We start from the raw sequence: 52,993 nt of genomic DNA, 5'->3' as shown, positions 1-52,993 counted from the left end.
AAGCCGACCTCCGCCCCGCCCTCGGCGGACGTCCCCGCGAAGACCGTGCCCCCGTCGGCGGCGACGAGGTCGTGCACGATCGCGAGGCCCAGCCCCGATCCCGGCGCGGACTGCTGGCCCGCTCCCCGGTAGAAGCGGTCGAACACGGCGTCCCGCTCCCCCGGGTCGATCCCCGGCCCCCGGTCGCGCACGGCGAGCCGCCGCCCGTCGATCCGTACCTCGATCGGGCTGCCGTCCGGACTGAACTTGACGGCGTTGCCGATCAGGTTGTCGACGCAGCGCTGGACGGCCCGCGGCCGGGCCAGCACCGGCACGGGCTCCGGACCGGCGGCGGTCACGGTGATCGCGCGCCCCGTCCGCTGCCGGTGGCGCTGGGCGCTCTCCTCCGCCGTCTCGGCCAGGTCGACGGCCGCCGGCTCCTCCTCGGTGTGCGCGTCGGTGGCGAGCTCGACGAGCTCGCGGACGAGGTCGTCGAGGGCGACGGTCTCGGTCACCAGCGTGCCGAGGATCTGCTCCTCGTCCTTCGGGTCGAGCCGGCCCCGCGCCCGCTGCAGCAGCTCGGCGCAGCCCCGGACGGAGGTGAGCGGGGTGCGCAGCTCGTGGCTGGCGTCCTGGACGAGGCGCTGCTGCTGCTCGCGCGAGCGGCGCAGGGCGCCGACCATCGCCTCGAACGCGCGGGTCAGCCGGCCGACCTCGTCGCGCCCGGCGGGCGGGAGCGCGGTGGTGAGGTCGCGGGTGGTGGTGATGTGTTCGGCGGCGCGCGCCAGGCGGCGGACAGGGCCGAGGATGCGGCTGAGGATGAGCCAGCTGAGCAGCGCCGACAGGGCGGTGGCTGCGGCGGTGGTCCAGGTGATCCGGGCCAGGAACTCGTGGTCGACGCGCTCGACGTCCGCGTAGGCCTGCCCGACCATCAGCGCTCCGCCGCCCGGCCGGGCCTTGGTGAGGAGGCCGTACGACGTCCCGTCGACGGTGACGTCCTCCTCGTGGGTGCCCTGCCCGCTCCTGGCCACGTCCAGCGCTCCCGGCGGGACGGGCAGCGGCGCACGGCCGGCCGTCAGCAACTCGACCGTCCCGTCGGCGAGGACGAGCTGTTCGGTGGTGTCGGGCCGCGGGTCCGGGCGGCGCGAGGCGTCGAGGATGACGGCGACGGCGTCGGCCCGGTCGTTGAGGCTACGGTCGAACTGGTCGGCGACGAGGTCCCGGACGCCTCGGTAGGAGGCGGTGACGGACACCCCGATCGCGAACAGGGCGGCGGCGATGACGACGGCGGTGATCCGCGCGCGCAGCATCAGGCGGACCGCAGGGTGTAGCCGACGTTGCGGACGGTGTGGATCACCCGGGGCTCGCCGCCCTCCTCCGTCTTGCGGCGCAGGTAGCCGATGTAGACGTCCAGGGAGCGCGAGTCGGTGTCGAAGTCGTAGCCCCAGATGCGCTCGTAGATCTGCGGGCGGGTGAGCACCGACCCCTGGTTGCGCAGCAGGAGTTCGAGCAGGTCGAACTCGGTCTTGGTGAGGTCGAGCGGACGGTCCCCGCGCTGTGCCCGGCGGGCGGCGGCGTCGAGGGCGATCCCGTCGAAGAGCAGCGGGCCGGTCTCGTCGAGGGGTGCGGCGCGGCGCAGCAGCGCGCGTATGCGGGCGAGGAGTTCCTCGACGGCGAAGGGCTTGGCGAGGTAGTCGTCGGCGCCCGCGTCCAGCCCGGCGACGCGGTCGCCGAGCTGGTGGCGGGCGGTGAGGACGAGGACGGGCAGCCGGTCGCCGCGGCGGCGCAGCATGCGGCACAGGGCGAGGCCGTCGAGGCGGGGCATGACGACGTCCACCACCGCGAGGTCCGGGCGCCGCCGGTCGAGGAGTTCGAAGGCCTCCTGGCCGTCCGCGGTCGTCAGGACCTCGTAGCCCTCGAAGCGGAGCAGCTGGTCGAGGGTGTTGCGCACGCCCGGGTCGTCCTCGACGACGAGGACGGTGCGGCGGGCTGCGGTGGCGTCTGTCATGGTGTCATCTTCGCTGGTGGCGGGGGTGGTCCCGGGATCCGGGTGGCCTGCCGCCAGCGTGCCCGTGGCACGTCGGCCGTTCGTAAGGGAAACGGCAGAGGCGTGTAAGAAGTCCGCTCGGCGTGCCCTCAGGCGTGGGCCGCCGCGCACTCCGGGTGGCCCCAGCTGCTGCCGACCTTGGTGATCTTGTCGCCCTTGGCGTACGGGCGGGTGCAGGGGCAGGTGCCGGGGTAGCGGGCGGCGAGGGTCCGGGCGGTGCCCGAGGAGGAGGTCTTCTTGGCGGCGGTCTTCGTGGCCTTGGAGGCGGTCTTCGCCGGGCGCGCGGACGCCGTGACCGGGTCCGGCACCGGGAGGTCGGCGGCCGTGCCGGCGGCGCCCTGCTGGGTGCGGGCGGCGTCGCTGGCGGCCTTGTCGGCGATGGCGTTCAGCGGGTCGCCGTCCACCTGGTGGGCGGGGACGTACACGAAGGCGACGTCCCGGCCCGCGAGCAGCGCGTCGATCTCCTGGATCAGCTCGCGGTTGGCGACCGGCTTCCCGGCGGCCGTCTTCCAGCCGTTGCGCTTCCAGCCGACGAGCCACTTGGTGACCGCGTCCCGGGTGTAGGTGCTGTCGAGGCGCACCTCCAGCGGGGCGGCGGCGTCGGTCGAGGCGAGGAGCTCGCGCAGGGCCGTCAGCTCGCCGATGTTGTTGGTGCTGTGCCCGAGCGCGCCGGACTGCCAGCGCTGCGGCGCCCCGGCGGCGTCCGCGACGACGTACGCCCAGCCCGCCGGGCCGGGGTTCCCCTTGGCAGCTCCGTCACAGGCTGCGATGACTCGTTCGTGCATGCCTCCGATCATGCCAGGGTCGGGCGGGCCTCCCGACCACGCGTTCAGGTCGCGCATTTTGTGTGATCCCGGGCCCCGCCGGGGGTCTCCTGTTCGAGAAGACCGAAAACGCCTGCGCCCCGAAGGACCCGCCGATGACCGCTGCCGCCGCCCGTCCGTTCTCCCGAGGCTGGCTGCTCGCGTCCTGCGTGCCGACGCTGCTCGTGCTCGGCATGGCCTTCTCCGTCCCGCGGAGCCCGCAGCCCGCCGCGGCAGCGGCCGCGCCCGCGATGGCCGACGGAATGGCCGGGATGCCGGGGATGACCGGCACGGCACCGGCTCCGGCCGCCGCGCAGGCCGCCGCGCCCGCCCGCGGCCTCGCCTCGGAGCAGGACGGGTACCGGCTCGCGCTGGAGACCACCGCCGCGCCCGTCCGCTTCACGATCACCGGGCCCGACGGCGCGCCGGTCACCGACCTCACCGTCCACCAGACGAAGCGGCTGCACTTCTACGCGATCCGCACCGACCTCACCGGCTTCCAGCACCTCCACCCGGAGCAGGCCCCGGACGGCAGTTGGACCGCCGACCTCGCACCCCTCGCCCCGGGCAGCTGGCGCCTGTACGCCGACTTCATCCCGAACACCGGCCCCCACAGCCCGGAGTACGTCCTCAGCCGCACCGTGACCGTCCCCGGCGAGGCCGCCCCCGTCCCGCTGCCCGCCCCCGCCGAGCGCACGACCGTGGACGGCTACACCGTCACGCTCCACGCCCAGCCCATGGCCGGGGCCTACCAGTTGACCGCGTCCTTCGAGAAGGACGGCCGCCCGGTCACCGACCTCCAGCCCTACCTGGACAGCTACGCCCACCTCAGCGCCTTCCACGAGGGCGACCAGGCCCTCGCCCACCTCCACCCCGCGAACGCCGTGACCGGCGACAACGGCGGCCCGACGCTGACCTTCCAGGCCATGCTCCCCGAGCCGGGCGACTGGCGCGTCTTCCTCCAGTTCCAGACCGCGGGCCAGGTCCACACCGCCGAGCTCACCCTGCGGGTCGCTTAATCGATGTGGCCGGGCAACCGGTGGTCACATGTTCGCCACCGAGTACCCGATCCTGCGGGCGCGGGCAGCACTCGCCTCCAAGTCCAGCGCAGGCTCAAGCGCCGCGACCACCCGGCGCGTCAGCGGGCTGCCCGCCAGGATCGCGGCAACGGCATCGCGATCGACGGGTCGTCCGTGGTAGTCCTCGGCGTCCCTGCCGACGGCCTCCGCACTGCCGTCCGCGAGCACCCCGAACAGCCAACCCGCTCCGTCGGACTCGCCCTCGGCGAACACCACCGGCCCGCACTGCCACGCGGAGGCTCCGGCCTCGCGCCATGCGCACACCGTCGCCTCGAAGAACCCGTCGGACTGCAGCTCCGGATCTGCCGGGTAGTGCGCCAACCCTGCCGGAAGGTCGTCCAGCAACCCGGGCCAATGGGCCCGGGGCCGCTCCCGCGAGGCATCGCTCTCGTAGCCGAAGCCGTAGAGGAGGACCCCGGCCGGATCGAAGACGATCCCGTACAGATCGCCGGAGCCGTCCTCCATCGTGGCCAGGTCCACCCCTGGGCGCCAGTTCGACCGATAGTCATATCTCGGAGAGATTTCGGCGAGCATGAAGTCAAGCAGCGCCAGCGCCCGACAGCGGGCCCGCAGGACGTCCGGCTCGGCCAACCTGGGCACCAATTCGTGAACGTTCATGACGAGCATTGAACAGGACCCCACCCGACAGACCGTCAGCCGGATCCCCTCGGCACCGTCACCGCAGCGGCCCTCGTCATCCGGCTTCGCACATGATCGACCGGACAGCTCCCGGCCGCGCCCGAATTCGGTCGAGCCGGGCCCCGTCGTCCGAGTAGCCTCGCCCTGTGGTGGATGACGAGCAGTACGTCCGGTACCGGGAAGACGCGAAGCTGCTGGCAGCGATCGGGGAGCGCGTCGGCGCCCAGGTCGGCCGGGTCACGGTGCGGCTGCCCGGGGCCGTGGCCCGGGCCGCGGTGGACGCCTGGGAGCGCGACGAGACGGGTGACCTCGGCGAGGAGACCCGCGAGCAGTACGAGTTGCGGGCCCAGGCCGGTGACCTGGCACTGATCGGCCTTGAGATCTCCGAGCGCGGCCGCCGGGAGGGCGAGGAGGTCGTCGTCGACCTGCTGGTCTCCTTGGCGGGAGCGTCCGTCCTGAGTCACATCGAGGCCGCGGGGCCGGCCTACCGGCCGCCGGAGTAACCGGGGGCGGCCTGCTACGAGAAGTCGCCGGCCTGGCGCCGGGTCGACCTCTCGACGGCCGCGAAACCGTGGTCGAGCATCTCCGCCTCGTACGCCCGCACGGCGTCGAGCAGCGGCGCACCGGAGACGAGCCGCGACGCGAGCAGTCCGGCCTCGTGGATCGCGACTCCCGCACTGACCCCCGCCGGGGCCATCGGGTGGGCCGCGTCGCCGACCAGCGTCACCGGCACCGTCGGCCACGGCGCCGGACGCTCGGCGACCAGGATGCTCGCGGGCACGACGTACCGGACGTCGCCGAGTCCGACCAGCGCGCCCAGGGACGGGTGCCAGTCGGCGATGGTCCGCTCGGCGAGTGCCAGCAGCTCGGCCGCACCGAGCCCGTCGACGTCCGGCCCGTAGCGGGCGGCGGGCGCGACCATGCCCCACATGACGTACTCCTCACCCGCCGGGAGCCCGAAGTCGGCCGGGTCGCGCCGGAACTGCTGGGCGGCCAGGGCGAGGCGGCGGCCGTCCGCGCCGACCACCCCGAGGAAGCCGTCGAGGGCCTGCCGCGGCGTCAGCGCCCGTACCTCGTCCGTCATCGGCGTGCGCCCGTAGATGAGTCGGCTGTCCTGCACGGCCACCGAGAAGTCCGGCAACAGCTGCCGCCGGACAGCGGAGTTGGCGCCGTCCGTGGCCACCAGCAGGTCGCCCTCGGCGGTCGAGCCGTCGGTCAGGTGGACGCGGACACTGCCGTCGTCGAGCAGTTCGTAGCGGGAGAATCCGGCGCCGAAGCGGGTCGAGTCCGCGAGGTCCCGCAGCATGATCCGCCGCAGGGTGAGCCGGTCGACGGTGAGGCCCGCGGAGTCCGGCGGGATCGGGACCTCGGCGAAGTCCCGCAGGTCGGGTCCGACCATGCTGACGCCACCCGTCGCCGCGCAGGCCGTGGCGACGGCCTGCGCATAGGCCTCGGCGGGCAGCCACGTGCGCAGCGCAGCGCCCCCGTCGCCACTGATGTGGATCCGGTAGCCCTGCGAGCGGGCGTCGATGGCGGCGTCCCGCTCGAAGAGCCGCACCTCGTGACCGTGCCGGCGGAGACCGTGGGCGAGGCACGGGCCCGCCAGGCCCGCGCCGATGATCAGAACACGCATGCTGCGCCTCCGAGTTGAGATCGTCTCAGATGAGACCGTCTCGGACGCTAGCATCACCCCCATGGAACCTCAACCCTCCGCCCCGGCCGCCCTCGGACTGCTGATGTACCGCGCCCACCAGCTCGCCCGCGCCAGGGCCAATCAGGCAGCCGGGCCCAGCGGCATAGAGCTGCAGCACGCCGGCGTCCTCACCGCCGTCCGCGAGGGCCGGGCCCGCAGCCAGCGCGAGCTGGGCACGGCGCTCGGCATCGACAAGTCGACCCTGGTGCGGATCGTCGACGACCTGGAGAACCGCGGCCTGCTGCTCCGCCGGCGCACCCCGAACGACCGCCGCACCTACGAGATCCTGATCACCGAGGAGGGCGAGCGCCGCCTGGCGGAAGCGTCGGCGCTGTTCAGCGACGCGATGGCCGGCCTCCTGGAGGTCTTCACCCCCGAGCAGCAGCGGCAACTGCACGAGCTGCTGGCCCGGTTCGTCACCCAGAGCGACCGGCCGACGCCCAGCGCTCCTTGAGCGCCCGGACGCGACCCCGGGTTTCGCCGTCGTCCGGCACGGAAGTAGTTAGCTGTGCAGGTGACAGGCGGCAGTCGAGCCGGGCAGCGATCGCCGCACGGAGGACGTCATGACCGGACGCCCGCCGCACGGAGGACGTCATGACCACACGCAACGAGCCGCGGTGACGACCCCCGGGGCGCCGCCGCGGCCGAGCGGCCGGCGCGTGCTGCTCGGTGTCGTCCGGGACATCGCGGTCCCGATCGCGCTGTACTACGGCCTGCGCGCCGCCGGCGTGAGCGTCTTCGTCGCGCTGCTGGCCGGCGCCTTCCTGCCGGCGCTCACCACGGCGGTGCAGTGGCTGCGCACCCGCAGCCTGGAGGGCATGGCGGGCTTCGTCGCCGGGACCATGCTGCTCGGCGTCGCGGCCGCGCTGGTCAGTGGCAGCCCCCGGTTCCTGCTGGCCAAGGACGGCTGGCTGACCGGCGTGGCCGGGTTCTGGTTCCTGATCTCGATCAGGGCCAGGCGCCCGCTGCTCTTCCACGGCGGCCGCCCCCTGCTGGAGGGGAGGTTCCGCTCCGACGGCACCTCCTGGGACGTGCTGTGGGAGCGCGAGCCGGCCTTCCGGCGGATCTGGCGGGTCTCGACGGCGATCTGGGGCGTGGCGATGCTGCTCGACGCCGCCGTGCGGGTCGTGATGGCCTACACCCTGCCGGTGGACCTGGTACCCGGCCTCGGCGCGCTGCTCTGGCCGGTCATGCTGCTGCTGTTGCAGGTGGTGAACGGCGTCTACTACGAGGTGGCCGGGCTCTGGCGGCTGACCTCCGGTACGGCCGCGCGCGCGGCGGACGGCTGAGCACCGTCCCCGCAGGAGGAGCCCCGGCCACTGACTCGCGTGTGAAGGTTCGGGAGCGGGAAGTCGACTCGGCCGACTTCCCGCTCCCGAACTCCGCGGCGCTCCCGAACTCCGCCGCGCTCCCGAACTCCGGGGCGCTCCCGAACTCCGGGGCGCTCCCGAACTCCGGGGCGCTCCGGGCTCAGCGTGCCGCGTACACGTCCTGGACGTAGCGGCCGGCGTCGATCAGGGACTGCAGCCAGGCCTCCGCCTGCTCCTCGTCGGCGCCGCCCGGCGTGTGGCTCCGGTAGAGGGCGCGGAAGGCTTCCCGGACGCCGGGGGCCATGCGGGCGCCGTCGCCGCACACGTAGACCTCGGCCCCGGCCGCGAGGAGCTGCCACACCTCGTCGGCCTCCGCCGCGATGCGGTCCTGGACGAAGCGCCGGCCGTCCTCGGGGGCCTCGCTGAAGGCCGGGCGCAGGCTGACGGCGCCGGCCCGTTCGGCGGTTTCCAGCTCGGTGCGGTGGAGGTAGTCGGCGTCGGGCAGGTCGCAGCCGAAGTAGAGCAGCGCCGGGGCGAGTCCGGCCCCGGCGGCCACGTCGCGGTGGCGGTCGGCGACCGCGCCGCGGAACGGGGCGAGGCCCGTCCCGGCGGCGATCATGATGACCGGGGTGGCGCCGTGGCCGATCCGGAACGCCTCCCGGCAGGGCTGGACGCGGGCCAGGACGGTGTCCCCGACGGCGACGCGGGCGAGGTGGCCGGAGCCGGTGCCCCGGAAGGTGCCGCGGCCGGAGCGGGCCGGGGCGCTCAGCACGGAGACCATGAGGTCGACGTGGGCCGGGTCCTGGCCCGGGGACGAGGAGATCGAGTAGTGGCGCGGCCGGATCGGCGGGAGCAGCTCCAGCAGCACCGGCCAGGTGAGGGCCTCGCGCAGGGCCGGATTGTCCTCGACGAGGTCGACGAGCGTGCGCGGGTCGTCGTCGGGCAGGGCGCGCAGCACGGCGGCCTCGGGCGGGCACGGGTTGAGGCCGGCCAGCACCAGGCGCTGCTCGGCGGTCGGCCGGTCCTGCAACTCGACGTGGTGGGTGAGCAGTTCGCGCACAGTCAGCGGGCGGTCGACGGCGAGGCCGGTGCGCCGGTGGGCGACGATGGACAGCACGATGTCGAGGTCCGCGCCGAGCACCTTGGCCGCGCGCTCGACCAGCGCCGGGTCGTTCTGCGGCAGCACGGTGAGGTGGTCGGCCGTGCGGTACTCGACGCCGTCCGGCAGGGCGAGCCGCACGAGGCGCTTGACCCGGGGGTAGGCGGGGTCGGTCAGCCCGGCGACCCCGGTGACGGTGAGCTCCGTCATCCCGTGCCGCGCGGCGAGGGCGTCCAGCGGGCCGCCGACGACCTCGGTCACGGTGAACGCGGCCTCCGGCAGCCCGGCGGCGGGGGCGTCCGCGTCGCCGTACTTCTCCAGCAGCAGGCCTCGCAGCGCCGTCGCGAAGGCCCGCACGCCGCCGGCGAGGTCGCCCGAGGCGTCGGCCTCGCCGGCGGGCAGCAGCCGGGTGCCGCCGAGGGCGGCGAGGCGCTCGTCGATGAGGGTGGGGATGCGCTGGTAGGTGGCGGCGTACGTCCGGTCGCCGATGCCGAGCACCGCGTACTCGACGCCGTCGGCGACCGCGCCCTCGGCCTCCTGGAGCCCGCGGACGAAGCGCGCCGCGTCGTCCGTCGGCTGCCCGTTGTACGAGGCGGCGGTGATCACCACGGGACGGCCGGCGGGCAGCCCGTCCGCGTAGGCGTCCAGCGGGGCGACCTCGGTCTCGCAGCCGAGCTCCCCCGCGGCCTCGGCCAGCTGCCGGGTGAAGTCGCGCGAGGCGCCGTAGTTGGAACCGTGCAGGAACAGCACCGCCGTGCCCTGGCGGACGCGGCCGGGCAGTTCGGCGGCGCGCACCGGGGCCTGCGCCACCGCCGGGGGCCTGGGCGTGCGCGGGGCGAGGGCGAGCGTGAACCCGTCCGGCTTGATGGTGAGCATCTGCTTGATCGTCAGCCGGTAGTCGGCGTGGTCGATCAGCCGGTAGCGGTGCACCAGCATGCCGAGCAGCATCGTGGCCTCGTGCAGCGCGAACTGCCGCCCGATGCAGGCGCGTTCGCCGGTGCCGAAGGGCTTGAAGGCGTGCGGGGAGCGGGCCTCCTCCAGCTCGGGGTCGAAGCGGGAGGGGTCGAACAGCTCGGGGTTATCACCCCAGGCCGGGTCGCGGTGCAGCATCGGCGTCGCCACCGTGACCGTCTCCCCGGCGCGCAGCGGGATCCGGCCGCCGATGACGGTGTCCTCGCGGGCCTCGCGGCTGAACGCGGGGGCCGTCGGCCACAGCCGCAGGGCCTCGTTGAGCACCTGGCGGGTGTAGCGCAGGCGCCCGACGTCCTCGTAGGACGGCTCGGGGTCGGCCTGGTCGCCCCACAGGGCGTCCACCTCGCGCTGGACCTCCCGCAGCACCGCCGGGTGCTTGGCGAGGTAGTACATCGCGAAGGACAGCGCGCCCGAGGTGGTCTCGTGGCCGGCGATCAGGAAGGTGATCACCTGGTTGCGGATGTTCTCGGCGTCCAGTCTGCTGCCGTCACCGGGGTGGACGGCGCCGAGCATCAGACCGAGCAGGTCCTCGGCGTCGGCCGCCTGAGTGCCCCCGGCGGCCCCGGCGGCCTCCACGCGAGCGGCTATCACCTCGTCCACCACCCGGGCGAGGTACGCGGCGTCCTCCCGAAACGCCGCGTCGCGCTCGGTGTGGTCGAGCTCGGGGTCGCGCGACAGCGCGGCCATCGCCCACTCCAGGCACTGCACCATCGCCTCGACGAACGGGTGCGGCTCGTCGCGCTCGAAGGAGCCGAAGTCGAAGCCGAAGCCGGCCAGGCCGATGGTGTCCAGGGTCATCCTGGTCATGTCGCCGGGCACGTCCACCGGCTGCCCGGCGGCCGTCGCACCGTCCCACGCCTCGATCAGGCGGCGCGCGACCCGGAGCATCACGGGGTGGTAGGTGCGCATCGAGCCGAGCGCGAAGGCGGGCATCAGGATGTCGTGCGCGCGGGCCCAGTTGGGCTCGTCGTTGTAGGCGGTGAACAGGCCGTCGCCGGTGAACTCGCGGACGTTCACCAGGCCCGGGCCCACGGACTTCGTGAAGCGCTCCTCGTCGGCCAGCTCCTCGACCAGGTCCAGGCCGCTGACCATCAGCAGGTCCCGCCCGTGCACGCGCTGGACGTAGGCCGGGCCGTGCTCCCGGATCAGCTCCATCACGCGCAGGGTCGGCGCGGCGATCGGCGGCAGCGCCGAGATGTCGACGAGCGGGACGGCCCCCGCGGCGGCCGAGGGGAGGTGCGCCACCGCGGCCTTCGGGGTCTCCGAGAGCCGGGCGGGCTCCGGGCGCTCGGCCCGGGGTGCGGGCAGGCTCTCGGGCAGGGTGTCGGTCATGCGTGATTCACCTTCCGTTTTCCGTGACACGGGTTTCGTGACGGGAGTCGGGCCGACGATCGGGGCGACGTCTTCCACTCTGCGCCCGGCACCCGCCGTACCGGGCGCCGCCGACTACATGATTGTGTAGTACCCGGTGGCACCCGACTCTTGCCCACGTGACGTCAGATCTGCTGAAGGAGGCACCTCGTGTACCCCAGCGACAGCGCGATCGTCTGGCGCAACCGCACGCTGCGCCTGCTCGACCACGTGCCGGTGCCGATCGCCGTGTGCGAGTACGCGGGCCGGATCCTCATCGTCAACCGCGCGATGGCCGCCGAGTTCGGCCTGCTCACCGGGCAGCTGCACCACCGCAAGATCCTGGAGTTCTTCACCCTCCAGGGCAGCGCCGCCGAAACCCTCCCGGCACTCGCCGAGGCTGTCCACAAGCACCGGCGCTCCCAGTACAGCGTCGAGGTGTCGTGGACGGCCGGCGACGGCTCGGAGCGGCACGGCATCATGGACGTCGCCCTCGTGAGCGACACCCCCGACCAGACGCCGAACCTGCTGCTCTCGCTGCGCGTCCTCGCCGACCTGCCCGCCGAGCCGCCGCCCGAGGTGTCCGAGACCGCCGTGCCGCGCACCGAGGTGAGCCCCACGGAGGCCCGGATCCTGGCGGCCGCCGCGAGGGGCGCGACGACCGCCCAGATCGCCCGGGAAATCGGCCTCACGAGGGACGGCGTCAACTACCACCTGACCCGCCTCTCCCGCCGCTGGCACGTCCCCAACCGCACGGCGCTCGTCGCCCGCGCCTACGCGTACGGCGTCCTGGCGCCCGACGCGTGGCCGCCGGAGCCCGCCTGAACCCGCGCTCGGAAACGGCCGCTACGCCAGCGCCCGCCGCAGCACCGCGCCGAGCTCGGCGATCTGCCGCTGCGACACCTCCGCCGACAGCAGCGCCTGCGAGCCGTGGAACGTCCCGGCCCACTGGTGCAGCTCGACCGGCACGCCCGCCCGGAGGAGGCGCAGCGCGTACTCGATGCCCTCGTCGCGGTTCGGGCAGAACTCCGCGGTGGCGAGGTGGACGGGCGGCAGGCCGCTCAGGTCCTCGGCGCGCGCCGGGGCCGCGTACGCGGTGGCGGGTGCGCCGCCCAGGTAGTGCCGCCAGGCCGCGCCGATCTTCTCGCGGGTCATCCACGGCGTGTCCGTGAAGGTGCGGGCCGACCAGCTCTCCTGCCGGTCGTCGACGCCGGGCTGGTTGAGCAGTTGGAAGCGGATCGCCGGCCCCTTCCGGTCGCGCGCCAGCAGGGAGACGGCGGCCGCGAGGGTGGCGCCGGCGCTGTGGCCGCCGATCGCGATGCGCTCGGGGTCGATGCCGAGTTCGGCCGCGTTCCCGGCGGCCCAGAGGAGGACGGCGTAGACGTCGTCCAGCGCCGCGGGGTACGGGTGCTCGGGCGCCAGGCGGTAGCCCACCGAGATGACCACGGCGCCGGAGTCGGCGGCGATCCGGGCGGCCCACGGGTGCTCGGTGTCCAGGCCCCCCATGACGAACCCGCCGCCGTGCAGCCAGATGACGGCGCCGCGCGCCGCCCGGGGCCGGTACACGCGCACCGGGACGCCGGGGCCCGTCTTCGGGTCGGCGGGCACCGTGCGGTCCTCGATCACCATGCCAGGGACGTCGGCGGCGGGGACGCCGCCGGCCAGCGCGGCCAGGCTCTCCCGGGCGGATGCCGGGTCGTTCAGGTCGAGGTCGGGGAAGAAGGGGACGAATGCTTCGAGTTCGGGATCCATGCCGACCATCGTCCCGGCCGCCGCCCGCCCGGTCCGCCGCCAACCGTCGTGCGTTCCGCCGGGATCACGCACCGATCGGCGCGCCCGCGCTCCCCCACGTCCGCCTATCCTCGGGTCCATGGAGGCACTGGCGGTACGGATGTCGCAACTGGGCTCGGACGTCGAGGCCGCCGTGCGCGTCGTCATGTTCTACGACACCCTGATGCGCCGCCGCGTCGACCTGCCCGCCCTCGCCCGCGCCTCCGCGAACCTCGCCGAGTGCCCGGCCGGGATCCGCCTCACCGGCACCGGCCGGACGATCCGCATGGCCCCCGACGGCCGCGAGGCGCCCGGGCCGCCCGCCGTCACCACGTCCGCGCCGATCACCCTCGACGAGGAGGAGATCGGCACCGTCTGGCTCGAACGCCCCACCCCCGCGGGCCTCCTGGACGAGCTCCTCCTCGACCGCCTCGCCATCGCCGTCGCCACCGCCGTCGAACGCTACGGCCCCGCCCGCACCACCATGGCCGACCCCGCGCTCGTCGAACTCGTCATCGGCGCCGACACCGACGAGGCCGCCCGCGCCCGGGCGCTGCGCCTGCTCGGCTTCGCCGCCGACCTGCCGGTGCGCGCCGTCGCCGTGCGCACGCCGCACCCCCTCGACCGGATCGGCACCCTCCTGTGCCCCGACCGGCCGGTGAAGGCGGCCCAACTCGCCGACGCGGGGGTCGTCCTGGCCACCACCGTCGACGCGTCCCGCCTCCCGCCCGACGTCCGCGCGGGCATCGGCGCCGCCGGGACACCGGCCCGGTCCTGGCACGAGGCCCGCACCGCGCTGCGCTTCACCACCGCGCGTCAACCCGTCGTCCACCACGCCGATCTGGGCGCCGTGGCCCTCCTCGCCCACCTGCCGGAGGACGCCGTCCGGGCCGATCCCGACGTGGCCGCGATCGCCCGCATCGCGGCGTGCGACCCGGACGCCCTGGACACGCTGGACGCCTACTGCACCACCGGCTCCCTGCGCCGCGCCGCCGCCGTCCTCCACCTGCACCACACCAGCGTGGCGCGCCGCCTGGACCAGCTCGGCAAGGCGCTCGGCCTCGAACTCACCGAACCCGCGGGCCTGTTGCGCGCCGGGCTCGCGCTCACCGCGTGGCGGCTGCTCAGTGGCTGACCGTGCAGCGGCGGCTCAGCGGCTGACCGTGCAGCGGCGGCTCAGCGGCTGACCGCGGCGCGCAGCCGGAACGTCCGCCGGTAGGCGTCCGGCGGCACGCCCACCGTGCGGTTGAAGTGCCGGCGCAGCGTGGTGCCGGTGCCCATGCCGGTGGCGGCGGCGATGGCGTCGACGCTGTCCTCGGTGGTCTCCAGCAACTCCTGGGCGTGGCGGATCCGTTGGGTCAGCAGCCACTGGAGCGGACTGGTGCCGGTGACGGACCGGAAGTGCCGTCCCAGGTGGCGCGAGCTCATGTTGGCCCGGCGGGCCAGGTCCTCGACGGTCAGCGGCTGGTCCAGCCGCTCGATCACCCACGGGAGGAGGTCGGCGAGCGGGTGGTTCCCGGGCGCGGGCACCGGGGTGGGCACGAACTGCGCCTGGCCGCCGTCCCGGTGGGGCGGCACGACGAGGAGGCGAGCGAGGGCGTTGGCGACGGACGAGCCGTGGTCGAGCCGGACGAGGTGCAGGCACAGGTCCATCGCGGCGGCCTTGCCGGCGGAGGTGAGCACGCTCCCGTTGTCGACGTAGAGGACGTCCGGGTCGACCTGCACCTCGGGGTAGCGCGCGGCGAGGACGCGGGTGTGTGCCCAGTGCGTCGTCGCCCGCAGACCGTCCAGCAGCCCGGCGGCGGCGAGGACGAAGGCGCCCGTGCAGAGGGAGACCACGCGCGCGCCGTTGTCGTGGGCCGCGCGCACGGCGTCGACGAGCTCCCGGGGCGGCTCCTCGTCGACGTCCGCCCAGCCCGGGACGACCACGGTGTCCGCGTACGGGAGCCGGTCGAGCCCGTGGTCTGGCTGGACGCGGAACCGCCCGACCTGCGCGGCCCCCGGCCCGCAGAGCTCCAGGCGGTACCAGGAATCGGCCTGCCCGCTCATGTCGGCCCCGAAGACTTCGCAGGCCAGCCCCAGTTCGAAGTGCAGCATGCCGTCCGTGACGGCCAGCGCGACGGTCCCCATGTCCGGAAGTGTACGGGTCCTGTCGTTCCGGACACTGTCGGGGGGTGTCCGCCCCCGGCAGGATGAACGCGTCGGATCAAGGAACGAGCACGGGGGAACCCCAATGTCGAACACCACCGTCACCGTCTACGGCGCCTACGGCCACACCGGCCGCTTCGTCGTCGCCCACCTGCGCGAGCGCGGCTTCACCCCCGTCCTCTCCGGCCGCGACGCCGCCAAGCTGCACGCCCTGGCCGACGGGACCGGCCTCGACGTCCGCCCGGCCTCCGTCGACGACCCGGCCGCCCTCGACGCCGCCCTGGCCGGCGCCGCCGCCGTCATCAACTGCGCCGGCCCGTTCGCCTCGACCACCGCCCCCGTCATCGAGGCCGCCCTGCGCGCCGGGATCCCGTACGTCGACGTGGCCGCCGAACTGGAGGCCAACCTCGACACGTTCGCCGACTTCGCCGACCGCGCCCGCACCGCCGGCGCCACCGTCCTGCCCGCGATGGCCTTCTACGGCGGCCTCGGCGACCTCCTCGCCACCGCCGCGATGGCCGACTGGACCGACGCCGACGAGGCCCACGTCGCCTACGCCCTCAGCAGCTGGCACCCCACCGCCGGCACCCGCCTCTCCAGCGCCGTCTCCCGCGAGCGGCGCGGCAGCGGCGGCCGGCTCGTCTACACGAAGGGCGCCATCGAGCGCCGCCACGACGCCCCGGCGACCACCGACTGGACCTTCCCCGACCCGACCGGCACGCGCGCCGTCGTCGCCGAGTTCACGATGGCCGACGTCATCACGATCCCGAGCCACCTGCGGATCCCCGAGGTCCGCACCTACATGACGGTCGAGGCCGCGACGCAGGTCGTCGCCCCCGACACCCCGGCCCCGGCCCCGGTCGACGCGGACGGCCGCTCGGCACAGACCTTCGTCGTCGACGTCGTGGTCCGCAAGGGCACCGCCGAGCGCCGCGCCGTCGCCACCGGCCGGGACATCTATGCGGTGACGGCCCCGCTCGCGGTGGAGGCGGTCGCCCGGCTCCTGAACGGCGAGGCCCGCACCACCGGCGTGGCCTCGGCCGGCGAGCTCTTCGACGCCCCCGCGTTCCTGCGCGCCCTGGCCCCGCACATCACGGTCGACCTGGCGGTCTGAGGGCTCGGGAGCGGCAGCGCTCTGCCCACGACAGAATGTCTAGCGTTGCTACAATGGCGACATGTCCGCCATCAGCGAGCGCCGCGAGCGCGAGCGCGCCCAGCGCCACCAACTGATCATCACGGCCGCGCGCGAGCTCGCCGAGACCGAGGGCTGGGAGGCCGTGACGACACGGCGGCTGGCCGAACGCGTCGAGTACAGCCAGCCGGTGCTGTACAGCCACTTCAACGGCAAGGACGCGATCGTCGGCGCCGTCGCCCTGGACGCGTTCGCCGAACTCGCCGCCCACCTGCACCGCGCCCGGCAGGACGCCGCCCCCGGCCCCGGGCAGGCCCTGCGCGCCGTCGGCGGCGCCTACCTGGACTTCTCGGTCCAGCGGCCTGCCCTCTACCAGGCGATGTTCATCCTGCCCACCGACCTGAAGTTCGCGAGCGCCGAGACGCCGGCCCCGATGCGGGCCTGCTTCGAGGAGTTCGTCGCCTGCTTCCCGCCGGAGAACGAGCGCCGCGAGCTGTTCGCCGAGGTCGCCTGGAGCGCGCTGCACGGCATGGCCGTCCTCTCGGAGAGCGGCCGCATCCCCTCCGGCTGGCAGGAGGAGCGGCTCGACCTCCTCGTGACCCGGTTCGCGGGGACGACACCGTAGGGGCCTCGGGGTCACACCCGCCGGACGCGGAGCACCCCGGTCAGCATGGGCAGGGTGAACTCGCCCTCGGCGGTCTCCGGCCGACCGGCGAGGAAGGCGCGGATCCGGCCCAGCGCCGCCTCCCGCTCCCCCTCCGGCATGACGAGCACCCCGGCGCGCGTCGCGAGGGTCTCGACCAGCGAGCCGGCGGTCCGGCGCTGCCCGTGCGCGAACTCGGCCTGCTCCGGCGAGCCGAAGCAGGCGGCCCCGCCGTTCTTCGGAAGGTGCAGCCCGGCCGTCACCGCGCGCCAGCTGTCGGGGGTGTCCCGGGGGCCGACCGCCGCACTCCCGGCAACCTGCGCGAGCCCGGCCACCCACGCGACCCGGTCGTCCAGGAGGTTCCACAGGCCGGCCAGAACGCCGCCCGGCGCGAGGACCCGGGAGACCTCAGGACCCGCGACGGCCATGTCGAACCAGTGCATCGCGTTGCCCGCGACCACGGCGTCCACGGCACCGTCCGACAACGGGATCGCCTCGGCACTACCCACCAGGGCCCGGACGTCCGGCAGCGCACGGCGCAGCTCGGCCAGCATCCCCGGGTCGGGCTCGACCGCCGTGACGTCGGCCCCCAGCGCCACCAGCGCGGCCGTCAGCTTGCCCGTCCCGGCCCCGAGGTCCAGCACGCGCAGGCCGGGCGCGAGCTCCAGCGCCCAACCCACCGCGGCCTGCGCGTAGTCCGGACGGTGCTCGGCGTACGCGACCGCGGCGACGCCGAACGACGAGGCGTGACGTGACTGTTCATCAGGATCCATGCGGTCACGCTAGCCTCGCGACCGGCGGAAGGACACCCCTGCACATCACGGTGGAGCGGCCCGCGGCAGCCCCCTGAACGACGCGCATGCAGATGATTAATGCGAGAACAACCGGCATGAAGCGGTACACCGCCGAGCACGACTGGCTCACCGTTTTCCAGCTGCCCTCGTATGCACCGGACCTCAACCCGGTCGAAGGCCTCTGGTCGCTTCTGCGACGCGGCCCGATGGCGAACACCGCCTTCACCGACGCCGATCACCTCGCCCACACCCTCCGCCGCGGGCTCCGACATATCCAGCTCCGGTCCACCCTCATCGAGGGATGTCTGACGGGCACCGGCCTGTCACTCACCTCACCGACCTCACCTTGAAAACCTCAGTAGACAGCCCGGATCTGCTGCTCTGGTCGGCTCCGGGTCGGGGACGGCGGTCACGGGGAGACCGGTAGCTGTGTTGCGTGCTGCCCGTCCGGTCGCGCCCCCGACAGAATGCGTCAGGGCGGGCGCCGCTGTGTTCGATGCGGGGCGCCTGGGAGCGTCGGAACGGAAGCCGACAGCCGTGTCGGGGCCGATGGTGAGTCGGGGCTGTTCGGCGGTCGTCGGCTGATAATCCGTTTGGACGGGCGCCGGGTGGGTGCTACCAATTCCAGGTGACTGTGTTCGTGTGTGCGGCCTGCGATCGTCCGATCGCGGGGCCATTGACCAAGCTGCCTGAGGTGCCCGCGCGTCCGATGGATCAAGGGTTTCCCAAGGCAGACGGATCACGTCGAGCTACTCCCACCCTGCGGCTCGGCTTCTTCGCCCTGGAACCCGAGCCGTGGGGCGCCCCGCTCGTGCCCTCCGACGAGTGTCGAGAGGTCTTCGGCGGCGGGCCCTGCCTCGGCGACCCGGACAGCGACGGGTTCCTGGTGTCCGCAGGCCCCCGGAACACCGTGGTCCTGCACCCGGAGGACGCACCGGGGCTCCAGCCGCATCCTGACTGGAAGCATTCCGGGGGGTGCTGCGGCCTCAACGGCCAGAGCGGTATGAACCAACTGTGCCCCTGCGGTGTGGAGGTGGGCACGCTGATCAGCGAGTGCAACACTGCCTATGAGCTGCACCTGGACCCTAGCCGGGTGCGCTCGGCCACAGTCTGAGCCGACGAGCTGCTGCCCGGTGACTGCCGCCCTGGCCTTGGTGCTCGGGCAGTCGGCGTGCCTTCGTCAGCCGGTCACCTGGGCCACCAGAGGCTTGTTGTCGGATCCGCTTGCGTGTTCTCCCCGCGTGCCGACCCGGAGACGGGCCGGTCCCGTTGATCCATGCGGGTTGTCGGGGGCTTGTCTTCAGGTGGCAGCCACGGCGGCCTGGCGCTTGGCGGTGGTGCCGGCAAGGCGGAACGACTGGGTTCCGGTCTCGATGATGTGGGCCTCGAAGGTGGGCCGGTCGACGATCGCCCGGCAGAACCGCTCGTCGGTGAAGGTCTCGTCGCTGCCTCCGACGCTCCGGTGCGTCTCCTAGAGGTCGGCCAGGTACAGGAAGGTAGGCATGGCCTCACCGCAGCCGCCGGAGCGGACAGCCTGCTCACTCGTTGTCCAAGGGGCCCGCCTCCAGGCGGCTGCCGGGCGGAGACGACGCTCGTCCGTCCCTCCGCTGGAGGGGCGAGACGAGTCCCGGATCGTGCACGGGTCAGCTGAGGATGACCAGCAGCGCCATGGTCTCCGCAACGATCTGGGCGGCGAGCGCCACCCGTCGCACGCGCGCGGCGGGTGCGACCAGGGCGACGAGGAACGCCACTGCGGCGAGTCCGGCTCCCCAGCCGATCAGCCAAGCCGGCAGCAGTCCCTCACCGCACTGTTCCCCGTATGCGATGCAGAGCGACGCCCGTTCGGAGCTCAGGGCCAGCAGATTGGCCGCCAGGATCGCCGGCACGAAAAGGATGGCGGACAGAACAGCCCGGCGCCGGGTGCGGTCCCTCCCCGGGGACGGCCGGCTGGCGGTTGTCTCGGCAGGGAGCGTCGCGTTCATGCCCCCATCCAAGGCGGACCAACGAGCCCGGCGCAGCCGCCCGGATACTCAGATCGCGAGTGCGCACCTACTCAGTCGGCAGGCCCGGCCGCCTCGGAGACGACCTGACGGCCGGTAAGGTCGCCCGTGCTGCCGCCCGAACCGCCCCAGAAAGGCGGGTCCCTCCTGGTCGTGATGCCCAGCGGCCCCCGACCGGGTCGGGAGCGTGCCGCCACAGGGCCGTCCGATCCTCCTGTCCGGCACCGACGAAACCCGGCGGGATGCGCAGACCCGGGCGGCATGGCATGGGCGTGAGACACCCACGGACACTCCCGGCTCCTCCAGCCCTCGGACTTGTTCGCCGACGGAGAATTCGAAGGCGCACAGACCTGTCCCGCGGACAGAATGGGTCGTACCCGCAGGTGGTGCGGTTGTACGCGAAGAGGAAGCAGGAGAGATCTTGGCGCGGCCCGTCATCCGCATGGCATTGCTGCTACCGGCGCTGATCGCCCTCACCGCCGGGTGCTCGGCCGCGCCGTCAAGGTCGGCCGCAACTGGGAGCACTGCTACCGTCGGCGTCCCCGCAGCACCGTCGTCCTCTGCCGCAACCGTCGGTCCCGCACCCGCGTGGCGTGCCCTCGGGCCGCTGTCCGGCGACCAGCTGACGGATGTTCTGCTGACGGCCGCGGACCTGCCGCCGAACAGCACCACGGAGCCCGCCAAGGAGGCGACACCCGCCGCCGGGCCGGACCCGATGGCCGACGCGGCGCAGCGGTACCCGGCGTGTGCTCCGGTCCTCACTGCCATGTCCGAGCGGCCCGGAGCCTCTGCTCGGCGCTGGTATGTCACCGGGAACAACGTCCTCGGCAACCGGACGCTGGTGGACGTCGGCGGCTTCACGGGCGGCCGGTCGAAGGAGCGCTTCGAGGCGCTGAAGGCCGCCGTCTACGGGGGCGGTTGCACCGATGTCCGCGTGGACGACGGCCGTGGCGGCTCGGTGGACCTGCGAGTCGAGCCGGTTCCCTCCGACACGCCGGAGGTGCCGGCCGTCGGCTTCCGCGTCCTGACACCCACCGCTGCGGTGGCCTCCTCCGGAGGGTTCACCCGCGTCTACCTCTACGCGGCCGTCGGCGACAACCGCATCCTCTTCTTCACCGGTGACGACACCGTGCACAAGCCCGCCTTGCGCACCGACCTGGTGACCGCCCAGATCCACCGCCTCACCGCAGCCGCGACGGGCGGCTGAGCGGCATCGTGCGGTCTCCCGAGATCGATCGGCTCAGGCGGTCCGGATCCGACACCGGCCATGCCGAGTTCGCCGAACGCATGGTGAGGGCTCTGAACGACGGCCTGTCGTCTCTTGAGGAACTGCCGCGGGACGACGGGTTCTGGCGTGGGTGGGCGAACGGTCGTGTGACGGCCCACAAGCTGCAGGCCTACGCCGGCGAGCGGTTGGACCGTGATCCCGGGGATCGGGTGGCCCGTTGGGCACTGGTGGCGCTGGCGCTCGCTCGCGGAGCCAGCGATGGAGGCCTCTCGTTCCTCGGGCCGGGGGTCGCCGGCGATCCGGCGGCCGTCGCGGATGCCCTGGTGATCGCGGACTGGGTCGGTCCGGAGATCGGACTGGATCTCACCCGCGAGCTGCGCGTGGTGTTCGGATGGGCTGATCGGCAAGCGCTGGAGGAGCTGGCGCGAACCGGTGACGGGCAGGCGGCACGGACTGCGTTGCGAGTCCTGGACGGGGGTTCCCTCCCGGTCTGAGACTCTGTCGGAGGCGGGATGTGGTGATCACTCTGGCGTGCGTGAGCCCGCGTCTGTCCCGATCGGGATAGCGCTCCGGTTGCGGCGGTGTCCTCGGCACTCGGCGCGTTGGGATTGGGCGGTCCGGAAGCGGTGGGACTCGCTCGCTGGATACCGGTCGCCGCGGGTCCCGGCAGGCCTCGTCGCCCAAGGCGTCTCCCGGGTCGTCGGCGGCATTTGTCGGGGCGGAACCAGCCCTGGCCGTCGCCTCCTGGCAGGCCTCGGCGATTCAGGCACCTTGGCAGCGAAGGGTGATCTCGAAGGCGTCGAGCGCCCGTTGTGCCGGCGGCGGGGCCAGCGCCCGCGAGCAAGCCGGCGGTGCTGACCGAAGTCCGTTCATCGGCACCCGAAGGCATCGCGGGCGTACAAACCCGGGTTCGTCGGCGCGCCGTCATGCTGTAGCACATCGTCGGACGAGGTCGTTTCGGCGCACGACCAATGCCTCGCGCCGTGTGAGTGCACCAAGTGCTCTTCGTGCGACCAACACTCCATCGTTCTATAGGCATCGACCTGTCAGTGGCCTGCTTCCCAGTGCATTCTGTGTCGTCCGGGGCATTGGGGGCGAGAACATCTCGCGTGGAGAGAGGCTGGGGTGGTCCATGCGTCACGCGTTGGTCGAGTGGGGCAGCGAGCAGACACGGAAGCGGTGCGTCAGCGACCTGGGTGGATCGCGGCCAAGGACGGGCAGTGGAGTTGAGGCCAGCGCGCCGTTGTTGCGCACGATGGGAGTGCTGTGCCCGTCGGACGCCGCGGAGTACTGGAATGTCGATACCGACTATCCGGCGCTCCCGACTTCCCGCACGAGAAGTCGCCCTGTCTCAACCGTGGCGGCACTTGTCTCGGGGCACACGGGACAAGGTTTCGACCATGTGCGCGAGCCGGGTCAGAACGTGGAGTTCTTCATGGAGAACCAGGCCGTCTGGTCGCGGAAACGGGGCTTGTTGACGGAACTACCACCCCCGGATGCTTTCAGCGAGGCGTTCCACACGTCCGCAGCTGGGGCGCTGTCGGTCGGGAGACCACTGTTGCAACCCGCCATGCTGTTCGGCTGGGTTCTGCCGGCTCTCGTCATGGCCGACTCCGGGGCGCTGACCGACGCGGAGGCTCGCGACTGGTGCGCGGCCGACATCCTGACCATCATGGACTACCGGTCCATGGGGGCGGATTCCGGGACGCGCCGTGCCCTGCTGGATGCCGCGAGGGCGATGAGCAGCGACGGTCGGTTGCGTCTCAACCAGCAGTGGCTCAACTACGCGGATGTCGTCGTGTGCCGGGCCGGGCAGCGAGGTCTCGCAGGTCGTCGCGAGGCGTTGAGGCAGGGAACCGTCCCGCTCTTCGACACCGGCACGCTGAGCGATGTGGAGCTGGAGCGATGGGCCATGATCGACATGGGTCTGCCGAACTGGCTCCGGCGCCGATTCGTGTCCCGCGAAGGCATGGGGCTCGTCGCCCTTCCGCGCATCACCAATGACATGAGCGACCTCATGACGGACGTGTTGCGGGGCGAGCCGGGGAATGTCTTCCGGCTCCGCCGTGAACTGCGGAGCTGGTTCGCGCACTACAGCGCTTGGCTGTGCGGGCGTTGGCGGGCCATCCGGGAAGGAGACTGCGAACCTGCCGAACTGGCTGCGGCCGTGACCCTGCCGTACACCTTCCTGGGCAGACGGTCCCGAACCTGGTCCAAGGTGGCCGCGGCGGCTGCCCTGAACTCCCGGGATACGTCCTCGGATTGCCCCTGGTGCCACACCTTCGAAGCATGCGTGTCCGGCCTTCACACGCCGCACTCGGTCCGACGCGCAGAGCGCGGCGTCCGTGGGGGCGCCGAGCACATGGCGGCGCATGCGGTGTCGTGTGCGCAAGAGCTGGTTGCCGACTGCGGCGGCACAGTGCCGGGGCCCGTTTGGTCCGAGATTCACAGACGCGTTGAGCACCACCTTGCCGACGCTCCGATGGCCAGGGGCCAAACCGCCGAATTCTACCTCGCCTTCAGCAGGTTGTACGGGCTGTTGGCCGTGCCGTTCCTGCTGATCGAGGGCGGCCATCTCGGGCCGGGCACCATCAATCTCATGGAGCTCGTGGGTCATGAGTACCTGCGGTACGAGACGGCCAGCCCGACCGAACTGGCAACCGCGGTGTACTACGCGATGGTCGCCTGCCACCCTCATCCGACGCTGAGCCTCGGAACCACCGAAGTAGGGCTGCTCTACGGTGAGCCACTGACCGTAGGTCACGTCCCGTGCTGGTAGACGCCTACCTCCCTGCCCTTGAAAGTGGAGCCGGACAGGTCGAGCTCGACCGCCGGGTCGGCGAGCGGTACTCCGGGGCGTCCATCGCGATCCGCGGCTAAACCGCTGGCTTCTCGAATTCCACGTACCGTCGCGGCCGGCCTCGGGCGCGATGGTGGCGGAGCCCGCGATTCGTCCTCGCGAGCCCCGCCGGGTATCACGCTGTTACCTCCGCTGGCAGCAGCGCTTGTTGCGGTTGATGAGGGCGTGCCCTCGGTGCCGCTGCGGCTTTCTGATCAGGGGTTCACCGTCACGGTGATGGTCTCGGGGTTGGCACCGTTGTCCTGGTACACCGAGTCGCCGCTGTAGACGGCGGTGATGGTGTGGGTGCCCGCGGTGCGGAAGGCGGTGACCGTCCCGGCGGCGGCGCACCGGCCGAGGGGGAGGAACAGTTGTCCCGTGCCGAGGGTCGTCCCGGTGGTGGTGTCGGTGAACGTGACGGTTCCGGTGGGCCTGGTCGTGGAGCCCCCGCCGGGGCAGACGATGTCGCTCAGCACGACCGGCGAGCCGATCCGGGTGAGCCCGGGCATCGCGGTCATGGTCGTGGTGACCGGCTTGCCCACGGTGTAGCTGATGATCACCTGGCCGTTGTGGTTCGCCGTCCCGATCGTCGAGGCCGCATAGGACGTCCCGGTGCCCGACGGGGTCGCGAAGCTGCTCCCGCCACCGCCACCGCCGCCGCTTGCCTTGGTGCCGGTTCTGTTGACGGCACCGCTGCCGCCGCCCCCACCGGCGAAGTACCCGCCGCCCCCGCCCCCGCCCGCACCGGTGACAGTGGCGGCGCAGCCGCCGTCGATCGCTCCGCCGGTGCCGCCGCTGCCGACCGTGGTACCGGCGAACCCGCTGCCCGATGTACCCGGCGTGGCTCTACAGAACGCGACCGCGCCGGCCACGCCGCCCACACCACCCGTAGACGTGCTGGTCCTGCCGCCGTCCCCACCCTGCCCTGCCGCGGCCCCAGGGCCGGTGGCACTTCCACCGGTACCGGCGGTGGCATCGGGCGTCGTCCCGCCGTTGCCCCCGTTGCCGCCCGTCAGGTCGCCTCCGGTACCCCCGGCGGCACCGCCGCCCCCGGCGACCACCAGGAAGGAGCCCACGCTGACGCTGGAGGCCCCGCCCCCACCCGGCCCTTCCGCCCGGAAACCCGTGGCCAAAATGCCCCCACCCGGAGCGCCGCCGTTGAACCCGCCGGCACCCCCCGTACCCGTGCCGTTGCAGCCCTTGCCGCCCGTGCCGCCGACGTTGACGGTGACCGTCGTCGGGGCGGTGGTCTGCGGGAGAGTGGTGACGACCCGCGCCCCCGTCCCGCCCGTGCCCGTGACGGAACAGGAGGTGCCGGTGCTGTCGGCGCCGCCCGCGCCGTCGGCGGTGATCGTGACCACCGCCTGGGCCGGGATGGTGAGGCTCTGCGCGGCGCCGGTGAAGCCGAAGGTGAACACCGGGTCGGCGCCTCGGGTCCGCACCGGGGTGGTGGCCGGCGCGGACCCTGTTGCCGCGGCGGTCGCGGGGATCACCCCGGTACCGGCCAGCACCACGCACACCCCTCCCACGACTCCGGCCCGCCACCACCGCGCACGAGCGTGGACGCCTGCCTCTCCTCCGGCGACGGCATCTCCTGGGGCGTGGTGTCTGATCACTGGCGTCTCCCGATGTGATGGGCTGGAGGTGAGGCTTCGGGGTACTGGATCACGCGACCCGTGCAGCGGTGCTGTCCCTGGTCCGGAGCGCGGTCAACAGGCACAGCGTGACGACCGGACGGCCCTCGTGCCCCGATTGCTCCGACAGCGGCATGCCACACACCATCACACCGGGCGGCACACGAACTCATTGAGCCGGCCAAGGCTGGGCCCGCCGGTCAGTCGTTGCCTTCGATGATGCGGAAGTCGCACTCGACGCCGTCGGGGAGGGCCGCCAGCGCCTTCTGGCATGCCTCGCTCTCGTACACCGCGACAGCCTGCCGACTGCGCTGCCGACTGCGCGCGATGGCACCGAAACCACGTACCAGTCAGGCAACTTCGCTCCGGAGTACTTGCCTGACTTGCCCGACACCCACCGGGCACCCTGGACAAGAGTTCGAGATGAACTCACGGGCCCATGCGGGCCACACGTCCAGGGGCGCGCGCCAACCGGCGCGGGGCTCGGCACCAGGGGCCGGTCTCGGGCCCCTCTTGACGAATGTGATGTGAATCACATGCGTGCGACTGCTGTGGGACTAAAGGTTTTCCGCTCAAGACCCCTTTCACCGTGCGAGGTTGGCGCAAGGAGCGCCGCCGTCGACGAGAGGAGGCGGGGAGATGTGGGAGACGGTCCTGCTGGCCGTGTGCGCCGGCACCGTCAGGCTGGCGCGCCAGCTTGTGTCCTACCGACTGGCCGTGATGCGGGAGCGCACGCGCGGCGCCGTACTGGAGAGCCTTGTCCTCGCGGCCGGGCCCGGGGCGACGGTGGAGGACCGGCAGGCGGACGGGAGCGTCCTCCTGGTGCGCGGAGCACGGTCGAAGTCGAATCACACACAGGAGACGACGTCATGACGTCAGATCAGAGAACAGCGCGACCCCGGATGGAACCTCCCGAGGAGTTGGAGGACTTCGTCCGGGTGACCCAGGGCAGGTTGCGCATGCAGGCACGCTTCCTGTGCCAGGACGGGGAGACCGCGGAAGAGCTGGTCCAGGAAGCGTACGTCCAGGCCAGCCGGATGTGGTCGCGTCTGCGCACGATGGACCACCCCGAGGCGTACCTGCGGCAGATCATGCGCAACGAGTTCCTCGACCGGGTCGAGCGGCGCACCAGGGAGCGTGCGAGCTGGTTGCAGGCGGGAATCCCCGCGCAGGCGAGGATCGAGGTCACCGTCGAGACGCGCCAAGTCCTCGCGGCCGTGCGGGAACTGCCGGAGCGGCAGCGGGAGGTGCTGGTGCGGTTCTGTCTCCAGGCCGAGCCGCAGCGGGCGATCGCCGAGGACCTGAAGATCTCCGCCACCACGGTCGCCGGCCACGTGAAGCAGGCCCGCAACAACCTGGCGAAGCGGCTCGGGATCACCTCGCAGGAGCTCTGGTCCGACTTCGACTCGCTGGTGGACGCGCCGGCCGGCGGGCTGCAGGATCAGCTGACGGTCGAACTCCTGGACGCGGCCCTGTGGTTGGAGGACGCCTTCGAGCACGACCAGCTCGGTCTCGATCTGCTGCTGGAGCGGCTGGCCGAGGCGTGGGCCCAGGACGCCGGGAGGCGCGGGTGAGGCCGTCGCTGTTCCTCGTGTCCCTGCGGGCCCTGCTCGCGGTCGCCATGCTGTTCGTCAGCTACCTGGTCCTGCTCGCCGCCGTGGCCGTCTATGCGGCGTTCCTGTCCCTCCTCGCGGCGGCACCGCCGGACGACTTCGCCAGACTCCTCTTCACGGTGATCACCTCCACGCCCGTCGTCGCGGCAGTCCTTCTCGCGTTGTGCGCGGCGGGTCGTCCGGCCCGGGGCCCGGAGGGTTCGGTCGAGGTGGCCCCGGAGGAGGAACCGGCCCTGTGGAACGCCGTGTACGATCTCGCCGAGCGCTTGGGGGTGCGCCCGCCGACCCGGCTGTACCTGATTCCCCAGGCCAACGCCATGGTCCTCGAACACGCCAGCCTGCTCGGGCTGCTCGGTGGGACCCGTCGGCTCTACCTGGGGATGCCGCTGCTGGTGGGGTTGACGCAGGGCGAGCTGGAGGCGGTGATCTGCCACGAGCTCGGCCACTACGCGGGACGCCACACCGCCCTGTCGTCCGTCACCCGCCGCGGGACCGCCGCGCTCGGATCCATCCTCGAACGCCTCGGTCGGCACCCGATGGTCCAGGCCGAGAACGCCTACCATCCGGCCTACACCTGGTACTGCCTGTTCTCCGGCTACGCCCGGGTCTACCTCCGGCTGACCGCGGCGGTCGGGCGGCGCCAGGAGTTCGAGGCGGACCGGATGTCGGCCCAGGTCGTCGGAGCGGCGGTGATGGCCGACGCCTTGCGCAACGTGCACTCCCTGGCGCTCGCCTGGGCCCGGCTGGTCTCCGACTACCTGGAGCCGGTGGCCCGGGCCGGCTGGCTGCCGGACGATCCCTTCGCCGTCTTCGCACAGATGCTCGCCGACCCCGAGTACCAGGACACCCTGCGCCGATGGCGGGACTCGCCACCGGACCGGCCCGTCTCCCGGTTCGACAGCCACCCCCCGCTCGCGGAACGCCTGAACGCCCTCGCGCACCGCGCGAACGGAACCGCACCGTGCCGCGAACCGGTCCCCGCGATCGGCGTGCTGACCGACCTCGACCAGCGGACCGTCGAACTCAGCCTGACCGTCTTGCCGCAACACGCCGGCGACCCGGACACGACCTGGTTGGCGACGGCGGCCTGGGCCTCCACCGCGGCGGCGACGCTTACCGGCGAGAGCGCCCAGGCCCTGGCCCGGGCCGCCGGCCGGAGCGGTCGCACCACGCGGCCCAGTCTGCGGACCGTTCTGGAGGCCCTCGCCAAGGCCCCGGAGACCCTGGCTCCTGCCAGCTCGCTGCCCGGTGCCCTGCGCGCACTGCTCGACCAGGTGCTCGTCCGTGACGGGCTGGCCACCGGCTGGCGGCTGTCCTGGGTCGGGCAGAGCCGCCCGGTCGCCGACCGGGCCCTGCTGTCCGAACTGCACGAGCTGACCGTGGCCGTCGACGCCCAGCGGTTGGAGGCCTTCCTGCGGACGCTGCCCGTCGATCTCGCGGCGCCGGTGCTCGTTCGGCGCCCGGTGCGCCAGGAGGAGGTGCCGCCCGCCGATCCCGACGAACGGATCGAGCTGCCGGCCGAACTCCTACCGCACGGTGGGCCGGAGGATGACGAGCCCCTTCGCCAGAAGCATCCGGTCATCAAAACGGCCGCAGCGCTGATCCTGCTGCTGATCGTGCTGGGGTTCGCCTTCGGTGGAGCATCGCTCGGCTAGGTTCCGTCCGATGTCGGCATCAGGGCGATCCACAGGGCGGAGGCCTGGCCGCGATCGCGCGCGGTGAGCTCCTCCAGGTACCGGCCCTGGCCGAGGAGTTGCTTGACGCGCGGGATCGCCTCGCCGTCGGGGCCGATCCGGTTGCGGACCGTCTTGGCGTCGCCGTCGATGACCGTCCGGTACATCACCTCGGCGGTGAGCGACACCGGTGACCGCGGCCGCGCGGCGGGCGTACTTCATCTGTTGTGCTCCTTGAGGGGGGCACGGGTCAGGAGCGCCGCCCCGCGCGCCCGGCGAGAGGGAAAGGACGCGGACGCGCGGAGCGACGAGCCCGGCCGGCCATCGGGGCGTGGCGGCCTTCGTCCGGCATCAGCGTGAGCTGTGTCTGTCAGTGCCCTCTGGCATCGTGTGCGCCATGGCCGAACTGGTGGAACGCGTCGACGAGGAAGACCACGTACTGGCAGTCGTCGAGCGGGGCGAGGCGATCCGCCAACAATGGCTGCATCGCGTCGCGACGACCGTCTGCCGCGACCCCGAGGGCCGGATCCTGGTCCACCGACGTCCCGACGACGACTCCCGTTTTCCCGGCCAGTTTACCGACCGCGGGTAGTGCCGCCCGTGGTGTCCGTCGGTGCCTGTGACTTGGGCGTCGCGGGCTCGTTTACCGACCGTGTCCGGAGCGCCCGTCGTGTTCCGGGGTCGGTACGCAGGACATGTGGCACGGCGAGTGGTGGTCGGGGATCTGAGGGTCCAGCAGATCGAACGGAAGGGCGGGCGGCGGTCGTGGACGATCGTGTGGCCCGAGGGCAGTCTCCACGCGGAGGCGGACCGGTTCCTGCGCGTGTACGACGGGTCGGGAACGCAGAGGACCTATGCGTACTACCTGGTGGACCATCTGCGGTGGTTGGAGCGTGAGTGCTTGGCCTTCGAGAAGGTCGTGCTGCGGGATCTTGAGCGCTACATGGGCATCGTCGGCGCGGAGGTCCTCATGCCGCTCGGTGAACCGTGGCGGATTGGCAAGCGCCCTTACGGCCGCTCCGCGTTGTCGACCGCGGCGGCCTGTCTGAAGGGCTTCTACCTGCACCAGTCGTCCCTGGGCGTGAATGGCGAGCTCGGCAAGACGCTCGACACCTCGCGGCTGCCCACGCGGGCGGACCGGCGCCGCGCGTTCCTGGGACACGTGAAGAACTCCATGCCTACCAACCCGCTCGCGCCGACGCGGCCGCGCCGCCGGCACCCGAAGATGCTCCCCGACGGCGCACGGGAGAAGCTCTTGGCGGTGGTGAACGCCGCCCGCGACCGGCTGGTGGTGACCTGGCTGGCCGACGGCGGCCTGCGGATCGGCGAGCTCTGCGGGCTGCACCTGGTGGACCTGCACTTGCGGGAGAACGCGGCCTGCGGGGAGTGCCGCGCCCCGCACGTCCACGTCTGCCACCGGCCCGGCAACCCGAACCGGGCCGAGGCGAAGACCAAGCTCCCCTGGCGCATCGAGGGCGGCACGGTGACCGGTGGGCTGATCAAGCGGGTCAGCCCGGCGATGGTGCACACCTACTTCGAGTACCTCACCGGCGAGTACCCGCGCGGCACCCGGCACGGCATGCTCCTGGTCCAGCTCCATGGCATGGACTTCGGGCAGCCGTGGGCGCCGGTCGGGGCTCGCCGGATGCTCGGCCGGGCCGGGAAGCGTGCCGGGCTCGGCGTGGTGAAACCCCATGCCTTCCGGCACAACTTCACTTCTGCGGTGCTCGACGCGGCCGGTGGCAACCTGCTGATCGCCCGGGATGCCGGCGGCTGGGCCTCTGCCGCGATGGTCGACGAGGTCTACGGGCATGTCGACATCCATGACCCGGCCTTCGACACCGCCCTGCGCACGGTCTGGGGTGGGGCCCAGTGACCGCGCCTTCCCTGCTGCCACGGCAGGATGCCCGCACACAGCGGGACCGGCTGGAGGTGCTGACCGTTCTGATCAACGGGCCCGAGTTCGACCCGGTGCTGCGCGGCGGGGTACTGAAGATCCCGCCGACCCACCCGGTTTATCCGTGGAGCTGCACGGTCCCTGACTGCGCGCGCTCGCGCTGGAGGCGCTACGCGATGTGCTCGGTGCACGCCGATCAGTGGCAGGAGGCAGAGGCGAGCGGGATGAGCCGGGCCCAGTTCCTGCGCATGGCAGAGCCGTTGGCGGCGTCGGAGGCCCCGGAGGAGATGATGTGCCGGATCTGCCCGCAGCGACCGGCCTTCAGCCTGCGCCTGGTGGTGTGCTTCCGGCATCGCAACCGGTGGCTGAGCCACCTGAAGCGGCACCCCGGCGCCGGTGAGGAGGACGGAGGGTTCGAGAGGTGGCTGGCCGATCAGCAGCCCTGCCCGGGCTACGGCGAGTGCCGCGCGGAGGTGTGCGACGAACTGGCCTCCTCGCCGCTGGGGTTGTGCGGCGCGCACGAGCGCGGCTACATCCGGGCCGGGCGCCCGGGCGGGGCCCGGCTGCCGAAGAACTTCTTCGCCACCTTCGAGCGGCACGACCGACCCGTCCCCATCTCCTGCGACGACCAGATCGCCTTCCGCTCCTGGTGCCGCGCGCAGTTGCCGGTGCACCGCACGGGGCGGATCTACCTGCGCGGCCTGCGGCCCCTGCTGCGGGCCGAGTTCCAGTGGGGCCTGTATGTCCACGGCCTGCAGCCCACCGCCGTGTGGAACTTGCCGTGGGTGCAGTCGCTCGCGGACGAGTGCCAGCGTCGCGACGTGGCGTCCCTCGCCGGCCTGGACCCGTCCGTCTTCCACCGCGACTACCACCTGCGCATGGTCCAGGAGATGCAAGAAGCCCTGCGGAAGGTCTACTTCAACCCCTCCGACAGCCGCGATGCCGGCTACATCGAGACCGAGCACTTCGGCGTGCGCTTCCCACACCGCTCCAGCTACATCGACCTGACCTGTATCTCCCAGCGGTGGCTGCGCGACCTGCTGTGGGACCACATCGCCGACGTGCTGCGCTCACCCTCATGCCCGCGCAGCGCCCAGCCGGTGGACTACCAACGCCGCGCGGGCGCCGAGCTGAGCGCATTCCTGGAGGCCGAGGCGCCGGACGGCGGCCACGATCCCAGGGCACTGCGCGAGGAACATACCCATGGTTTCGTCGCGGATCTGCGCAACCGCGAACGCCTCGGTCTTGCCTTCCGTGGCCAGGCCCGCCTGGACGGCAAGAAGTCGAAGGTCACCGAGAACATGCGCCGGATGGTGCTCAACTACGGCCGGGCCGTGCTGCGCGGCGCGCTGGACAACGGCAGCGCCGAACGGATCGGCTTGAACCGTGCCTTCATCACCGCCATGCCGGTCGGCGGCCCGGGCACGCCCCGCAGCCGCAATCCCTTCCCCGACGAGGTCGCCCGCGCCCTCGCAGCCGAGAGCAACCTGCAGCACCTCGCCGAGGACTACGACCCGCACGACCGCGGCCTGCGGGATGTCTGGGAAGCCATCATCATCACCGGCCGGCGCGCCAACGAGGTCATCCAGCTGCGGCTGGACTGCATCGGCCGCTACGGCGGGCTGCCTGTGCTCTGGCACGACCAGACCAAAGTCGGCAACCTAAACGCGGCCATCCGCATCCCCGACCGGCTCCTGGACCGGCTGGAGGAACGCCACCGCAAGACCCTGGCGCACTTCGCCGACCGCCACGCCGGCCGCGCGCCCACCCCCGCCGAGCGCGCCCACCTGGCCCTGTTCCCCACCGACATCCTCAACCCCGACGGCCGTCGCGCCCTGTCCTACACCTGGTTCCATTCTGGCCTGCGCAACTGGATCACCGACCTCGACCTGGGCGGTCACTACGTCGCCCACCAAGCCCGGCACACGCTGGCGACCCGGCTGCTGCGGGCCGGGGCGAGCCTGACCCACATCCGCCGATACATGGGGCAGGTCAGTGATCGAATGGCGGAGCATTATGTGCACCTGACCCAGTCCGACCTCGACGACGTCCTCCAGCGCGTCTGGGTCGCCGGCCCCGGCACCGCCAACCCTGGCGAACTCCTCACCGGAGACATCACCCCGCTCACCCGCGAGCAAGCCCAGGCCCTCGCCATCGACTTGTCCCGCCGCAGCACGCCCGCCGAGGGCGGGTTCTGCACCTTCCAGCCCGTCGTCGAGGGCGGCGCCTGCCCGTGGAACCTGGACTGCCACAACTGCGACAAGTTCGTCCTCTCCGGCGCCGACCTCCTCTACTGGCACCGCAAGCGTGAGCAGTGGCGGCTGCTGGCCGAGGGCGCCCCCGACAACGCCACCGCGGAGTACCTCCACCGCTACTTCGAGCCCACCGCTCGCGCCATCGACGGTCTGGAGAAGGCGTTGGCTGGCCTCGGCCTCCTGGACGACGCTCTCGCCCTGGACCTGCGCAAGCCCCAGGACTACTTCCACCGCGTGTGGTCCACCGCCTTCCGCGCCGCCGACCTCGCCGACGCCGCCGAGCAGGACGAAGACCAGTACGGCGGAGAGGACACCACCAGTGGGGAGGCGTGCGCATGAACGCCACCACCGTCCCCGGCCCTCGCACAGCCGCCGCGCTCGCAGCTCGACGCCGAACCACCGAGGCCGCCGTCGGACGCGTCCATGACGCCCTCACCCGGCTCCGCCGTGAGAAGGCCCACGTCAGCGTCGCCGCCGTCGCCCGGCGGGCGGACGTCTCCCGCACTTTTCTCTACGACAATCCCGACGCCCGCGCCGCAGTCGCCGCCGCCATGACCGAGGCCGACGCGCGCCGCACCCGCATGCTCGCCGACCAGGACGACCAGCAGGAAGCCATCTGGCGCGAACGCGCCCTGAACGCCGAGGACGCTCTCAAGGCCGCCCACGCCGAGATTCTCGTCCAGCGCACCCGCATGGGCGAACTCCTCGGCCAGATCCGCGACTTGCAGGCCGAGTGGACTGAGGAGGCCATCCGGCGGATCACCACCGAGAACACCACGCTCAAGCAGCGCGTCCGTCAGCTCACCGCCGACAACCGCACCCTCGACGAGCGACTCAAGGCCGCCCGCTCCAATCTGCGCTTCCAAGACCGCCGCGTCGCCGACCTCGAAGCCCAGATCCTGTCCTCGTCAGGATGACCCGCACCTGGCCAGCGGCCGTCTCACCCCGGTGAGACGGCCGCCGGCCATGACGCACGCTGAGCCGATGCTGTTGAAGTTCATCGCCGAGGTCACGGACGAACCTCTGCCCCTGAGCCCGAACGATCAAGTGGCGGAGTCGCAGAGCAACACTTGGTGGCTGTCGTTGTGGTAGTCAAACCGCGCATTGCGACGTCAGAGACTCACGGTCGCGCGTAGCGATTGCAGCACCTCGGCAAGAAGATCCCGCAGCGGCCGGGTCTCGCCCGGCCGCGTCCACAGGCGGATCGCCGTCTCAAGCACGAGGATGCCAGCGCCCGCGGCGAGGAGCGCGGTGTCCAGGTCGACGCCCCGCGCCTGGAGCCCGGCGGCGACGGCCTTGGTGAGAGACGCCTGCTTGCCGAGTTCCCGTTCCTGCAGCTCCGGGTTGGCGTTGACGATCTCGTGGCGGCGGGCCACCGCGAGGCGCATGCCCTCGAACGTCGCTTCGCCGACAACCTGCAGGGCGCGCACGACGGCGTCGAGTGGCGGGACGGACGCGTGGCAGGCGGTGATCTCGGCGACGATCCGTACCTGAAACTCTGAGCCCAAGCCGAAGAGCACCTCGCGCTTGTCGGCGAAGTGATTGAAGAACGTCCGCTGCGTCAGGCCGGCCCGCTGGGCGATCTCGGCCACCGTCGTGCGCTCGAAGCCTTGCTCTTCGAACAGGTCGAACGCGGCCGCCTGCAGGCGCTCGAACCCGTCTGGTTTCCATCTCGGCATGCCACAAGGATAGGTCATTGCATGATGTGCAGTCACGAGTGCTACGCTGATTTCACAAGATGCAATCACCCTAGCGGTCTACAGGAGTTGCAAGATGCGTGTCTTCGTCACCGGCGCGTCCAGTCATGTCGCCAGCGAGGTCGTCCCCGAGTTGCTGGCTGCCGGCCACACCGTCACCGGGCTGGCCCGTTCGGATCGCGCGGCACAGGTCGTACGGTCGCTCGGCGCCGACGTGCGGCACGGCGACCTGAATGACCTCGACGGCCTCCGCGCGGCCGCCGCCGAGTCCGACGGCGTCATCCATCTGGCCTTTCAGCACGACCAGCAGTACGGGGGAGACCTGGCCGGCGCCGCAGCGGCCGACCTGCGGGCGATCGAGGCCATGGGCGCCGCGCTCAGCGGGTCGAGCCGGCCGTTCGTGGGGACGAACGCGACCGGCGCGCTGACCCTCGCCGGTTTCCACGGGCGGCTCACCGAGCACGACGTGCTGCCCGGCGGCCTGCGGATAGAGGCCGAGAACGTCGTGGTCGCGTTGGCCGAGCAGGACGTGCGAAGCTCGGTCGTCCGACTGCCGCCGACGGTCCACAGCGCGGGCCGGTTCGGTTTGGCCTCGGCTTTGATCGAGCTCGCCCGGGCGAGCGGGCTGGCCGGCTACGTGGGCGACGGCTCCAACGTCTGGCCGTCCGTCCACACCCGCGACGTCGGCCGTCTCTACCGGCTGGCACTGGAGTCCGCAGCCGCCGGCTCCCGGTTGCACGCCGTCGCCGAGGAGGGCATCCCCCTGCGTGACATCGCCGCCGTGATCGGCCGCCACCTGAACGTCCCGGTCGCACCGGTCACCGCCGCCGCCGAGCATTTCGGCCACCTGGCCATGTTCGTCGGCATGGACAACCCCACGTCCAGCAAGATCACCCGCGACACGCTCGGCTGGGCACCGTCCGGCCCCGACCTCCTCGCCGACCTCGGCGACTTCCTGGCCGCGCCGTGATGACCGCCTGGCCCGCGACGCCCTGACCCGGATCGCCGCGGTGGCCGAGCTGCACATCACCGTCCAGCGCCCCGTCGGCATCTTCCGCCGTCCCGTCCCAGTCCGGGTGGTCACCGTCGCCGACCAGGTCCAAGTCCGAAGCTGGCACCGCCGCGACACCGGCCGGTTCGGTGACGCGCTCGCCTCCGTCCACGCCCGCATCCGTGTCCCGGGCGCGCCGGCACCACAGCCCATGCCGAATGCCGCGGCAGGATGCCCGCGCACAACGGGACCGGCTGGAGATGCTCACCGTGCTGTCAACGGGCCCGAGTTGGACCCGGTGCTGCGCGGCGGGGTACTGAAGATCCCGCCGATCCACCCGGTCTATCCCTGGAGCTGCACGGTCCTGACTGTGCGCGCTTGCGCTGGAAGCGCTACGCGATGTGCTCGGTACACGCCGATCAGTGGCAGGAGGCGGGAGCCTGCGGGATGTCCCGGACCCAGTCAGGCGACGAAGTCGAGAAGCACCCCAACGGGCGACACTAGAAGATGGTGAGGCACCGTCACGGACATGTAGTCTATGAATCGTCGCAGTTCAGAGCCGGTATCCGAGCTCCTGCGGTCGGTAAAGTGGAGTACAACTGGCTGCTGGGCGGCGCCGTCAACGTGGGTGAGACGTACGAGGCCGCAGCGGCCCGGGAACTCGCCGAGGAGATCGGTGTCCACACCTCCACACGACTCGTCTTCAAGTATCTCTGCCGCGGAGCGATCAGCCCCTACTGGCTGGGCGTGCACGAGGCCACCATCACCCAGCTGATCACTCCGGATGCTTCGGAGATCGCCTGGCACACCTGGCTCACCGAAGCCGAACTCCGGGACGCGATCCGCAGCCCGACCTTCGTCCCCGACGCCCAGGAAGCCTTCACCCGATACCAGGCTCTGACCGATCCGCCGGCACTCCCCCGAGGCGAGTGACCTTCCGCCCAGGAGACCGCCACGCGATCCGCCCACTGGAATCTCGATTGCTCAGCGAAGGGGGCGACGGCTACCGTCCATCACATGACGTCGTACTGCTTCGCCGCAGGGCAGATCCGCCGCGCCTGAACGCGGCGGCACATCCCGATCATCTCCGCCGCGCCCGTGAGCCCATTCCACTTCAACGGGTATGGAGATCCCCCATGTTCACCCCGCACCGGGAGCTGGACGCGCTCCTGGCCGAGTTCGTCCACGCGGTCCGCGCCATCCTCGGCGACACATTCGTCGGTGCCTACCTGCAGGGCTCCTTCGCACTGGGCGCCGGAGACCTGCACAGCGACTGCGACTTCATCGTTGCCACCACCGTCCTGCCCACCGGGGCCACAGAGGCGGAGCTCCGCCGGCTCCACGACGAGATTCCCACCCGTCCGGGCTTCTGGACCAAGCACCTGGAGGGCTCCTACGCGGACACCACGTCCCTGCGCACCGTCGCCGGGCTCGGAACACCGTGGCTGTTCTGCGACCACGGCCACCGCGAGCTGATCCGGGACGCCCACTGCAACAGCCCGCACACCCGCTGGATCCTCAGGAACCACGGAATCACCCTCGCCGGCCCCCCGGTCACCGACCTCGTCGACCCAGTGCCACCCCAGGCCCTGCGCCAATCGATGCACGAGATGCTGCCGGGCCTCATGGAAGACCTGCGGACCTGGGCCAACTTCGACATGGCCTGGAGTCAGCGCTACGCCGTCACCACCTACTGCCGGGCACTGTTCACCCTGCACACCGGCGAGGTCGCCTCCAAGCGCGGCGCACTCGAATGGGCGCGCGAAACCCTCGACCCGCGCTGGCGCCCCCTGCTCACCCAGGTGATCCAGGACCGCGAGCTGGGCTGGGACCCGACCGACCCGCCACGACCAGGCAGCCTCGAAGCAATGTACGCCTTCGGTGTCTACGCGGAGTCTTTCGCCGGCTGAACCGAGCCCACGCCCGCTTCCGGTACCCCGTCGAACGAGGCGTGGCCACCTTCAAGCGCCGGCGGGTCTTCCGTCACCCCCGCTGCAGCCCGAGCCGGCTTACGTCAGCGGCCAAGGCCGTCCTCACCCTGGAGCAGCAAGGCCGAAAAGGCTCAGGGAACTGATAATCCGTCAATTACATGTCAGGAAGGATAGATGAGTGAACCAAGCGGCGGACAGGGAATGGTCAGCGTGCTGACGCCAGGGCGCTCGACGAAGGCGCGGGCGGCGATGGCCTGGCGGCGCTGGGACTCCAGGTCGTCCGCCCGCCAGGCGTCCCGCCGCACGCGGGCGTCGTCCCGGTTGTAGGAGACGGCGCTGACGGAGGCGTTGCCGGCGGCGCGGCTGATGTCCGCCTTCATGATGGCGCGTTGGAGCACGGTCTGCGTGGCGGCGAGGTCGATCCGGGTGATCAGGACCCCAGGGGTATTCGGCACCCGGGTCGGTATGGGGGCTATGGGGAGCGAGGCAGGATCTCGGCCGCCGCGCCCGAGGGACGGCTCTGTACTCGGGAACGGGCGTCCCCTTGCAGCTCAGCGAGCGTTGTCCGTGCCGGCGCCCGGCTGGCTCGCACGAGCCCGCTGCTGGTTTTGGTCCGGACCCGGTCTTGATGGGTCAGCGGGCGAGGGAGACAGCGAAGGGCTTGAAGCCGTGTCGGCGCAGGATGTGGGGAACCACGAGGATCATGGCCTCGGTGGCGCGGGCTGTGGTGATGCCGCCGAGGTCCTCGATCCATGCGGGCTGCCAGCCCAGGTCGCCGAGCAGGCCGGTGACGGTCTTCTTCGCGTTCTGGTCGTCGCCCGAGAGATAGGCGGTCGGTGGGACGGCCAGGGTTTCGGGAGCGGTCATGACCATGAACAACATGGTGTTGAGGGTCTTGACCACATGGGTGTCGGGGAGCGCGGCCTGGAGCTTCTCGGCGAGGCTGCTGCCGGGGTAGCACAGGTCGCCGGGCAGGCCGTCGTCGGTGTCGCGGATGGCGTTGGAAACGTCGACGAGGAGTTTTCCGGAGAGCTCGGTGCGCAGGCCGGCCAGGCGGTCCAGGGAGATGTCGCCGGGCGTCGCGTTGATCACGATGTCCGCGGTGCGGGCGGCGGTGCGCTGGTCGGCGAAGGCGATCTGCGGGGCGATGCCGGCGGCAAGGACTGCGGTCTCTTCCGGGTTCCGGACACCGAGGGTGACACGGTGTCCGGCCGCGGCGAGCTTGCCGGCGAGGTTGGCGCCGACGCGGCCGGCGCCCAGGATGCCGATGCTGGTCATGAGGTGATGCTCCTTGCGGTATCGGGTGGGTGGGGCGGAGGTGTCCGGTCAGGCGATGGTCGACAGGACCTTGAGGGCGGCGGTGTGGATGCCGGGGGCGGCGGCCAGGAAGTCGCGGCTGCCGGTGTGCCAGGGTTCGCCTGCCAGGTCGGTGACGGTGCCGCCGGCCTCGGAGACCAGCAGGGCGCCGGCGACCAGGCCGGAGCGGACGTCGGAGAACTGCCAGAAGGCGTCCGTGCGTCCGGCGGCGACGTGGATGAGCTGCATCGTGGCGGGCACGGACACGCGCACGACCAGGCCGTTGATGAGCATGGCGGTGACCGAGTCGCCGATCCGCCGGAAGGTGCGCACGTCCTCGCCGGGCCTGGCCTGGCCGGTGCCGATGAGCGCGGCGCCCAGATCGGTCTTGGCGGACACGTTCAGGGGCCGGCCGTTGAGGCGGGCGCCGCCGCCGGCGACGGCGGTGTAGGTGTCGCCGGTCAGCGGCAGGTGGACGACGGTGAGGACCGGCTGGTTGTCGCGGACCAGGGTGGCGGTGACGGCCCAGTCCTCCATGCCGTGGACGTGGTTGATGTTGCCCTCGGCGGGGTCGACGACCCACCACTCCCCGGGCGGGAGCGCACCGCCGGCCAGCTCGTCCTCGGCCCACCGCGATCCGGGCCGGGACCGCAGCAGCGGCTCCCGCAGCACGTCCAGCACCGCGTCGTCGTTGGCGTGGATCTCGGCGACGACCTCGTCCAGACTCACGCCCCGGGCGTGCGAGGTGTGGCGGTCGCGCAGCGTGAGGCCTGCGGTCCTCACCGCGGCGGTCACCTCGGGCAGCAGCGTCGTGTCGGCGGCGAAAGGCATGGCTGTGCTCATGGCGGGCTCCCTGCGTTCGATGTGTGCGGGCGGCTTGTCTCGCGCCTGCACTTCGAAGGTAGGACCCCCGGTCATTAACAACAAGTGCATGCTATTCACTTATAGAGTTACTGGCATGCAATTGGATCTGAACCTGCTCACGGCCCTGGACGCACTGCTGGAAGAGGGCAGCGTCGCCGGCGCCGCAGCACGCCTCCACGTCACCGCACCGGCGATGAGCCGCTCCCTGGGCCGCATCCGCAAGGCCACCGGCGACCAGATCCTGGTCCGCACCGGCCGCAGCATGGTCCCCACCACCCGCGCACTGGCCATGCGCGCCCAGGTCCACGCCCTCGTACAGCAGGCCCACCAACTCCTGTCCGCACAGCAAGAACTCGACCTGGCAGCTCTGGACCGGGTGTTCACCGTGCGCTGGCACGACGCCCTGACCGCCGCCTGCGGCACCGCCCTGATCACCGCCGTCCACCGCCAGGCCCCCGGCGTCCGGCTGCGCCTGTCGGCCGAACCCGGGACGGACGACGCCGAGCTGCGCCGGGGTGAGGTCGACCTCGAATCGAGCGCCGGCGCCCCGACGCTCCCGGACATCCGCCACCGCCTGGTCGGCAGCGACCGGCTGGTCGTCGCCGTCCGACCAGGCCACCCCCTCACCGAAGGTCCGCTGAGCATCGAGCGCTACGCAGCCGCCGAACACCTCACCGTTTCGCGACGCGGAAGCCTGCGCGACCCGATCGACGACGCCCTGACCACCCGCGGCCTCGAACGACGCGTCGTCGCCGCCGGGCCCACCACCGCCTTCGCCCTGCAACTCGTCCTCGACACCGACCTGGTCGTCACCCTCCCCGACGCGGTCACCCGCGCAGCCCGGGAACAACTCGGCCTCGCCACACTGCCGCCGCCACTCCCGCTGCCCGAGGTCCCCCTGTACCTGCTGTGGCACCAGCGCTACGACGACGACCGCGCCCACACCTGGCTGCGAGACCTGGCCACCGAAACCGTCCAGGCACTATTCGCACCACCGACCGCCCCTCAACAGCCCCTCACCAACCGGACCGGGCAGTGACGGATACGCCCGGGGAAAGGCCTCCGGCAGCCGACTCCCGCTCTTGTGAACACACAACCGGAGTGCGGCGACCGACACTCGGCGGGGTGTGGCCGTCCGCGGGGGATGCAGGCCCACTGCGCGCATACCGCGAGGGTTGACGGACCGCTGCCCCACTGGGCTGACGACCGCACCTCCCGTTGCCCGGCACTATGTCCATGCACTCGCCGGAAGGCGGCCGAGTGAACAACTCATCGGCCCGGGGCGGGCGTCGGCGGCAGCTCGTGAGCCGGCCGGCCGTTCGTGCCCAGCCTTGCCGGATCGAGTGAACAGCCGCACCGCAACCCAGAGATGGAAGGAACCGATCCATGGATCTGCGCAAGCGCATGACCACACTCGCGGTCACCACCACCCTCGCAGGACTCGCCACCCTGGGCCTGACCGTTCCCGCTCAGGCGGCCGACGCCGGTCCCGTCGCCGACATGTCCTCGGAGTGGGTCGCCGTGCCCACGAGCGACGCCGACGGGACCGTGAGCACCGGCGCCGCCACGCCGTTCGCTCAGACCGTCGGGACGCCGAACCTCCCCAAGGGCTGCGCATCGCCCGACCTGTGGAAGCCGTACCCGCGCAAGATCGGCCGGGACTGGTACGTGGAGGCCGGCGGCCGGCTCTACGACTGCGGCCTCACCCACCTGTCGCTGGAGCTGCAGAAGAACGGCCACCAGGTCGACAAGAAGACCGCCACGCGCAAGGGTGACATCAACCCCAGGTACAAGTGCCGCAACTTCAGCAGGAGCAACTACACGATCGTGGCCACCTGGACGAAGCCGAAGCCGCAGTACCCCGGATTCGAGATCATCCAGAAGTGGGTCAGCCGGAGCCCGGAGCATCTGAACTGCGGCTGACGAACGCGCCGGACGCCCTGCGGCAACGAGTACGGAGGTCGTTGCCGCAGGGACCGGTCCGAACGTCGAACGCGCCCAGGCCGAGCTGCGCGTCCTCCTCGTCCGAGACTCCGAGACTCCGAGACTCCGCACCGCGGGCGGGCCTATCCCGGGAGGGCGCGCCGCGGGGTGATCAGGCCGCTCTCGTAGGCGAGGACGACGGCCTGGGCGCGGCTGGAGATGCCCACCTTGGTCATGATGCGGTTGAGGTGGGTCTTCACCGTGCCGACGGTAACCGCCAGTTCGTCGGCGATCTCGGAGTTGCCGAGGCCCGCGCCGACGAGTTGCAGCACGTCGAGTTCGCGCGCGGTGAGCGGATCCAACTCCGTTGGTGCGTCGGCTTCCTGGCCGATCCGGTGGGCGTACGCCTCGATCAGGCGGCAGGTGACGCTGGGGGCGAAGAGCATGTCGCCGCCGGCGACGACCTCGATCGCGGTGAGCAGCCGCTCCGGCGGGGTCTCCTTGAGCAGGAAGCCGCTGGCGCCGACCCGCAGGGCCCCGTAGACGTACTCGTCGAGGTCGAACGTGGTCAGGACGAGGACTCTGGGCAACGGATCCACGGCCTGCGCGAGGATCCGTTCGGTGGCGGTGATGCCGTCGACGTCCGGCATCCGGATGTCCATCAGGACCACGTCGGGTCGTAATCGGGCCGCGAGCGCGATGGCCTGTTCCCCGTCGGCGGCCTGTCCGCACACGTCGAGGCCGGGCGCCGCGTGGATCAGGGCGGCCAGGCCGGCCCGCACCAGGATCTGGTCGTCCACCACGAGCACGGTGGTCATGCGCCGGTCTCCCCCTACCCGCGATCGGGGCCGCCCCCCGCGGACCCGGCGCCCGGTCCCGGCAGGGTGAACACCACCTCGAACCCCCCGTCGGGCAGCGAGCCCGCACGCAACATACCACCGTGCGCCTCGACCCGTTCGCGCATGCCGATGAGCCCGTGACCGCCGCTGACGCCGGGCGGGACGGGCGCGCCATTGCGGGCCGTCGGGCCGCCGTCGCGGACGCCGACCGACAGCCGGCCGGGCCGGTAGTCCAGGGACAGTCGCACGTCGGCCGGGCCGGCGTGCTTGAGCACGTTGGTGAGCGCCTCCTGCACGACCCGGTAGGCGCCGAGGTCCGGGCCGGGTGCGAGCGGGTACGGCTCGCCGGCCACCGTCAGCTCGACCGTCAGCCCGGCCGCCTCGACCCGCTCGATCAGCGCCGGCAACCGGGCCAGCCCCGGCGCGGGCTCCTCCGGCTGCCCGCTCCCGCCGTCCGGTTGCTCGGGCGGCACCCGCAGGACGTGGAGGAGTCCGCGCATCTCCTCCAGGGCCTCCCGGCTGCTGCCCGCAATCGTGTCGAGCGCCGAGCGCGCCGTAGTGGGATCGCTCTCGAACACGTAGCCCGCCAGACCGGCCTGCACCGCGACGACCGAGATGTGATGGGCAATCACATCGTGCAGCTCGCGGGCGATCCGCAGCCGTTCCTCGGTCAGCGCGTGTCGCATCCTGGCGGCCTGCTCGTGCTGCAACCGCAAGGTCAGCGCGGCGAGTTGGAGGTTCCGCTCGCCCAGGATCCGCAACGTCAGACCGAACGCCCAGGCCGTCCCGACCCCGAGCACCACCTGGGCGAGCGCCACGTCCGGGGAGACCACCTTCGTGGCCATCGCGCTGCACAGCCAGACGGGCGCCGCGAAACAGGCGCCGGCCACCGAGGTGCGGGTCGGACGCCGGGCGGCGAGGGTGAAGACGGCGAACAGCGGCGCCCAGATGTTGGCCGACGGCTGGTACCCGCCGACGGTGTAGGCCAGGAGCGCCGCGCACGAGACCAGCAGGACACCCACCGGGGCGAGCCGGCGGACGGCCAGCGGCAGGTTGACCACCAGGCAGAGGGCGGCGGCGGTCCGGTCGAACGGCGGCCAGCCCGGCGGGTGGTACTGGTAGGCGAAGGACAGCGTGGCGGCGGCCAGGATCAGGGCCAGCAGCGCGTCGATGACGCACCGGTGCGTCTCGGTCAGCCACGCCGGCCGCCCCGGAGGCCCCGGGAGCCCCTTGACCGGGGACGGGGGCACGTCTGTCTGCATCCGGGCAGCCTAACGACACTGCCATGGGCGGGGGTTGACGGCACGGGCTCGGCCCGCAGGGGAAGTCCCAAGGTGCGGGCTGGAGCACACGCTCCTGCAGGGCGAAGACGTGATCGTCGGCCGGGGCGGCCGTCGGGGGCGGGGCGGTTACCAGGGCAGCGGGCCTTCGGCGTCGGTGTAGGTGCCGGTGGGGCCGTCCGGGGTGAGGCCGGCCATGCGGACGATGATCTCGGCACCCTGTTCGACGGTCTGGATGCCGGTGTTGCCGTTGAGGTCGGTCTTGGTGAAGCCGGGCTCGACGGCGTTGATGCGCATGTTCGGGAACGCCTTGGCGTACTGCACGGTGATCATGTTGACGGCGGCCTTGGAGGCCGGGTAGACGACGCCGGGGTACGCGTAGGCGGGGGTGCCGGCGGTGGTGACGCGGGTGAGCGAGGCCAGGCCGCTGCTGAGGTTCACGATCACGGGGGCGGCGGAGCGCTGCAGCAGCGGGAGGAACGCATGGGTGACGCGTACCGTGCCGAAGACGTTGGTTTCGAACGTGCTCCGCATCAGGTCGGCGGTGACGTCCGCCGCACCGATGATGCCGTTGTCCTCGGCCCGCTCCTCCACGCCGGCGTTGTTGACCAGCACGTCCAGGCCGCCGCCGGCCTCGACGGTCCTCGCCGCTGCGGCGACCGAGGCGTCGTCGGTGATGTCGATGACGACCGGCCGCGCGCCCAACCGCTCGGCGGCGCGACGCCCGCGCTCGGGGTCCCGGCTGCCGATGTACACGGTGTGGCCTGCGGCGATGAGTCGACGGGCGGTCTCGAACCCGAGCCCCTTGTTCGCTCCGGTGATCAGTGTCGTGGTCATGCCTCCACGATGCTGCGCGGCGATGCCGTCAGCCAGGCGTCCGGCCTTCCTGGGACTACCGGTACCAGGCACCCGCGGGCGGGACGGTGCACAGTGGTGGCATGGCGACCACGGAGTTCGGGCGGACGGTGCGGCGCTGGCGTGACCGGGTCCCGCCGGAGGCGGCCGGCCTGCCGGCGGGCGGCCATCGGCGCGCGGCCGGACTGCGCCGGGAGGAGCTGGCGCTGCTGGCCGGGATCTCGGTCGACTACGTCACCCGCCTCGAACAGGGCCGGGCGGCCAACCCGTCGGAGCAGGTCGTCGAGGCGCTGGGGCGGGCGCTGCGACTGAACGCGGAGGAACGTGAGCATCTGTTCCGGGTCGCCGGGCTGGTAGCACCGGGACGCGGCACGGTGCCCGCCTACATCACGGCCAGCGTGCAACGGATGCTGGACCGGCTGACCGGCGCACCCGTCGCGGTCTACGACGCGGCGTGGACGCTGCTGCTGGCCAATCCGCTCTACACCGCGCTGATGGGTGAACAGCACGGCAAGGAGCGCAACGGGGCGTGGCGGAACTTCCTCGGCTCGGGCAGCCGGGTCCGCCACACGCCGGAGTCCCGGCGGGCGTTGGAGACCGCGGTCGTCTCCGACCTGCGGGCGGCGGCGAGCCGCTACCCGGCGGATCTGCGACTGCGGCGTCTGATCGCCGATCTGCGCGGCAACAGCGAGCGGTTCGCCGAGCTGTGGGACTCCGGCGCGGTGGGACACCAGGAGGCCTCGCGCAAGACCATCGACCACCCGCAGGTCGGACCGCTGACGCTGGACTGCGACGTGCTCAGCGTCGCGGGCAGCGATCTGCGGATCATGGTCTACACGGCCGAACCCGGCGCCGAGGACGCCGAACGGCTGGCGCTGCTGGCGGTGATCGGCACGCAGGCACTGGTCAAGGTCGCCGGCGAGGGCGTCGGGTGAAACCTGACACCGGCGCCGGGCCCGACCGCCGTGGCGTCGGCGCTCAGCACCACCGGCTTGCCCGCCCCGGCCCCGAGGGCACCGACGTCCAGCACGCGCAGGCCGGGCGCGGGCTCCAGCGCCCACCGCGCCGCGACCTGCGCGTCGTCCGGACGGTGCTCGGCGTACGCGACCGGGTACCCCCCGTCCGCACCGCCGGCGTCCTACTGCTCGACGCGGACCTTGTCGGCCTGCATGCCCTTCTGGCCCTGAACGGCTTCGAAGGAGACCTTCTGGCCCTCCATCAAGGACTTGAAGCCCTGCCCCTCGATGGCCCTGAAGTGCACGAAGAGGTCCGGACCGGACTCAGGGCTGATGAAGCCGTAGCCCTTCTCCTCGTTGAACCACTTCACGGTGCCGTTCTGACGGTCGGCCATGTCTTCTCCTTGTCGCACGCGGATCGCCTTGCCCCGCGATCCTCTCACGCAGAGCGCGTCCGCAAACACGAACGGTAGTTGGGCCATCCGGGTCGCGCCGTGACGGCACCGGCCGCGGCAGTAGCATGCCCGGTCATGACGGATGATCAGCGGGAAGTGGAACTGGCAGGCGGGGGCGTCAACCGGGTCTTCCGGGTGGGGGCCACCGTTCGGCGCCCGTCGGGGCCGTGGACGGCGACGGTGCACGCCCTCCTCGATCACGTCCACCGGCGCGGCTTCGCCGGTGCTCCGTGCGCCCACGGGCTGGACCCCCAGGGGCGCGAGGTCCTCGACTTCATCCCGGGCGACGTCGGGCACCGGCCACTGACCGATGACGCCCTCGTCGCCGTCGGCGCCCTGCTGCGCGAATTCCACGACGCCACCGCGGACTTCACCCCGCCGCCGGACGCCACCTGGTTCCTGCCCGCGCGGGAACCCGCCGAGGTGGTCTGCCACGGCGACGTCGCCCCCTACAACTGCGTCTTCCGGGACGGCCGGCCCGTCGCGCTCATCGACTTCGACACCGCCCACCCCGGCCCCCGCGTCTGGGACTTCGCCTACGCCGCCTACCGCTTCGCACCCCTCACCGATCCGGCCAACCCCGACTTCCACCTGCCCCTCGAAGACCAGGCCCGACGGCTGCGCGTCCTGGCCGACGCCTACCGCCTGAGCCCGGACGACCGCGAGGCGGTGACCGACACGGCCCGCCTCCGTCTCGACCACCTCGTCCGCCTCATGCACGACCAGGCCGCCGCCGGGAACGCCGCCTTCGCCGGACACATCGCCGCCGGTCACGACCGCCTCTACCAGCGGGACGCCGCCCACATCGCCCGCCACGGCGCCTACCTGACCGCCGCGCTCCGACCGTAGGCGACCGGCGTTGACCGAACGTCTACGCGTGACTGGTCCCGTAGGGGCACCAACCCCTTCGAGGTCCTGGAGGACCACCATGATCACGCGTGTACTGGTCGGCATGGCCGCGGCCGCCCTGGTCGCCCTCGGCACCGGCGCGGCGACGTCGGCAACCGCTTCCGGCGGGTCCCCGTCCAACTGGCACTGGGTCAACGGCGTCGGCCACGACACCCACGTGACCGCGGGCGGCTGGCTCGACAAGCCGCGCGAGCACGACATGTAGGCCATCGGGCCCGCCCCACCGGCCCCCTGTCACCGGTGGGGCGCTTTCTGGTCACCGCCCCCGCACGAATCGCCGAAATCCACCGGCCAGAGGGGAGCATTCCGGCGGCCCCTCCGATCGGCGGGAGCAGTCCCAGGCAGCACACAGACGATGTCAAACCGTTACCAAGGGGCCTCCCGAGTGTCCGTTTTGCCCGTTGCGCCGGTGCTGTAATGGCCATGCCTCCTCCAAGGATTGGCAAAGTCAGCACGGCAAGAATGCACATCCCCGACGTCTCGACGGCAATTCCCCGCACTCCTGGAAATCCGCGAACGAAGGCGATCGCGAAAGAACGCACTGGAGTTCAGGAATGATGGCTACGAGACTTTCCGCTCTCGGTCGGTGGTCCGCCACCGCCGTGGCCGCCGCCGTCGTGGCGGGGACGGCCGCCGGGTGTTCCGGCGTCGTCGACCGCGGACTCGCCGGCCCAGCCCCGTCCGCGGCCGACACAACCAGTCCCACCCCGTCGGTGGCCGGGACCACCAGTCCCACCACGACCGCCGCCGCCGACCCCGCGAACCCCGCGACCTGGCGCCTGCCGATGGAGGCCCACCTGCCGACCGACGAGGAGTCCCGGCGATTCGGCCGGGCGATGACCACCCTCGTCGGCGACTGCATGCGCAAGGCCGGCCACGCCTACTCGGCGCCGCCGGAACTGCCGAGGCTCGGCCCCAAGACCCTCACCGACTGGCGCTACGGCATCCACGACGCCGCCCTGTCGGCCGAGCGCGGCTACCACCCGGACGCGGCGGAGCAGGCCGCCTACGACGCGGCGATCGCGAAGGGCCTCGCGGCCGGCACCACGGGCGCCGCCGCCGAGGCGGAGCAGGCGTGCGGCGTGCAGAGCAAGCAGCGTCTGGGCGGCGGCGACCGCACCTGGGGCGCGCTCGCCCAGACGCTCGGCAACGACGCCTTCATGCGCTCCAAGCGCGAGCCGGAGGTCGTGGCCGCGTTCGGGGCCTGGTCCTCGTGCATGAAGGGGCGCGGCTTCGTCTACAAGGAGCCCCTCGACGCGAGCGACGACCGCCGCTTCAAGGGCACGGACGTGTCGCGGACCGAGATCGACACCGCGCTCGCCGACCTCGCCTGCCGCGCCCGCAGCAACGTCGCGAAGGTCTGGTTCGACGCCGAGGTCCGGCTCCAGGAGCAGGCGCTCGAGCAGCGGGTGCCCGCGCTCCAGACGGAGCGCCGCGAACTGGACGCGGCGCTGCGCAAGAGCGCGGACGTCCTCGCCGGCCGCTGACGCCCTACGTGCGCTCCGGGTCCCACTCCGGGTGTTCGCGGGCGGCCCACCTCCGGTCGACCAGGCCGGTGCGCATGCCGAGGCGGGCCTCGGGGTCACGGACGGCCATGCGGATGTGGCCGATCGTGACGACGGCGATCGCGGCGGCCAGCCAGTCGTGGACGAAGGTCGCGCCGGTGCGCCAGGACGGCGGGGAGAGGTGGGTCAGCCACATCAGCAGGCCGGTGCCGACGATGACGAGGATCGCGCCGAGGGTCCACTGGGCGTAGAGCTTCTGGCCCGCGTTGAACTTGCCGGCCGGGCGGTCGGGCGCGCGGGAGCGCAGGGCGCGCAGCCAGGCCCAGTCGGTCGGGGTGAAGCGGCTCAGGCGGGACAGGTCGGCGCGCAGGGCGCGGGAGGCGAGGCCGAGGAGCAGCGGGACGGGCAGGGCGAGGCCGCACCACACGTGGATCGTCACCACCAGCCGTCGCCTGCCGACGAGTTCGGCCAGGGGCGGCACGTACAGGAACGCGGCCGTGGTGAGGCAGACCAGCATCAGGGCGGCCGTGACGCGGTGGACCCAGCGTTCGGCGCGGGTGAAGCGGCGCAGGAGGTCAGGAGGTCGGTGCATCGTCACGTCCGTTCGAGCGGCCGACCCAGGCGTCGACGTCGTAGCCGTTCTCTTCCCAGTAGCCGGGTTGCACCGCGTCGGTGACGGTGATGCCGGAGAGCCACTTCGCGGACTTGTAGAAGTACATCGGCGCGACGTAGAGCCGGGCCGGGCCGCCGTGGGAGTGGGAGATCGGGGCGTCCTGCATGCGCAGGGCGACGAGGACGTCGTCGCGACGGGCCTGGTCGAGGGAGAGGCTCTCGGTGTAGGCGCCGTCGAAGCAGCTGAACCGCACGGCCCGCGCGCCGGGCCGCACGCCGGCCGCGTCGAGCAGGTGCGACAGCGGGACGCCCTCGAAGGGGGTGTCCGGCACGCGCCAGCCGGTCACGCACTGCACGTCGTGGACGATCCGGCGCTGGGGCATCGCCTGGAGTTCGGCGAGGCGGAAGGTGCCGGGGCGGTCGACGAGGCCGTCGACGCTCAGGGTGTACGTCTCGGCGGTCCGCTCGGGGACGGAGGCGGTGATCGAGTAGTACCGGAAGCCGCCGCCCCCGGGGAGGAGCCCGGTCAGGCCGGTCGGGTCCTTGCCGGCCACGGTGTCCTGGGCCTTCTGCAGGTACGGCCCGGCGGCGACGCCGACCGCGCCGAGGCCGAGCAGCCCGAGCACGACCCGGCGGCCGACCGGGGTGCCCTTCCCGTTGTGCGCTGTACTGTCCACGCCGCCGATTCGACCAGGTCCGCCCCCGTCTTGACCAGGGGCGCAGCCCGGTCGTCAGGGTTTCGTCACATCCGGGCTCAGCAGGTCTTGCGGACGTTGCCCGCCTTGCCCTGCGGCAGCACGTTCTTGTCCCGGCGGACGATGCTCAGCTTGTCGCCCCAGCCCTTGCAGGCCTTCGACAGGCCCTTGTCGGTGTACTCGATGACGTAGACGTGGTCGCCGAAGGCGTCGACGTAGCCGTTGCACTCGTCCTGCTCGCCGCACTCCTCGGCGACGGCGAAGTCCAGCCCGACCTTCTGGCGGTCGCCGGCCAGCTCGACGGTGTTCTTCTGGCCGATCGCGAGCTTCTTCTCGTGCGCGTGGGCGGCGATCACCGTCTGGAACGCCTCGACGTCGGCCGCGGTGAGCAGGTTGTCGGAGCGGGTGTAGCTGTCGTAGTTGTCCGGCTCGACGGCGTTGAAGCCCTTGGCCGCGCACTCGTCGATCCAGCCGTTCACCTTCGCCGCGATGCGCCGGCGCTTGGCGTCGGTGCGGACGTCGAGGAGGGCCTCGTTCCAGTTCGTGTCGTAGACGACCTTGCCGCCGCCGTCGCGGAGCAGCAGGTCCGGCTCCCAGTCCTTCTCGGCGCCGGACTGGGCCTGGAAGGCGTTGACGTAGCAGATGTTGTACAGCCCGGCGGCCGGCGCCGCGCCGTGGTCGCGGCTGACCACCTGCACCCCGGCCGGGGGCTGGTAGGGCGAGGAGATCTGGTAGTCGAAGCCCGTGTGCTCGGGCGGCAGGGTGACGCTGGTGGGCGGCGGCAGGGACGGGCCGGTGGCGGGGGCCGTGGTCGCGCTGTCCGAGTCGGAGTCGTCCCCGCCGTCGGACGAGGAGCTGCACGACGACAGCACGAGCGCGGCCGCGGCCGAGACGGCCAGCGCCGCGGCGACCCGGCGACGGACAGGGCTGATGGACATCGTCGGTCTCCAAGGGGGTGGTGGCACTGAGGCTCACCTTACCGGGCAGTGGATCACCCCCGGCCCCGCACGGGGGCCCGGGACCGAATCCCAATGAACGCTTAATGCTCCGTTCACGCCCGATCAATCGGCGCGGCAGGCCCGGAATCCGTCCCACAAGTCTGGGATAGGAACGGCCACGGCCGCCGCCGCAGAATGACGGTGCACGTCAAACCCCTTGAGAAGGAGCCCAGTTGATGAAGCGCTTGCACCGCTCCCTGGTCGTCGGCGGCTTCGCCGCGGCCGTCGTGCTCTCGGGCGTCGGCGCCGCCCAGGCGGCAGAGGCCGCGCCGGCGGGCACGCACGCGGCGGCCCTCGCCGGCGCCGCCGACTGCGACGTCGAGTTCACCGTCACCTACTACCACTACCGCGAGAACGGGTACTCCCACGGCGGGGCGCTGCGCCGCGCCAACAAGGCGTACGCCAAGTGCATGGCGAGCTGATCGGCTGATCCGCCGGCCCGTCGGTGCCCGGACCATCGGGGGTGGGCACCGGCGGGAGGCGGGGCCGGGGGCCGGGGGGCACCCGATTGGTGCGCCCTCTGATAACGCTCCGGAGATGGCTGGGGACCTGCGCCGGCCCACGGCCGCGTGACGCGGCGGTGACCGTGGACGGCCAGGGTCGTTGGCCGGGCATGACCATTTCCAAGCGCATCACCGCCGCCGCCTTCCTCTCCGCGGTCGCCGTCTCCATGGGCGGTCCGGCCTTCGCCGCCGAGCACGCCGGGGCCGCCGGGCACCCCGCACACGTCCGGCACACCGAGCCGCCCGTCACCGCCCTGCAGTGTGAGGAGGGTGGCGGCTGGGTGGCCACCGACATCCGCGAGCGCCGGGAGTTCTGCCTCGGCGGGGAGTTCAACGACCGCTACGTCGTCTGGATCTGACCCACGGGTGAGGGCGGAGCGCCCCGGGCGACCGGGGTGCTCCGCCGTGTCACGCCGCCGGGCCGTAGGCGCCGAAGCCGCGGCAGACCAGGCCGTCGCGGAAGGTCAGGACCTCGGCGACGGCCTGGCCGCGCTCGTTGCGGTAGTTGATGACGAGGGTGTCGACCGAGGCGCGGACGTCCTCGACGGTGAAGTGTAGGTCCGGCAGGTGGTCCAGGCCCTTGGCCCAGTAGGCGCGCAGGGCGTCCTTGCCGCGCACCTCGCCGGACGGGTCGCCGATGACCTCCAGGATCCTGGGAGAGGCGAAGACGACGTCCTCGGTGTAGTGGGCGAGGATGCGCTCCAGGTCGCGGGAGTTCCAGGCGGCGGCCCAGTCCTGGGCGAAGCGGGTGGCGAATTCGAGGTCCATGGCCCCGGACGGTACGACAACCACGCTGCGGTCGCGCGCAATTCCACGATCCGGTCACCACACCACGGGCAGGTGCGACGGGCTGCGCGTCGTGCCGCCGAGCTGCCAGTCGATCGGTGCGCCGGGGTCGGCGAGGCGCAGACCGGGGAGGGCGGTGGCCAGGCGGTGGAGCGCCTCGCACATCTCCAGGCGGATCCGCCAGGCGCCCAGGCAGTAGTGCGGGCCGGCGCTGAAGGCGAGGGTGGGGGCGGCGAGCGGGGCGGCGAGGTCGGCGTCGAGGCCCCCGTCCGGGAAGACGGCGCCGTCGCGGTTGGCGCTGTTGAGGCTGACGGCGACCACCGCGCCGGCCGGGATCGGCACCCCGCCGAGCTCGACCGCCTCGACGGCGCGCCGGGTCGTGGCGTCGTCGTCGCCGAGGGGGATGTGGTGCAGGAGCCGCTCGGTGGCGCGTTCGGCGACGGCGGGGTCGGCGAGGCGGGGCCAGCAGGCGGGGCGGTCGCCGAGGAGGTGGACGAAGGCGTTGCCGAGGGCGCCGGTGATGCTCTCGTTGCCGCTGCCCGCCAGGCCGCAGACCAGGTAGACGAGCCAGGTCTCGGGGATGCCGCCGTCCTCGTCGGCGGCGCGGACCAGGCTGCTGACCAGGTCGTCGCCGGGTGCGCGGCGCCGCCGGGCGATCAAATCGGCGGCGTAGGAGGTGAATTCGTCCATTACGGAGTCGTTCCGCTGATCGCCCTCGGCCAGGAGGGCCAGGGACCAGCGGTGCAGCCGGGTCTCGTCGACGCCCTCCAGGGCCATCAGCCGACTGGTGACGGCGAACGGCACGGGCCGGGTGAAGGCGGCGACCAGGTCGGCCGGCGACCCGCCCGCCGCCTGGTCGTCCACCGCGCGTTGGACGGCCTCGGCGACCCACGGACGCCAGGATTCGACGGCGCGCGGGGTGAAGGCGCGCTGGACGGTGAGGCGCAGCCGGCGGTGGTCGGCGCCGTTCAGGTTGAAGATCGACGCCGGGTTGCCGGTCGCCTCGGCGGTGCGGCCGTCGCTGCCGACGGCGTTCAGGTCGTCGCGGGTGAAGCGCGGGTCGCTCAGCACCTTGCGGACGTCGTGGTAGCGGGTGACCAGCCAGGCGGGGGTGCCGTCGGCGAGGGTGGTCGGCCGGGGCGGCAGGGCGGGGGCGAAGGTGAGCCGGTGGAGCGGGGGGAGGGCGGGGCCAGTGGCGGTGGAAGTGATGGGAGCCTCCAGGTCCGGGTTTCTCCCAAATATGACGTACACGGAGATTCGGGGCCATTGACGCGCGGCGACGGCGCGCCCGCTCCGCACCC

55 protein-coding genes and 3 pseudogenes (1 of these 58 cut by a window edge) are annotated in these 52,993 nt (G+C 72.2%); 32 read left to right on the top strand and 26 right to left on the bottom strand.

Annotation, left to right across the window (positions count from 1 at the left end; genetic code table 11):
* From ACFVU9_RS11980 to ACFVU9_RS11970, 3 genes are all read right to left on the bottom strand, one after another.
* Positions 1 to 1,289 carry the 5' portion of an ATP-binding protein gene (locus ACFVU9_RS11980; protein WP_387592568.1) on the bottom strand. It extends 82 nt beyond the left edge of the window, so only the first 1,289 of its 1,371 coding nucleotides appear in the window; its start codon is at positions 1,287 to 1,289; the stop codon falls past the left edge of the window.
* The gene (locus tag ACFVU9_RS11975; protein ID WP_387592565.1) at positions 1,289 to 1,987 is read right to left on the bottom strand and encodes a response regulator transcription factor; all 699 of its coding nucleotides are present in this window, start codon (positions 1,985 to 1,987) and stop codon (positions 1,289 to 1,291) included. The genes ACFVU9_RS11980 and ACFVU9_RS11975 overlap by 1 nt, the downstream gene beginning before the upstream one ends.
* 128 nt (positions 1,988 to 2,115) lie before the next feature.
* Positions 2,116 to 2,811: a ribonuclease H gene (locus ACFVU9_RS11970; protein ID WP_387592562.1), complete on the bottom strand. Its 696-nt coding sequence runs from the start codon at positions 2,809 to 2,811 to the stop codon at positions 2,116 to 2,118.
* A 134-nt stretch (positions 2,812 to 2,945) separates the two neighbouring features.
* Here ACFVU9_RS11970 and ACFVU9_RS11965 point away from each other — a divergent pair, with 134 nt between their 5' ends.
* Entirely contained in the window at positions 2,946 to 3,848 is a 903-nt protein-coding gene (locus tag ACFVU9_RS11965) for a hypothetical protein (RefSeq protein WP_387592559.1), read from the top strand.
* Between the two features lie 24 nt (positions 3,849 to 3,872).
* On the opposite strand, the gene ACFVU9_RS11960 is transcribed toward ACFVU9_RS11965, so the two are convergent.
* Positions 3,873 to 4,526, bottom strand: a complete 654-nt coding sequence (locus ACFVU9_RS11960) for a hypothetical protein (protein ID WP_387592556.1) — start codon at positions 4,524 to 4,526, stop codon at positions 3,873 to 3,875.
* A 167-nt stretch (positions 4,527 to 4,693) separates the two neighbouring features.
* On the opposite strand from ACFVU9_RS11960, the gene ACFVU9_RS11955 reads away from it, so the two are divergent.
* Entirely contained in the window at positions 4,694 to 5,050 is a 357-nt protein-coding gene (locus ACFVU9_RS11955) for a hypothetical protein (RefSeq protein WP_387592553.1), read from the top strand.
* 14 nt (positions 5,051 to 5,064) lie between these two features.
* Here the strand turns inward: ACFVU9_RS11955 and ACFVU9_RS11950 are convergent, their stop codons facing one another.
* The gene (locus tag ACFVU9_RS11950; protein WP_387592550.1) at positions 5,065 to 6,180 is read right to left on the bottom strand and encodes an FAD-dependent oxidoreductase; all 1,116 of its coding nucleotides are present in this window, start codon (positions 6,178 to 6,180) and stop codon (positions 5,065 to 5,067) included.
* Between the two features lie 61 nt (positions 6,181 to 6,241).
* Here ACFVU9_RS11950 and ACFVU9_RS11945 point away from each other — a divergent pair, with 61 nt between their 5' ends.
* Together ACFVU9_RS11945 and ACFVU9_RS11940 are read left to right on the top strand one after the other, a co-directional pair.
* On the top strand, positions 6,242 to 6,694 hold the full coding sequence (locus ACFVU9_RS11945; protein ID WP_387592547.1) for a MarR family winged helix-turn-helix transcriptional regulator: 453 nt from the start codon (positions 6,242 to 6,244) through the stop codon (positions 6,692 to 6,694).
* Positions 6,695 to 6,857: 163 nt separating this feature from the next.
* On the top strand, positions 6,858 to 7,529 hold the full coding sequence (locus ACFVU9_RS11940) for a VC0807 family protein (protein WP_387592544.1): 672 nt from the start codon (positions 6,858 to 6,860) through the stop codon (positions 7,527 to 7,529).
* Positions 7,530 to 7,710: 181 nt separating this feature from the next.
* Here ACFVU9_RS11940 and ACFVU9_RS11935 read toward each other — a convergent pair whose 3' ends face one another.
* The gene (locus ACFVU9_RS11935) at positions 7,711 to 10,953 is read right to left on the bottom strand and encodes a cytochrome P450 (protein WP_387592541.1); all 3,243 of its coding nucleotides are present in this window, start codon (positions 10,951 to 10,953) and stop codon (positions 7,711 to 7,713) included.
* A 189-nt stretch (positions 10,954 to 11,142) separates the two neighbouring features.
* On the opposite strand from ACFVU9_RS11935, the gene ACFVU9_RS11930 reads away from it, so the two are divergent.
* Positions 11,143 to 11,796: a helix-turn-helix transcriptional regulator gene (locus ACFVU9_RS11930; protein WP_387592539.1), complete on the top strand. Its 654-nt coding sequence runs from the start codon at positions 11,143 to 11,145 to the stop codon at positions 11,794 to 11,796.
* Between the two features lie 21 nt (positions 11,797 to 11,817).
* Here ACFVU9_RS11930 and ACFVU9_RS11925 read toward each other — a convergent pair whose 3' ends face one another.
* Complete coding sequence (locus ACFVU9_RS11925) at positions 11,818 to 12,723, bottom strand: alpha/beta hydrolase (RefSeq protein WP_387592536.1); 906 nt, start codon at positions 12,721 to 12,723, stop codon at positions 11,818 to 11,820.
* A 118-nt stretch (positions 12,724 to 12,841) separates the two neighbouring features.
* Here ACFVU9_RS11925 and ACFVU9_RS11920 point away from each other — a divergent pair, with 118 nt between their 5' ends.
* Positions 12,842 to 13,876, top strand: coding sequence for a PucR family transcriptional regulator (locus tag ACFVU9_RS11920; protein WP_387592533.1), 1,035 nt, complete (start codon positions 12,842 to 12,844; stop codon positions 13,874 to 13,876).
* 41 nt (positions 13,877 to 13,917) lie between these two features.
* Here the strand turns inward: ACFVU9_RS11920 and ACFVU9_RS11915 are convergent, their stop codons facing one another.
* A complete protein-coding gene (locus ACFVU9_RS11915) occupies positions 13,918 to 14,871 on the bottom strand; it encodes a helix-turn-helix domain-containing protein (RefSeq protein ID WP_387592530.1) in 954 nt (317 codons plus the stop codon).
* Between the two features lie 103 nt (positions 14,872 to 14,974).
* Between ACFVU9_RS11915 and ACFVU9_RS11910 the strand changes: the two genes are divergently transcribed.
* Together ACFVU9_RS11910 and ACFVU9_RS11905 are read left to right on the top strand one after the other, a co-directional pair.
* Positions 14,975 to 16,003: a saccharopine dehydrogenase family protein gene (locus tag ACFVU9_RS11910; protein ID WP_387592527.1), complete on the top strand. Its 1,029-nt coding sequence runs from the start codon at positions 14,975 to 14,977 to the stop codon at positions 16,001 to 16,003.
* A gap of 61 nt (positions 16,004 to 16,064) precedes the next feature.
* Complete coding sequence (locus ACFVU9_RS11905; protein WP_387592524.1) at positions 16,065 to 16,646, top strand: TetR/AcrR family transcriptional regulator; 582 nt, start codon at positions 16,065 to 16,067, stop codon at positions 16,644 to 16,646.
* Between the two features lie 11 nt (positions 16,647 to 16,657).
* Here the strand turns inward: ACFVU9_RS11905 and ACFVU9_RS11900 are convergent, their stop codons facing one another.
* Positions 16,658 to 17,437 carry a class I SAM-dependent methyltransferase gene (locus ACFVU9_RS11900; protein ID WP_387592521.1) on the bottom strand — a complete coding sequence of 260 codons (780 nt, stop codon included), beginning with the start codon at positions 17,435 to 17,437 and terminating at the stop codon, positions 16,658 to 16,660.
* Between the two features lie 113 nt (positions 17,438 to 17,550).
* Here ACFVU9_RS11900 and ACFVU9_RS11895 point away from each other — a divergent pair.
* Positions 17,551 to 17,808, top strand: a pseudogene (locus tag ACFVU9_RS11895) (transposase); the annotation flags it as partial.
* Between the two features lie 278 nt (positions 17,809 to 18,086).
* A complete protein-coding gene (locus tag ACFVU9_RS11890) occupies positions 18,087 to 18,572 on the top strand; it encodes a hypothetical protein (protein ID WP_387592518.1) in 486 nt (161 codons plus the stop codon).
* 529 nt (positions 18,573 to 19,101) lie between these two features.
* Here ACFVU9_RS11890 and ACFVU9_RS11885 read toward each other — a convergent pair.
* Complete coding sequence (locus tag ACFVU9_RS11885) at positions 19,102 to 19,440, bottom strand: hypothetical protein (protein WP_387592516.1); 339 nt, start codon at positions 19,438 to 19,440, stop codon at positions 19,102 to 19,104.
* 460 nt (positions 19,441 to 19,900) lie between these two features.
* Here ACFVU9_RS11885 and ACFVU9_RS11880 point away from each other — a divergent pair, with 460 nt between their 5' ends.
* From ACFVU9_RS11880 to ACFVU9_RS11870, 3 genes are all read left to right on the top strand, one after another.
* Positions 19,901 to 20,665 carry a hypothetical protein gene (locus tag ACFVU9_RS11880; RefSeq protein WP_387592513.1) on the top strand — a complete coding sequence of 255 codons (765 nt, stop codon included), beginning with the start codon at positions 19,901 to 19,903 and terminating at the stop codon, positions 20,663 to 20,665.
* An 8-nt stretch (positions 20,666 to 20,673) separates the two neighbouring features.
* On the top strand, positions 20,674 to 21,180 hold the full coding sequence (locus tag ACFVU9_RS11875; protein ID WP_387592510.1) for a hypothetical protein: 507 nt from the start codon (positions 20,674 to 20,676) through the stop codon (positions 21,178 to 21,180).
* Between the two features lie 941 nt (positions 21,181 to 22,121).
* Positions 22,122 to 23,465 (top strand): hypothetical protein, encoded by a 1,344-nt coding sequence (locus ACFVU9_RS11870; protein ID WP_387592507.1) that lies wholly within the window; start codon positions 22,122 to 22,124, stop codon positions 23,463 to 23,465.
* Between the two features lie 275 nt (positions 23,466 to 23,740).
* Here ACFVU9_RS11870 and ACFVU9_RS11865 read toward each other — a convergent pair whose 3' ends face one another.
* Positions 23,741 to 25,039 carry an Ig-like domain repeat protein gene (locus tag ACFVU9_RS11865; RefSeq protein WP_387592504.1) on the bottom strand — a complete coding sequence of 433 codons (1,299 nt, stop codon included), beginning with the start codon at positions 25,037 to 25,039 and terminating at the stop codon, positions 23,741 to 23,743.
* 320 nt (positions 25,040 to 25,359) lie between these two features.
* Positions 25,360 to 25,461 (bottom strand): annotated as a pseudogene (locus tag ACFVU9_RS11860) (DUF1330 domain-containing protein); the annotation flags it as partial.
* A gap of 337 nt (positions 25,462 to 25,798) precedes the next feature.
* Between ACFVU9_RS11860 and ACFVU9_RS11855 the strand changes: the two are divergent.
* From ACFVU9_RS11855 to ACFVU9_RS11845, 3 genes are read left to right on the top strand one after another with little or no spacing between them, the layout of a single operon-like run.
* Positions 25,799 to 26,032, top strand: coding sequence for a hypothetical protein (locus tag ACFVU9_RS11855; protein WP_380435324.1), 234 nt, complete (start codon positions 25,799 to 25,801; stop codon positions 26,030 to 26,032).
* Between the two features lie 29 nt (positions 26,033 to 26,061).
* On the top strand, positions 26,062 to 26,733 hold the full coding sequence (locus tag ACFVU9_RS11850; RefSeq protein ID WP_387592501.1) for an RNA polymerase sigma factor: 672 nt from the start codon (positions 26,062 to 26,064) through the stop codon (positions 26,731 to 26,733).
* Entirely contained in the window at positions 26,730 to 28,427 is a 1,698-nt protein-coding gene (locus tag ACFVU9_RS11845; RefSeq protein WP_387592498.1) for a M48 family metalloprotease, read from the top strand. The genes ACFVU9_RS11850 and ACFVU9_RS11845 overlap by 4 nt, the downstream gene beginning before the upstream one ends.
* Here ACFVU9_RS11845 and ACFVU9_RS11840 read toward each other — a convergent pair.
* Positions 28,424 to 28,633, bottom strand: coding sequence for a hypothetical protein (locus ACFVU9_RS11840; RefSeq protein ID WP_387592495.1), 210 nt, complete (start codon positions 28,631 to 28,633; stop codon positions 28,424 to 28,426). The two genes, ACFVU9_RS11845 and ACFVU9_RS11840, sit on opposite strands and share 4 nt — an antisense overlap.
* Before the next feature lie 209 nt (positions 28,634 to 28,842).
* On the opposite strand from ACFVU9_RS11840, the pseudogene ACFVU9_RS11835 reads away from it, so the two are divergent.
* The 4 genes and pseudogenes from ACFVU9_RS11835 to ACFVU9_RS11820 form a co-directional block, all read left to right on the top strand.
* Positions 28,843 to 29,022, top strand: a pseudogene (locus ACFVU9_RS11835) (NTP pyrophosphohydrolase); the annotation flags it as partial.
* A 324-nt stretch (positions 29,023 to 29,346) separates the two neighbouring features.
* A complete protein-coding gene (locus tag ACFVU9_RS11830) occupies positions 29,347 to 30,321 on the top strand; it encodes a tyrosine-type recombinase/integrase (protein WP_387592492.1) in 975 nt (324 codons plus the stop codon).
* Positions 30,318 to 32,936 carry a tyrosine-type recombinase/integrase gene (locus ACFVU9_RS11825; RefSeq protein WP_387592489.1) on the top strand — a complete coding sequence of 873 codons (2,619 nt, stop codon included), beginning with the start codon at positions 30,318 to 30,320 and terminating at the stop codon, positions 32,934 to 32,936. Before ACFVU9_RS11830 ends, ACFVU9_RS11825 begins: the two co-directional genes overlap by 4 nt.
* Positions 32,933 to 33,514, top strand: a complete 582-nt coding sequence (locus ACFVU9_RS11820; protein ID WP_387592486.1) for a DUF6262 family protein — start codon at positions 32,933 to 32,935, stop codon at positions 33,512 to 33,514. Before ACFVU9_RS11825 ends, ACFVU9_RS11820 begins: the two co-directional genes overlap by 4 nt.
* A 195-nt stretch (positions 33,515 to 33,709) precedes the next feature.
* Here the strand turns inward: ACFVU9_RS11820 and ACFVU9_RS11815 are convergent, their stop codons facing one another.
* Positions 33,710 to 34,276 carry a TetR/AcrR family transcriptional regulator gene (locus tag ACFVU9_RS11815; RefSeq protein WP_387592483.1) on the bottom strand — a complete coding sequence of 189 codons (567 nt, stop codon included), beginning with the start codon at positions 34,274 to 34,276 and terminating at the stop codon, positions 33,710 to 33,712.
* Positions 34,277 to 34,370: 94 nt separating this feature from the next.
* On the opposite strand from ACFVU9_RS11815, the gene ACFVU9_RS11810 reads away from it, so the two are divergent.
* The 4 genes from ACFVU9_RS11810 (at position 34,371) to ACFVU9_RS11795 (ending at position 37,195) form a co-directional block, all read left to right on the top strand.
* The gene (locus ACFVU9_RS11810) at positions 34,371 to 35,264 is read left to right on the top strand and encodes an SDR family oxidoreductase (protein ID WP_387592480.1); all 894 of its coding nucleotides are present in this window, start codon (positions 34,371 to 34,373) and stop codon (positions 35,262 to 35,264) included.
* Between the two features lie 7 nt (positions 35,265 to 35,271).
* Complete coding sequence (locus ACFVU9_RS11805; protein ID WP_387592705.1) at positions 35,272 to 35,799, top strand: DUF2255 family protein; 528 nt, start codon at positions 35,272 to 35,274, stop codon at positions 35,797 to 35,799.
* Between the two features lie 74 nt (positions 35,800 to 35,873).
* Entirely contained in the window at positions 35,874 to 36,218 is a 345-nt protein-coding gene (locus ACFVU9_RS11800) for an NUDIX domain-containing protein (protein WP_387592478.1), read from the top strand.
* A gap of 203 nt (positions 36,219 to 36,421) precedes the next feature.
* A complete protein-coding gene (locus ACFVU9_RS11795) occupies positions 36,422 to 37,195 on the top strand; it encodes an aminoglycoside adenylyltransferase domain-containing protein (RefSeq protein WP_387592475.1) in 774 nt (257 codons plus the stop codon).
* Between the two features lie 182 nt (positions 37,196 to 37,377).
* On the opposite strand, the gene ACFVU9_RS11790 is transcribed toward ACFVU9_RS11795, so the two are convergent.
* The 3 genes from ACFVU9_RS11790 to ACFVU9_RS11780 all read right to left on the bottom strand — a co-directional run bounded on the left by ACFVU9_RS11790 (position 37,378) and on the right by ACFVU9_RS11780 (position 39,355).
* A complete protein-coding gene (locus ACFVU9_RS11790; RefSeq protein ID WP_380435318.1) occupies positions 37,378 to 37,671 on the bottom strand; it encodes a hypothetical protein in 294 nt (97 codons plus the stop codon).
* 178 nt (positions 37,672 to 37,849) lie between these two features.
* Positions 37,850 to 38,494, bottom strand: coding sequence for an NADPH-dependent F420 reductase (locus ACFVU9_RS11785; RefSeq protein ID WP_387592472.1), 645 nt, complete (start codon positions 38,492 to 38,494; stop codon positions 37,850 to 37,852).
* Between the two features lie 48 nt (positions 38,495 to 38,542).
* A complete protein-coding gene (locus ACFVU9_RS11780; protein WP_387592469.1) occupies positions 38,543 to 39,355 on the bottom strand; it encodes an inositol monophosphatase family protein in 813 nt (270 codons plus the stop codon).
* Positions 39,356 to 39,470: 115 nt separating this feature from the next.
* On the opposite strand from ACFVU9_RS11780, the gene ACFVU9_RS11775 reads away from it, so the two are divergent.
* Together ACFVU9_RS11775 and ACFVU9_RS11770 are read left to right on the top strand one after the other, a co-directional pair.
* Positions 39,471 to 40,415: a LysR family transcriptional regulator gene (locus tag ACFVU9_RS11775; RefSeq protein ID WP_387592466.1), complete on the top strand. Its 945-nt coding sequence runs from the start codon at positions 39,471 to 39,473 to the stop codon at positions 40,413 to 40,415.
* 347 nt (positions 40,416 to 40,762) lie between these two features.
* Positions 40,763 to 41,299: a hypothetical protein gene (locus tag ACFVU9_RS11770; protein WP_387592463.1), complete on the top strand. Its 537-nt coding sequence runs from the start codon at positions 40,763 to 40,765 to the stop codon at positions 41,297 to 41,299.
* 143 nt (positions 41,300 to 41,442) lie between these two features.
* Here ACFVU9_RS11770 and ACFVU9_RS11765 read toward each other — a convergent pair whose 3' ends face one another.
* From ACFVU9_RS11765 to ACFVU9_RS11755, 3 genes are all read right to left on the bottom strand, one after another.
* Positions 41,443 to 42,117, bottom strand: a complete 675-nt coding sequence (locus ACFVU9_RS11765) for a response regulator (RefSeq protein ID WP_387592460.1) — start codon at positions 42,115 to 42,117, stop codon at positions 41,443 to 41,445.
* Between the two features lie 14 nt (positions 42,118 to 42,131).
* The gene (locus tag ACFVU9_RS11760; protein ID WP_387592457.1) at positions 42,132 to 43,400 is read right to left on the bottom strand and encodes a sensor histidine kinase; all 1,269 of its coding nucleotides are present in this window, start codon (positions 43,398 to 43,400) and stop codon (positions 42,132 to 42,134) included.
* Between the two features lie 147 nt (positions 43,401 to 43,547).
* Positions 43,548 to 44,255, bottom strand: a complete 708-nt coding sequence (locus ACFVU9_RS11755) for an SDR family NAD(P)-dependent oxidoreductase (protein WP_387592454.1) — start codon at positions 44,253 to 44,255, stop codon at positions 43,548 to 43,550.
* A 101-nt stretch (positions 44,256 to 44,356) separates the two neighbouring features.
* Between ACFVU9_RS11755 and ACFVU9_RS11750 the strand changes: the two genes are divergently transcribed.
* Entirely contained in the window at positions 44,357 to 45,208 is an 852-nt protein-coding gene (locus ACFVU9_RS11750; RefSeq protein ID WP_387592452.1) for a helix-turn-helix transcriptional regulator, read from the top strand.
* A 203-nt stretch (positions 45,209 to 45,411) separates the two neighbouring features.
* On the opposite strand, the gene ACFVU9_RS11745 is transcribed toward ACFVU9_RS11750, so the two are convergent.
* Positions 45,412 to 45,624 (bottom strand): cold-shock protein, encoded by a 213-nt coding sequence (locus ACFVU9_RS11745; protein ID WP_380435309.1) that lies wholly within the window; start codon positions 45,622 to 45,624, stop codon positions 45,412 to 45,414.
* A gap of 135 nt (positions 45,625 to 45,759) precedes the next feature.
* Here ACFVU9_RS11745 and ACFVU9_RS11740 point away from each other — a divergent pair, with 135 nt between their 5' ends.
* The 3 genes from ACFVU9_RS11740 to ACFVU9_RS11730 all read left to right on the top strand — a co-directional run bounded on the left by ACFVU9_RS11740 (position 45,760) and on the right by ACFVU9_RS11730 (position 48,080).
* Positions 45,760 to 46,533 carry a phosphotransferase enzyme family protein gene (locus ACFVU9_RS11740; protein ID WP_387592449.1) on the top strand — a complete coding sequence of 258 codons (774 nt, stop codon included), beginning with the start codon at positions 45,760 to 45,762 and terminating at the stop codon, positions 46,531 to 46,533.
* Between the two features lie 79 nt (positions 46,534 to 46,612).
* Complete coding sequence (locus tag ACFVU9_RS11735; protein WP_380435307.1) at positions 46,613 to 46,798, top strand: hypothetical protein; 186 nt, start codon at positions 46,613 to 46,615, stop codon at positions 46,796 to 46,798.
* 397 nt (positions 46,799 to 47,195) lie between these two features.
* Positions 47,196 to 48,080 carry a hypothetical protein gene (locus tag ACFVU9_RS11730; protein WP_387592446.1) on the top strand — a complete coding sequence of 295 codons (885 nt, stop codon included), beginning with the start codon at positions 47,196 to 47,198 and terminating at the stop codon, positions 48,078 to 48,080.
* A 4-nt stretch (positions 48,081 to 48,084) separates the two neighbouring features.
* Here ACFVU9_RS11730 and ACFVU9_RS11725 read toward each other — a convergent pair whose 3' ends face one another.
* The 3 genes from ACFVU9_RS11725 to ACFVU9_RS11715 form a co-directional block, all read right to left on the bottom strand.
* Complete coding sequence (locus ACFVU9_RS11725) at positions 48,085 to 48,690, bottom strand: cytochrome b/b6 domain-containing protein (protein ID WP_387592444.1); 606 nt, start codon at positions 48,688 to 48,690, stop codon at positions 48,085 to 48,087.
* Entirely contained in the window at positions 48,674 to 49,387 is a 714-nt protein-coding gene (locus ACFVU9_RS11720) for a molybdopterin-dependent oxidoreductase (RefSeq protein WP_387592441.1), read from the bottom strand. Before ACFVU9_RS11720 ends, ACFVU9_RS11725 begins: the two co-directional genes overlap by 17 nt.
* A 77-nt stretch (positions 49,388 to 49,464) precedes the next feature.
* Positions 49,465 to 50,343: an endo alpha-1,4 polygalactosaminidase gene (locus ACFVU9_RS11715; RefSeq protein WP_387592438.1), complete on the bottom strand. Its 879-nt coding sequence runs from the start codon at positions 50,341 to 50,343 to the stop codon at positions 49,465 to 49,467.
* Positions 50,344 to 50,579: 236 nt separating this feature from the next.
* Between ACFVU9_RS11715 and ACFVU9_RS11710 the strand changes: the two genes are divergently transcribed.
* Complete coding sequence (locus ACFVU9_RS11710) at positions 50,580 to 50,825, top strand: hypothetical protein (protein WP_387592435.1); 246 nt, start codon at positions 50,580 to 50,582, stop codon at positions 50,823 to 50,825.
* Positions 50,826 to 51,016: 191 nt separating this feature from the next.
* Positions 51,017 to 51,265, top strand: coding sequence for a hypothetical protein (locus tag ACFVU9_RS11705; RefSeq protein WP_387592433.1), 249 nt, complete (start codon positions 51,017 to 51,019; stop codon positions 51,263 to 51,265).
* Between the two features lie 49 nt (positions 51,266 to 51,314).
* Here ACFVU9_RS11705 and ACFVU9_RS11700 read toward each other — a convergent pair whose 3' ends face one another.
* Together ACFVU9_RS11700 and ACFVU9_RS11695 are read right to left on the bottom strand one after the other, a co-directional pair.
* On the bottom strand, positions 51,315 to 51,674 hold the full coding sequence (locus ACFVU9_RS11700) for a nuclear transport factor 2 family protein (RefSeq protein WP_387592430.1): 360 nt from the start codon (positions 51,672 to 51,674) through the stop codon (positions 51,315 to 51,317).
* A 54-nt stretch (positions 51,675 to 51,728) separates the two neighbouring features.
* The gene (locus tag ACFVU9_RS11695; protein ID WP_387592427.1) at positions 51,729 to 52,991 is read right to left on the bottom strand and encodes a cytochrome P450; all 1,263 of its coding nucleotides are present in this window, start codon (positions 52,989 to 52,991) and stop codon (positions 51,729 to 51,731) included.
* Positions 52,992 to 52,993: the final 2 nt, after the last annotated feature.

This window comes from Kitasatospora sp. NPDC057936 (assembly GCF_042887525.1).
Classification (GTDB): domain Bacteria; phylum Actinomycetota; class Actinomycetes; order Streptomycetales; family Streptomycetaceae; genus Kitasatospora.
This window is presented reverse-complemented; position numbering and strand designations above follow the sequence as displayed.

What these genes read in the sequence shown, in the direction of transcription:
- ACFVU9_RS11975 (WP_387592565.1), bottom strand. Translation starts at nt 1,987, where the DNA reads ATGACAGACGCCACCGCAGCCCGCCGCACCGTCCTCGTCGTCGAGGAC.
- ACFVU9_RS11970 (WP_387592562.1), bottom strand. Translation starts at nt 2,811, where the DNA reads ATGCACGAACGAGTCATCGCAGCCTGTGACGGAGCTGCCAAGGGGAAC.
- ACFVU9_RS11965 (WP_387592559.1), top strand. Translation starts at nt 2,946, where the DNA reads ATGACCGCTGCCGCCGCCCGTCCGTTCTCCCGAGGCTGGCTGCTCGCG.
- ACFVU9_RS11960 (WP_387592556.1), bottom strand. Translation starts at nt 4,526, where the DNA reads ATGAACGTTCACGAATTGGTGCCCAGGTTGGCCGAGCCGGACGTCCTG.
- ACFVU9_RS11950 (WP_387592550.1), bottom strand. Translation starts at nt 6,180, where the DNA reads ATGCGTGTTCTGATCATCGGCGCGGGCCTGGCGGGCCCGTGCCTCGCC.
- ACFVU9_RS11945 (WP_387592547.1), top strand. Translation starts at nt 6,242, where the DNA reads ATGGAACCTCAACCCTCCGCCCCGGCCGCCCTCGGACTGCTGATGTAC.
- ACFVU9_RS11935 (WP_387592541.1), bottom strand. Translation starts at nt 10,953, where the DNA reads ATGACCGACACCCTGCCCGAGAGCCTGCCCGCACCCCGGGCCGAGCGC.
- ACFVU9_RS11925 (WP_387592536.1), bottom strand. Translation starts at nt 12,723, where the DNA reads ATGGATCCCGAACTCGAAGCATTCGTCCCCTTCTTCCCCGACCTCGAC.
- ACFVU9_RS11920 (WP_387592533.1), top strand. Translation starts at nt 12,842, where the DNA reads ATGGAGGCACTGGCGGTACGGATGTCGCAACTGGGCTCGGACGTCGAG.
- ACFVU9_RS11915 (WP_387592530.1), bottom strand. Translation starts at nt 14,871, where the DNA reads ATGGGGACCGTCGCGCTGGCCGTCACGGACGGCATGCTGCACTTCGAA.
- ACFVU9_RS11910 (WP_387592527.1), top strand. Translation starts at nt 14,975, where the DNA reads ATGTCGAACACCACCGTCACCGTCTACGGCGCCTACGGCCACACCGGC.
- ACFVU9_RS11905 (WP_387592524.1), top strand. Translation starts at nt 16,065, where the DNA reads ATGTCCGCCATCAGCGAGCGCCGCGAGCGCGAGCGCGCCCAGCGCCAC.
- ACFVU9_RS11900 (WP_387592521.1), bottom strand. Translation starts at nt 17,437, where the DNA reads ATGGATCCTGATGAACAGTCACGTCACGCCTCGTCGTTCGGCGTCGCC.
- ACFVU9_RS11885 (WP_387592516.1), bottom strand. Translation starts at nt 19,440, where the DNA reads ATGAACGCGACGCTCCCTGCCGAGACAACCGCCAGCCGGCCGTCCCCG.
- ACFVU9_RS11880 (WP_387592513.1), top strand. Translation starts at nt 19,901, where the DNA reads ATGGCATTGCTGCTACCGGCGCTGATCGCCCTCACCGCCGGGTGCTCG.
- ACFVU9_RS11870 (WP_387592507.1), top strand. Translation starts at nt 22,122, where the DNA reads ATGGAGAACCAGGCCGTCTGGTCGCGGAAACGGGGCTTGTTGACGGAA.
- ACFVU9_RS11855 (WP_380435324.1), top strand. Translation starts at nt 25,799, where the DNA reads ATGTGGGAGACGGTCCTGCTGGCCGTGTGCGCCGGCACCGTCAGGCTG.
- ACFVU9_RS11850 (WP_387592501.1), top strand. Translation starts at nt 26,062, where the DNA reads ATGGAACCTCCCGAGGAGTTGGAGGACTTCGTCCGGGTGACCCAGGGC.
- ACFVU9_RS11820 (WP_387592486.1), top strand. Translation starts at nt 32,933, where the DNA reads ATGAACGCCACCACCGTCCCCGGCCCTCGCACAGCCGCCGCGCTCGCA.
- ACFVU9_RS11815 (WP_387592483.1), bottom strand. Translation starts at nt 34,276, where the DNA reads ATGCCGAGATGGAAACCAGACGGGTTCGAGCGCCTGCAGGCGGCCGCG.
- ACFVU9_RS11810 (WP_387592480.1), top strand. Translation starts at nt 34,371, where the DNA reads ATGCGTGTCTTCGTCACCGGCGCGTCCAGTCATGTCGCCAGCGAGGTC.
- ACFVU9_RS11795 (WP_387592475.1), top strand. Translation starts at nt 36,422, where the DNA reads ATGTTCACCCCGCACCGGGAGCTGGACGCGCTCCTGGCCGAGTTCGTC.
- ACFVU9_RS11785 (WP_387592472.1), bottom strand. Translation starts at nt 38,494, where the DNA reads ATGACCAGCATCGGCATCCTGGGCGCCGGCCGCGTCGGCGCCAACCTC.
- ACFVU9_RS11780 (WP_387592469.1), bottom strand. Translation starts at nt 39,355, where the DNA reads ATGAGCACAGCCATGCCTTTCGCCGCCGACACGACGCTGCTGCCCGAG.
- ACFVU9_RS11775 (WP_387592466.1), top strand. Translation starts at nt 39,471, where the DNA reads ATGCAATTGGATCTGAACCTGCTCACGGCCCTGGACGCACTGCTGGAA.
- ACFVU9_RS11770 (WP_387592463.1), top strand. Translation starts at nt 40,763, where the DNA reads ATGGATCTGCGCAAGCGCATGACCACACTCGCGGTCACCACCACCCTC.
- ACFVU9_RS11765 (WP_387592460.1), bottom strand. Translation starts at nt 42,117, where the DNA reads ATGACCACCGTGCTCGTGGTGGACGACCAGATCCTGGTGCGGGCCGGC.
- ACFVU9_RS11760 (WP_387592457.1), bottom strand. Translation starts at nt 43,400, where the DNA reads ATGCAGACAGACGTGCCCCCGTCCCCGGTCAAGGGGCTCCCGGGGCCT.
- ACFVU9_RS11755 (WP_387592454.1), bottom strand. Translation starts at nt 44,255, where the DNA reads ATGACCACGACACTGATCACCGGAGCGAACAAGGGGCTCGGGTTCGAG.
- ACFVU9_RS11750 (WP_387592452.1), top strand. Translation starts at nt 44,357, where the DNA reads ATGGCGACCACGGAGTTCGGGCGGACGGTGCGGCGCTGGCGTGACCGG.
- ACFVU9_RS11745 (WP_380435309.1), bottom strand. Translation starts at nt 45,624, where the DNA reads ATGGCCGACCGTCAGAACGGCACCGTGAAGTGGTTCAACGAGGAGAAG.
- ACFVU9_RS11740 (WP_387592449.1), top strand. Translation starts at nt 45,760, where the DNA reads ATGACGGATGATCAGCGGGAAGTGGAACTGGCAGGCGGGGGCGTCAAC.
- ACFVU9_RS11735 (WP_380435307.1), top strand. Translation starts at nt 46,613, where the DNA reads ATGATCACGCGTGTACTGGTCGGCATGGCCGCGGCCGCCCTGGTCGCC.
- ACFVU9_RS11725 (WP_387592444.1), bottom strand. Translation starts at nt 48,690, where the DNA reads ATGCACCGACCTCCTGACCTCCTGCGCCGCTTCACCCGCGCCGAACGC.
- ACFVU9_RS11715 (WP_387592438.1), bottom strand. Translation starts at nt 50,343, where the DNA reads ATGTCCATCAGCCCTGTCCGTCGCCGGGTCGCCGCGGCGCTGGCCGTC.
- ACFVU9_RS11710 (WP_387592435.1), top strand. Translation starts at nt 50,580, where the DNA reads ATGAAGCGCTTGCACCGCTCCCTGGTCGTCGGCGGCTTCGCCGCGGCC.
- ACFVU9_RS11705 (WP_387592433.1), top strand. Translation starts at nt 51,017, where the DNA reads ATGACCATTTCCAAGCGCATCACCGCCGCCGCCTTCCTCTCCGCGGTC.
- ACFVU9_RS11700 (WP_387592430.1), bottom strand. Translation starts at nt 51,674, where the DNA reads ATGGACCTCGAATTCGCCACCCGCTTCGCCCAGGACTGGGCCGCCGCC.